Annotated in this window: 40 protein-coding genes; 33 read left to right on the top strand and 7 right to left on the bottom strand. The window is 39.5% G+C overall.

What is annotated here, in order from left to right:
- The first annotated feature begins 7 nt into the window (after window positions 1-7).
- From O3746_RS09575 to O3746_RS09565, 3 genes are read left to right on the top strand one after another with little or no spacing between them, the layout of a single operon-like run.
- Entirely contained in the window at window positions 8-586 is a 579-nt protein-coding gene (locus O3746_RS09575; protein WP_371448850.1) for a TetR/AcrR family transcriptional regulator, read from the top strand.
- 30 nt (window positions 587-616) lie between these two features.
- Window positions 617-1813, top strand: a complete 1197-nt coding sequence (locus tag O3746_RS09570; RefSeq protein WP_371448848.1) for an efflux RND transporter periplasmic adaptor subunit — start codon at window positions 617-619, stop codon at window positions 1811-1813.
- Window positions 1814-1826: 13 nt separating this feature from the next.
- A complete protein-coding gene (locus tag O3746_RS09565; RefSeq protein ID WP_371448846.1) occupies window positions 1827-4931 on the top strand; it encodes an efflux RND transporter permease subunit in 3105 nt (1034 codons plus the stop codon).
- A gap of 128 nt (window positions 4932-5059) precedes the next feature.
- Here the strand turns inward: O3746_RS09565 and O3746_RS09560 are convergent, their stop codons facing one another.
- Window positions 5060-5839 (bottom strand): M48 family metallopeptidase, encoded by a 780-nt coding sequence (locus tag O3746_RS09560; protein WP_049384031.1) that lies wholly within the window; start codon window positions 5837-5839, stop codon window positions 5060-5062.
- Window positions 5840-5960: 121 nt separating this feature from the next.
- Between O3746_RS09560 and mtr the strand changes: the two genes are divergently transcribed.
- From mtr to tsf, 4 genes are all read left to right on the top strand, one after another.
- Window positions 5961-7217, top strand: coding sequence for a tryptophan permease (gene mtr / locus O3746_RS09555; RefSeq protein ID WP_371448843.1), 1257 nt, complete (start codon window positions 5961-5963; stop codon window positions 7215-7217).
- 65 nt (window positions 7218-7282) lie between these two features.
- On the top strand, window positions 7283-8056 hold the full coding sequence (locus O3746_RS09550) for a class I SAM-dependent methyltransferase (RefSeq protein WP_371448841.1): 774 nt from the start codon (window positions 7283-7285) through the stop codon (window positions 8054-8056).
- A 169-nt stretch (window positions 8057-8225) separates the two neighbouring features.
- Complete coding sequence (rpsB, locus tag O3746_RS09545; RefSeq protein ID WP_005698638.1) at window positions 8226-8948, top strand: 30S ribosomal protein S2; 723 nt, start codon at window positions 8226-8228, stop codon at window positions 8946-8948.
- 133 nt (window positions 8949-9081) lie between these two features.
- Window positions 9082-9933 carry a translation elongation factor Ts gene (gene tsf, locus O3746_RS09540; protein ID WP_371448839.1) on the top strand — a complete coding sequence of 284 codons (852 nt, stop codon included), beginning with the start codon at window positions 9082-9084 and terminating at the stop codon, window positions 9931-9933.
- Window positions 9934-10005: 72 nt separating this feature from the next.
- Here the strand turns inward: tsf and O3746_RS09535 are convergent, their stop codons facing one another.
- Window positions 10006-11565, bottom strand: coding sequence for a phosphoethanolamine transferase (locus O3746_RS09535; protein WP_371448837.1), 1560 nt, complete (start codon window positions 11563-11565; stop codon window positions 10006-10008).
- Window positions 11566-11690: 125 nt separating this feature from the next.
- Between O3746_RS09535 and pyrH the strand changes: the two genes are divergently transcribed.
- The 15 genes from pyrH to O3746_RS09460 all read left to right on the top strand — a co-directional run bounded on the left by pyrH (window position 11691) and on the right by O3746_RS09460 (window position 27332).
- The gene (gene pyrH, locus O3746_RS09530; protein ID WP_005696785.1) at window positions 11691-12404 is read left to right on the top strand and encodes a UMP kinase; all 714 of its coding nucleotides are present in this window, start codon (window positions 11691-11693) and stop codon (window positions 12402-12404) included.
- 124 nt (window positions 12405-12528) lie between these two features.
- Entirely contained in the window at window positions 12529-13086 is a 558-nt protein-coding gene (gene frr / locus O3746_RS09525) for a ribosome recycling factor (protein WP_290915029.1), read from the top strand.
- An 89-nt stretch (window positions 13087-13175) separates the two neighbouring features.
- Window positions 13176-14375, top strand: coding sequence for a 1-deoxy-D-xylulose-5-phosphate reductoisomerase (ispC, locus tag O3746_RS09520; protein ID WP_371448834.1), 1200 nt, complete (start codon window positions 13176-13178; stop codon window positions 14373-14375).
- Window positions 14376-14415: 40 nt separating this feature from the next.
- Window positions 14416-15135 (top strand): polyprenyl diphosphate synthase, encoded by a 720-nt coding sequence (uppS, locus tag O3746_RS09515; protein ID WP_285267405.1) that lies wholly within the window; start codon window positions 14416-14418, stop codon window positions 15133-15135.
- 11 nt (window positions 15136-15146) lie between these two features.
- On the top strand, window positions 15147-16013 hold the full coding sequence (locus tag O3746_RS09510) for a phosphatidate cytidylyltransferase (RefSeq protein WP_054419254.1): 867 nt from the start codon (window positions 15147-15149) through the stop codon (window positions 16011-16013).
- Window positions 16014-16021: 8 nt separating this feature from the next.
- Complete coding sequence (rseP, locus tag O3746_RS09505) at window positions 16022-17353, top strand: sigma E protease regulator RseP (protein ID WP_285267406.1); 1332 nt, start codon at window positions 16022-16024, stop codon at window positions 17351-17353.
- Window positions 17354-17379: 26 nt separating this feature from the next.
- On the top strand, window positions 17380-19767 hold the full coding sequence (gene bamA / locus O3746_RS09500) for an outer membrane protein assembly factor BamA (RefSeq protein ID WP_371448833.1): 2388 nt from the start codon (window positions 17380-17382) through the stop codon (window positions 19765-19767).
- Between the two features lie 103 nt (window positions 19768-19870).
- On the top strand, window positions 19871-20479 hold the full coding sequence (locus O3746_RS09495; RefSeq protein ID WP_371448832.1) for an OmpH family outer membrane protein: 609 nt from the start codon (window positions 19871-19873) through the stop codon (window positions 20477-20479).
- Window positions 20480-20491: 12 nt separating this feature from the next.
- Window positions 20492-21517, top strand: coding sequence for a UDP-3-O-(3-hydroxymyristoyl)glucosamine N-acyltransferase (gene lpxD / locus O3746_RS09490; RefSeq protein WP_371448830.1), 1026 nt, complete (start codon window positions 20492-20494; stop codon window positions 21515-21517).
- A gap of 95 nt (window positions 21518-21612) precedes the next feature.
- Window positions 21613-22062: a 3-hydroxyacyl-ACP dehydratase FabZ gene (gene fabZ, locus O3746_RS09485; protein WP_005696774.1), complete on the top strand. Its 450-nt coding sequence runs from the start codon at window positions 21613-21615 to the stop codon at window positions 22060-22062.
- 23 nt (window positions 22063-22085) lie between these two features.
- Window positions 22086-22874, top strand: coding sequence for an acyl-ACP--UDP-N-acetylglucosamine O-acyltransferase (lpxA, locus tag O3746_RS09480; RefSeq protein ID WP_049363211.1), 789 nt, complete (start codon window positions 22086-22088; stop codon window positions 22872-22874).
- Window positions 22875-22967: 93 nt separating this feature from the next.
- The gene (gene lpxB / locus O3746_RS09475; RefSeq protein WP_070868712.1) at window positions 22968-24137 is read left to right on the top strand and encodes a lipid-A-disaccharide synthase; all 1170 of its coding nucleotides are present in this window, start codon (window positions 22968-22970) and stop codon (window positions 24135-24137) included.
- Window positions 24130-24732 carry a ribonuclease HII gene (gene rnhB, locus O3746_RS09470; RefSeq protein ID WP_070868718.1) on the top strand — a complete coding sequence of 201 codons (603 nt, stop codon included), beginning with the start codon at window positions 24130-24132 and terminating at the stop codon, window positions 24730-24732. The genes lpxB and rnhB overlap by 8 nt, the downstream gene beginning before the upstream one ends.
- Window positions 24733-24767: 35 nt before the next feature.
- Entirely contained in the window at window positions 24768-26621 is a 1854-nt protein-coding gene (locus O3746_RS09465) for an SLC13 family permease (RefSeq protein ID WP_178162738.1), read from the top strand.
- A 111-nt stretch (window positions 26622-26732) separates the two neighbouring features.
- Window positions 26733-27332: a DJ-1/PfpI family protein gene (locus tag O3746_RS09460; protein ID WP_371448827.1), complete on the top strand. Its 600-nt coding sequence runs from the start codon at window positions 26733-26735 to the stop codon at window positions 27330-27332.
- Window positions 27333-27399: 67 nt separating this feature from the next.
- Here O3746_RS09460 and aspA read toward each other — a convergent pair whose 3' ends face one another.
- A complete protein-coding gene (aspA, locus tag O3746_RS09455; protein WP_049375733.1) occupies window positions 27400-28818 on the bottom strand; it encodes an aspartate ammonia-lyase in 1419 nt (472 codons plus the stop codon).
- 221 nt (window positions 28819-29039) lie between these two features.
- On the opposite strand from aspA, the gene O3746_RS09450 reads away from it, so the two are divergent.
- The 8 genes from O3746_RS09450 to galU all read left to right on the top strand — a co-directional run bounded on the left by O3746_RS09450 (window position 29040) and on the right by galU (window position 37690).
- Entirely contained in the window at window positions 29040-29330 is a 291-nt protein-coding gene (locus O3746_RS09450) for a co-chaperone GroES (protein ID WP_005629492.1), read from the top strand.
- 22 nt (window positions 29331-29352) lie between these two features.
- The gene (gene groL / locus O3746_RS09445) at window positions 29353-30999 is read left to right on the top strand and encodes a chaperonin GroEL (RefSeq protein WP_197561009.1); all 1647 of its coding nucleotides are present in this window, start codon (window positions 29353-29355) and stop codon (window positions 30997-30999) included.
- A gap of 113 nt (window positions 31000-31112) precedes the next feature.
- A complete protein-coding gene (locus tag O3746_RS09440) occupies window positions 31113-31661 on the top strand; it encodes a UPF0149 family protein (RefSeq protein ID WP_197570473.1) in 549 nt (182 codons plus the stop codon).
- A gap of 12 nt (window positions 31662-31673) precedes the next feature.
- The gene (gene pepP / locus O3746_RS09435; protein WP_371448823.1) at window positions 31674-32966 is read left to right on the top strand and encodes a Xaa-Pro aminopeptidase; all 1293 of its coding nucleotides are present in this window, start codon (window positions 31674-31676) and stop codon (window positions 32964-32966) included.
- A 103-nt stretch (window positions 32967-33069) separates the two neighbouring features.
- Window positions 33070-33495 carry a universal stress protein UspA gene (gene uspA, locus O3746_RS09430; protein WP_005698692.1) on the top strand — a complete coding sequence of 142 codons (426 nt, stop codon included), beginning with the start codon at window positions 33070-33072 and terminating at the stop codon, window positions 33493-33495.
- 187 nt (window positions 33496-33682) lie between these two features.
- Window positions 33683-36307, top strand: a complete 2625-nt coding sequence (gene alaS / locus O3746_RS09425; protein ID WP_371448822.1) for an alanine--tRNA ligase — start codon at window positions 33683-33685, stop codon at window positions 36305-36307.
- Between the two features lie 78 nt (window positions 36308-36385).
- A complete protein-coding gene (gene csrA / locus O3746_RS09420) occupies window positions 36386-36577 on the top strand; it encodes a carbon storage regulator CsrA (protein ID WP_049363188.1) in 192 nt (63 codons plus the stop codon).
- Between the two features lie 225 nt (window positions 36578-36802).
- The gene (gene galU, locus O3746_RS09415; protein ID WP_070868734.1) at window positions 36803-37690 is read left to right on the top strand and encodes a UTP--glucose-1-phosphate uridylyltransferase GalU; all 888 of its coding nucleotides are present in this window, start codon (window positions 36803-36805) and stop codon (window positions 37688-37690) included.
- A gap of 113 nt (window positions 37691-37803) precedes the next feature.
- On the opposite strand, the gene aqpZ is transcribed toward galU, so the two are convergent.
- Window positions 37804-38493 carry an aquaporin Z gene (gene aqpZ, locus O3746_RS09410; RefSeq protein WP_371448820.1) on the bottom strand — a complete coding sequence of 230 codons (690 nt, stop codon included), beginning with the start codon at window positions 38491-38493 and terminating at the stop codon, window positions 37804-37806.
- A 227-nt stretch (window positions 38494-38720) separates the two neighbouring features.
- Between aqpZ and metJ the strand changes: the two genes are divergently transcribed.
- Window positions 38721-39038, top strand: a complete 318-nt coding sequence (gene metJ / locus O3746_RS09405; protein ID WP_005696757.1) for a met regulon transcriptional regulator MetJ — start codon at window positions 38721-38723, stop codon at window positions 39036-39038.
- A 1-nt stretch (window position 39039) separates the two neighbouring features.
- On the opposite strand, the gene cueR is transcribed toward metJ, so the two are convergent.
- On the bottom strand, window positions 39040-39426 hold the full coding sequence (gene cueR, locus O3746_RS09400) for a Cu(I)-responsive transcriptional regulator (RefSeq protein ID WP_371448818.1): 387 nt from the start codon (window positions 39424-39426) through the stop codon (window positions 39040-39042).
- 80 nt (window positions 39427-39506) lie between these two features.
- Here cueR and O3746_RS09395 point away from each other — a divergent pair, with 80 nt between their 5' ends.
- Both O3746_RS09395 and O3746_RS09390 read left to right on the top strand, forming a co-directional pair.
- On the top strand, window positions 39507-39716 hold the full coding sequence (locus O3746_RS09395; RefSeq protein ID WP_005696754.1) for a heavy-metal-associated domain-containing protein: 210 nt from the start codon (window positions 39507-39509) through the stop codon (window positions 39714-39716).
- Window positions 39703-41871: a heavy metal translocating P-type ATPase gene (locus tag O3746_RS09390; protein WP_371448815.1), complete on the top strand. Its 2169-nt coding sequence runs from the start codon at window positions 39703-39705 to the stop codon at window positions 41869-41871. Before O3746_RS09395 ends, O3746_RS09390 begins: the two co-directional genes overlap by 14 nt.
- A 39-nt stretch (window positions 41872-41910) precedes the next feature.
- Here the strand turns inward: O3746_RS09390 and cpxA are convergent, their stop codons facing one another.
- Together cpxA and O3746_RS09380 are read right to left on the bottom strand one after the other, a co-directional pair.
- Window positions 41911-43314 (bottom strand): envelope stress sensor histidine kinase CpxA, encoded by a 1404-nt coding sequence (cpxA, locus tag O3746_RS09385; RefSeq protein ID WP_371448813.1) that lies wholly within the window; start codon window positions 43312-43314, stop codon window positions 41911-41913.
- Window positions 43314-44024 (bottom strand): response regulator, encoded by a 711-nt coding sequence (locus O3746_RS09380; RefSeq protein ID WP_049365682.1) that lies wholly within the window; start codon window positions 44022-44024, stop codon window positions 43314-43316. Before O3746_RS09380 ends, cpxA begins: the two co-directional genes overlap by 1 nt.
- Window positions 44025-44081 lie beyond the last annotated feature (57 nt).

Below are 44081 nucleotides of genomic sequence, written 5' to 3'. Positions count from 1 at the left end.
TTTTATTATGCAACAAGTAAAAGCCTCTAAAACGAAGCTTGATGTCAGCGAGCAGATCTTTGATGCAACAGATCGTCTTATGGCAAAAGAAGGATTACATTATCTTTCTATGCATAAGTTAGCCAAGGAAGCTGGCATCGCAGCGGGTACGATTTATCTTTATTTTAAGAGTAAAGACGAGTTATTAGCACAATTTGCTCGTCGAGTGTTCAATAAGTTTGCTGTGGCGATTGAAGAAGGTTTTGATGAAAGCCAATCTTTTTTCGAGCAATACAGAAAAATGTGGTGGAATATTTGGCATTTTCTTCAAGAAAATCCAACGATTCTGTTAAACATGAGCCAATATCGATCTTTACCAGAGTTTATTGAAACCTGCAAAGAAATGGAGCATTCGTGTTGGGAACACTTTTGTCTCAAGGGACAAGCCGCAAATGTGTTAGCTGATTTAGATCCTCACATGTTATTTTTGCTGAGTCTTAAAACAGCAATAGTTTTAGCCTCAGATATCAAGTTTCTCGGTACGGCAGTAACCGATGCGATGTTAGAATCTGTCATTGAACGCTCTTGGCGTGCAATTCAGAAATAGTCATTTTATTGTCTTAATGGAGTTTTCCAAATGAGTATAACTCAAACTGATAAACCAAAGCGTTCACACGTTTTCTTTTTGAAATTAGCGTTAGGCGTATTTGTGTTAATTTTTGCAGCAATGATTTTCCTTAATCAAATGAAGGCAAAAGGCATTGCTGATTTCTTGGCAAATAAACCAGAAACAGCATCCCCTGTAACAGCGATGACAGTAAAGGCTTCAGAATGGACGCCAATTATTGAAACGACAGGTCTTGTTCGTCCGAACCAAGGGGCGATGTTAAGCGCTCAAAGTGCAGGAACCGTGTCTAAAGTGCTCGTGCAAAATGGACAGAGCGTGAAAAAAGGGGATTTGTTAGTTGAGTTAGATAGCTCGGTTGAGCGTGCAAGCTTACAAGCCGCACAAGCTCAGGTGGTGTCATTGCGTCAAACTTATCAACGTTATGCAAACCTTGCGGGCAGCGGGGCTGTTTCTCGTCAAGAATTAGATAATGCAAAAGCAGCTTATGAAGCACAAGCGGCAAATATTGAGTCATTAAAAGCGGCAATTGAACGTCGCCAAATCGTCGCGCCATTTGATGGTAAAGCCGGTATCGTGAAAGTGAATGTTGGTCAATACGTTTCAAACGGTACTGAAATTGTGCGTGTTGAAGATCGTTCTTCTATGAAAGTGGATTTTGCGATTGCGCAAAACCTATTAGATAAATTGCATATTGGTCAAAAAGTAACGGCTACGGCAGATGCGCGTAAAGGTGAAACCTTTGCAGCAAAAGTTACTGCCATTGAGCCGGCAATTAATTCTTCAACCGGTTTAGTGGATGTTCAAGCAACATTTGAACCAGAAGATGGGGCAAAATTATTGTCCGGTATGTTTACTCGCTTACATGTGGCTTTGCCAACAGAACATAATCAAATTGTGGTGCCACAAGTGGCGGTGAGTTACAACATGTATGGCGAATCGCTTTATATTTTGACCGCACTTTCCGATGAAGATATTGAGAAATTAGGCGGCGCAGAAAAAGCAGCTAATATGTACCGTGCAAAATCAATCACTGTATTTACGAAAGATCGTCAAGGTATTTATGCACAATTAAAAGGTGACGAAGTTAAAGTTGGCGATAAAATTGTGACTGGTGGTCAGCAAAACTTAAGTAACGGCTCATTAGTCTCTGTTGCAGATAAAGCGGGCGTAGGTACTGAACAACCTGCGAATAAAACGAATCTTTAATTAGGAAAAGCGAATGAAATTTACCGATATATTTATTCGTCGCCCTGTGTTGGCGGTTTCGATTAGCTTGTTAATCATTATTTTAGGATTACAAGCGATCTCGAAACTAGCTGTGCGTGAATATCCGAAAATGACTACGACGGTGATTACGGTGAGCACGGTTTACCCAGGTGCGGATGCAAACTTAATTCAAGCGTTTGTTACTTCAAAAATTGAAGAAGCGGTAGCACAAGCAGATAATGTGGACTATATGTCTTCAAGCTCTAGCCCAAGTACGTCAACTGTCACCGTAAAAATGAAATTAAATACGGATCCAAATGCGGCCTTGGCAGACGTGTTAGCCAAAGTTAACTCGGTTCGTTCTGAATTGCCAAGTGGTATTGAAGATCCAACGATTTCTTCATCAACCGGTGGTTCGGGGATTATGTATATTAGTTTCCGTTCTGACAAGCTTGATGCAAGCCAAGTGACTGACTATATTCAACGCGTAGTCAAACCTCAGTTCTTTACTGTAGAAGGGGTGGCGAGTGTGCAGATCTTTGGTGCATCTGAGTACGCACTTCGTATTTGGTTAGACCCAGAAAAAATGGCGGCTCAAAACCTTTCTGCCACACAAGTGATGTCCGCATTATCAGCGAATAACGTTCAAACAGCAGCAGGTAATGATAATGGCTATTTTGTAACCTATAAAAACAAAGTAGAAACCACGACAAAATCGGTTGAAGAATTAGGTAACTTAATTGTGATGTCTAACGGTGATAAGTTAGTACGTTTACGCGATATCGCTGATATTGAGTTAAATAAATCAAGCGATAGCTCACGTGCGGTAGCCAATGGCGCAGATTCTGTTGTATTAGCGATTAACCCAACCTCGTCAGCAAACCCATTAACGGTAGCTGCGAAAGTACGTCCGCTATATGACAGTATTAAAAATAATCTACCGGATGCTATTGAATCTGACATCTTATATGACCGTACAATTGCGATTAATAACTCCATTAATGAAGTAATCAAAACGATTGTTGAGGCAACGATAATCGTGTTGGTGGTGATTACCATGTTTATTGGTTCATTCCGCGCGATTTTAATCCCGGTTATCACTATTCCGATTTCATTAATTGGGGTAATTATGTTGCTTCAAACCTTAGATTTCTCCATTAACTTGATGACGTTGCTAGCATTGGTTCTGGCTATCGGTTTAGTGGTAGATGATGCGATTGTGGTATTGGAAAACGTGGACCGTCACATTAAGTTAGGAGAAACGCCATTCCGTGCGGCGATTATCGGTACGCGTGAAATTGCCGTTCCCGTTATTTCCATGACCATTGCCTTGATTGCGGTATATTCTCCAATGGCGTTAATGGGGGGAATCACTGGGACGTTGTTTAAAGAGTTCGCCTTAACCCTTGCAGGGGCAGTATTTATTTCGGGTATCGTGGCATTAACACTTTCACCGATGATGACCAGTAAATTACTGAAATCGAATGCAGAACCAAGTAAATTAGAGCAACGAGTAGAGCATACATTAAGCAAAGTGAATGCGGCTTATGCCTATGTCCTTGATTTGGTCATGGTTAATCGTAAATGTATGTTGGTGTTTGCGGCAATTATCTTTGCGACCTTGCCTGTGCTGTTTAAATCGCTTTCCAGTGAATTAACGCCATCAGAAGATAAGGGGGCATTTTTAGCGATTGGTTCAGCACCGTCTAACGTAAACGTAGATTATGTGCAAAATGCGATGGCACCTTATCAAGAGATTTTAAAAAATACGCCAGAAGTGCAGTTTGCCATGACGATTGCAGGGGCACCAAGTTCTAACCAATCTTTAAACGTTGTGACTTTAAAAGATTGGAAAGAACGCTCAAAAAGCCAAACAGCCATTGTGAATGAGTTGAATGAAAAAGCGAAATCCATTCCTGAAGTATCTGTACAAGGTTTCTCGTTCCCAGAAATTGATACAGGGGAGCAAGGTCCTCCAATCGGTTTTGTGATTAGTACGTCACAAGACTATGGCGATTTAGCGAATGTGGCAGGTAAATTCTTAGAGGATATGCAGAAATCCAGTAAGTTCGTTTATACCAACCTCGATCTTAAATTTGATACTGCTCAAATGAGGATTAAGATCGACCGTGAAAAAGCGGGGACTTACGGTATTACGATGCAACAAATCAGCCGTACGTTAGGGAGTTTCTTATCTGCCGCAACCATTGAACGTGTGGATATTGACGGCCGTGCTTATAAAATTATTTCCCAAGTAAAACGTGACAATCGTTTATCACCGGAAAGTTTTAATAAGTATTACATCACCGCAGCAAATGGTACCTCTGTTCCATTAAGCAGCTTGGTGACGGCTACATTGGAACCGCAACCAAGTACATTGCCTCGTTTCAGCCAGTTAAACTCTGCGGTGATTAGTGCTGTACCGATGCCGGGTACTTCAATTGGTGATGCAGTCCAATGGTTACAAGACAATGCGAAAAATACCTTGCCACAGGGTTACAACTATGACTTTAAAGGTGAGGCACGTCAGTTAGTACAAGAGGGTAATGCACTTGCTGTAACGTTCTTACTTGCGGTAGTGATTATTTTCTTAGTCTTGGCGATTCAGTTTGAATCAATTCGCGATCCAATCGTGATTATGATTTCCGTACCCTTAGCCGTGAGTGGCGCATTGTTAGCCTTAAATGCCTTTGGATTTGTAGGGATTGCTGGAACGACACTCAATATCTACTCACAAGTGGGTTTGATTACCCTGGTTGGTCTTATTACGAAACACGGTATTTTGATGTGTGAAGTAGCGAAAGAAGAGCAGTTAAACCACGGTAAAACGCGTATTGAAGCGATCACCGAAGCGGCTAAAGTACGTTTACGTCCAATTTTGATGACAACCGCAGCGATGATTGCAGGTCTTGTACCGTTGCTTTATGCAACAGGTGCTGGTGCGGTATCTCGTTTCAGTATTGGTATCGTTATTGTGGCAGGCTTGGCTATCGGTACATTGTTTACCTTGTTCGTGTTGCCAGTGATTTATTCTTACATTGCAAGCGAACACAAACCGTTACCAGTGTTTGATGAAAATGTAAAACCAATTGAAGGTCACATTAACGAACAGCATTAATTGAAAATACTATAAAAACAAACCGCACTTTGATTTTTCAAGTGCGGTTTTCTTTTTGAGATTAAAAAAGCGAACATGATATTCGCTTTTTATTTATGAAAGTGCGGTCAATTTTTTGACTGTTTTATTTAGCCATTTTTATTTTTAGCGGCTTTGTAAAGTTCCATTGCTTCTGGTAATAAGCGTTGTAAGTTTTCTTGACGGGACTCATCACTCGGGTGAGTAGAAGCTAACACATCAAGTGCCCCTTTAGAACCACCAGAGGCTTTTGCCATTTTTTGCCATAAGCCAGGCGCGACTTGTGGATTATAACCCGAGCGAGCCATTAACATGAGACCCACCTCATCGGCTTCAGTTTCAGCACTACGAGAGTACGGTTTATCTAAAGCAAAGTCTTTCGTGAGTGTCACTAAATCAGTCACATCGGCTCCAACCACAACAGACAGTGCTGTTCCACCAATAGCGCCTGCAATGGCACTCATGGTGCCGAAGTTGGCTTTGGCTTTACCATGTTCTTTTAAGGCGTGTGCCATTTCATGTCCCATTACAACGGCAATTTCATTGTCGTTTAGTTGTAAGGTATCTACTAAACCTGTGTAGAAAGCCATTTTCCCGCCAGGCATTGCCCAAGCATTGAGCTCTTTAGATTTAATGACATTGATTTGCCAATTAAACTCCAAGCCTGTTTCATTCTCTTGGTTTGCATAAGGCACCATTTTGTTAAAGACATGATGAATACGTCTTGCAGTATTTGATGTAGTATCAATCGCACCTTGTGAGCGAATTTTCCCCATTTCTTGTGTGTAGCTGCTTGCTGCCTCTTGATTAATTGAAGCAGAATCCGCACAAGACGTGATAACCGCCCCTGCTAATACAGCAAAAGCAAAACTTTTGAGTTGTTTTTTCATAAATTATCCTTTTGTTGAGATGGCTGATTATATGAATTTATTGCGTTTTGTCGATACAAAAAGATTGTCTTTTAATTTTGTACTACTATAATAGTGCAAATTTTTATTTTAGGACTTAACGATGACAATAAAAAAATCTCCTTCTTTATTAGGCGGCGCCATGATTATTGCGGGTACCGCAATTGGTGCCGGTATGCTTGCTAACCCAACCTCAACGGCCGGTGTATGGTTTATCGGCTCTATTCTGGCTTTAGTTTACACTTGGTTTTGTATGACCACATCAGGTTTGATGATCTTAGAAGCCAACTTACATTATCCTACCGGCTCAAGCTTTGACACCATCGTAAAAGATTTGTTAGGTAAAGGTTGGAATATTATCAATGGTCTTTCTGTTGCTTTTGTGTTGTATATTTTGACTTATGCCTACATCACTTCTGGCGGTGGGATTACACAAAATTTGCTTAATCAAGCTTTTGGTTCTGCTGAAAGTGCGGTCGATATTGGACGTACTTCTGGCTCCTTAATTTTCTGTTTTATTCTTGCGGCTTTCGTATGGCTTTCCACTAAAGCCGTGGATCGTTTCACAACTGTATTAATTGTTGGGATGGTAGTCGCTTTCTTCCTTTCTACCGCAGGTTTATTGAGCTCTGTAAAAACAGAAGTGTTATTCAATACTATTGCAGAAGGTGATCAAACTTATTTACCTTATTTATTGACCGCACTCCCTGTTTGCTTAGTGTCTTTTGGTTTCCATGGAAATGTACCGAGTCTCGTCAAATATTACGATCGCGATGGTAGTCGTGTAATGAAATCGATCTTTATAGGTACAGGCTTAGCCTTAGTGATTTACATCTTATGGCAGCTTGCGGTGCAAGGTAATTTACCTCGTACAGAATTTGCACCCGTAATTGAAAAAGGCGGCGATGTATCGGCATTATTAGAAGCATTACACAAATATATTGAAGTGGAATACATTGCGGTTGTATTGAATTTCTTTGCTTATATGGCTATTGCAACCTCATTCTTAGGGGTAACGTTAGGTTTATTTGATTATATTGCCGATTTATTTAAATTTGATGACAGCGTATTAGGCAGAACAAAAACCACATTGGTAACATTCTTACCGCCACTATTGTTAAGTCTACAATTCCCTTATGGTTTCGTGATTGCCATTGGTTATGCCGGATTAGCTGCAACCATTTGGGCAGCAATCGTGCCGGCACTACTTGCTAAAGCCAGTCGTCAAAAATTCCCAGATGCAACTTATAAAGTGTATGGCGGTAATTTTATGATTGGTTTTGTGATCTTATTCGGTGTGTTAAATATTGTGGCACAAGTAGGCGCAAACTTAGGATGGTTTGCAAGTTTCGCAGGATAAGTTTTCGCGTTAATATTGTAGGGGTGTATCGAATACGCCCTTTTTAATTTTACATAGGAAACGAGATGAGTAACCAAACGAGCGTTTATGATAAAGAAAACTTCTTTGCGCTTTATCAAAAACTTCGATCTAATCCCATCAGTCTCAATGAAATAGTGGAAAAGCCTACTATGCTTTCCCTATTACCTGATTTACAAGGGAAAAAATTACTCGATCTAGGCTGTGGAACGGGCGGACATTTGCAACTCTATTTAGAACGCGATGCGGCGAGTGTAGTGGGAACAGATCTTTCAGTTAAAATGGTCGAGCAAGCTGAAAAAGAGCTAAAAAAGTGCGGTCAGTTTTTAGGTCGTTTTTCGTTATATCAGCTACCGATGGAAAATTTGTCAGAATTGCCAGAACGTGATTTTGATGTCATTACCAGCTCTTTTGCTTTTCACTATATTGAAGATTTTCCTGCTTTATTAGCTTCCATTGCCAACAAACTTAAGCCTAATAGTACATTAGTTTTTTCCCAGGAGCATCCGATTACAACTTGCCATAAAGAAGGGGAGCGTTGGGAAAAAAATGAGAAAAAGCAGCAAGTCGCTTATCGTTTAAATCATTACCGTGATGAAGGCTTGAGAGAGCGGAATTGGTTTCAACAACCTTTTAAAACCTATCACCGCACGATGGCAACGATTATTAATGATTTAATTGCTGCAGGTTTTCAAATTGAACAAATGGCTGAACCCATGTTAGCCGAGCAACCACAATGGCATGATGAATTTAAAGATTTGCGACATCGTCCCCCTTTATTGTTTATTAAAGCAAGAAAAGTAATAAATTTGACAAAATAAACTGGTTTTTGACCGCACTTTATGGTATAAATCGCACCGCTGTTTTTGGGTTTCAAAAGCAGCGTTTTTAATTATTAACAACACACACATATCATTAAGGCTTAATCGGGGTGCCAAACGGTCGATTAGCTGATATGTGGAGGCTCAACCCCAACAAAAGGAAAATATTATGGCACAAGTTTCAATGCGCGACATGATCAACGCGGGCGTACACTTCGGACACCAAACTCGTTACTGGAATCCACAAATGAAACCTTTCATTTTTGGTGCTCGTAACGGTGTTCATATCATCAACTTAGAAAAAACTTTACCTTTATTCAACGAAGCTTTAGCGGAATTAACCCGTATTGCTAGCAACAACGGTAAAGTATTATTCGTTGGTACTAAACGCGCGGCTCAAGAAGCAGTACAAGCTGCAGCATTAGACTGTCAACAATATTATGTAAACCACCGTTGGTTAGGTGGTATGTTGACTAACTGGAAAACCGTTCGTCAATCAATTAAACGTTTAAAAGATTTAGAAACTCAATCTCAAGACGGTACTTTTGACAAATTAACCAAAAAAGAAGCGTTAATGCGTACCCGTGAGATGGAAAAACTTGAATTAAGCCTTGGCGGTATCAAAGATATGGGCGGCTTACCAGATGCGTTATTCGTTATCGGTGCAGACCACGAACATATCGCTGTTAAAGAAGCAAACAACCTAGGTATTCCTGTGTTTGCTATCGTTGATACTAACTCAACTCCAGCTGGCGTAGATTTCGTTATCCCTGGTAACGATGATGCGACTCGTGCTATCCAACTTTACGTTTCTGCAGCTGCAGCAGCGGTTAAAGAAGGTCGTGGTAACGAAGCGCAAGTTGCTGAAGAATTAGCAGCTGACGCAGAATAATTTAAGTTTTGCAATAAGGCGAAGCCCTTAATAATCAAACGATTAATTGGCATAGGGGCTAAAATTTAGCCCCTATATTTTTATCTAAAAGTGCGGTTAAAATGAATCGTACTTTCGACAGAGGATTTTTAAAATGGCTGAAATCACAGCATCATTAGTAAAAGAACTTCGTGAACGTACCGGTGCCGGTATGATGGAATGTAAAAAAGCATTAGTTGAAGCAAACGGTGATATCGAGTTAGCAATCGACAACATGCGTAAATCTGGTCAAGCTAAAGCTGCTAAAAAAGCAGGCCGTGTTGCAGCTGAAGGTGTTATCCTTGCTCGTGTACAAAATGGTTTCGGTGTATTAGTTGAAATGAACTGTGAAACTGACTTCGTAGCAAAAGATGCTGGCTTCTTAGGTTTAGCAAATGAAGTGGCTGATTTCGCAGCAGCACACAAAGGCACTACTATCGAAGCATTACAAGCACAATTTGAAGAAAAACGTGCTGCATTAGTGGCTAAAATCGGTGAGAACATGAACATCCGTCGTGTTGCTTACTTAGAAGGTCAAGTTATTGCTCAATACTTACACGGTGCAAAAATCGGTGTATTAGTTGCAGGTGAAGGTTCAGAAGATGAACTTAAAAAAGTGGCAATGCACGTAGCGGCATCTAAACCAGAATTCGTGAACCCAGAAAATGTACCTGCAGATGTTGTTGAACACGAGCGTCAAATTCAAATTGATATCGCAGTTAACTCTGGTAAACCAAAAGAAATCGCAGAGAAAATGGTTGAAGGTCGAATGAAGAAATTCACTGGTGAAGTTTCATTAACAGGTCAACCATTCGTAATGGATCCTTCTGTATCTGTAGGTGACTTCTTAAAATCAGTAAACACTTCAGTATCTAACTTCATCCGTTTAGAAGTGGGTGAAGGTATCGAGAAAAAAGAAGAAGACTTCGCAGCTGAAGTTGCAAAAATCACTGGCGGTAACGCTTAATTTTCTCCATTGAGATATAAAAAAAGCCGATATTGAATATCGGCTTTTTTGTTGTCTGAAATTTGAGATTTTCTATTTCTTTGGACGAATATCGATGGCAGGGTCTGCATCTTTACGATATTTTTCTTCAATCAGTTTTTTCAGTCCATAGTCATCTTTGTCAGCTTGTTCAGAGAATAAATCTTCTTCTAATGTGAGCTTCGGATTTTTAATGCCTATCCAATTAGCAATACCTTCTAAGAAATTCAAACCAGATTTAAAGGCTTTGTATTCTTTACGTGCCGTATCATCAGATGAAATCTTAAAGAGTGGAATATTATGATGTAATTGGCTGTGACAGTTTTGGTTAAACAAGGTGACGCCATGTTTATCATCTTCCTGATGACATAAACCATGATCTGAAAAATAAATCATTGAGAAAGTGCGGTGTGTTTTTTGCTCGTTTTCTTTGAGCGTTTCATACACTTTCTTAATAAAATTATCGGTTTTCTTAATGGATGTAATATAGCAATTTAAGTATTCGTTCTTTTTCTCAATATCATTGTCATTGAAAATTTTCGGGTAATCTTCAACGCGATCACAAGCAAGCGGATGCGAACCATAAATGTGTAATACAATAAAGCGTTTACCTTGCGTTGGATCTTCTAAAACTTGGGCAAATTTAGGAATTAAATCAAAATCGCTGTAGTTTGTAGAATTAAAGCTCCCACCTTTTTTCAAGAAAATGGTTTCATCAGATTTTGAGGCAAGCGAAGCAACTGGCGTGTCATATTCACCTAAAAAACCTTGATTAGAGAGCCAGTAGGTTTTCAGACCTGCAGACTTAATGAGATCCACTAAGCTTAAATCATAGTTTGGTTCCCATTTTTCTTTATCAGGTAACGTTAACATTAAGCGCAATGAGGCGACAGTGTTGGTTCCGGCGGATGTCATGCCATCAATCAGTGTACCATTTGCAGATGACATAAATGGTGTGTCATTGACGGGGTATCCATACGCATGCAAGTAATCTTTTCTCGCACTTTCACCCAAAATCATCACATAATCTTGGTATTTAGAATTTTCTAATGTGGATTGTCCCCAGCTGCTTTCCTGTGACATTTTTTTCAATTTTTGCCATTCATTAACAATTTCTACACTCGAATCTATTGTTTCTTTTAATGGCGCAGCAATCGGTAAGTTGTAGCCAATCAACAGGGTAGCGAGAGCAATGAATGTTTTATTGCGATAAAATTTCACCCCAAATTTGACCGCACTTTTGTAATGTAAAAAGACTAAAACTGGAATAGCTAAGGCTGCTAAATAGCTGCTCACAGGGATTTGCATGAGAAACTCTTTGGTCTCTAACATATCCGTCGCGAGAACCGATGCAATATATTGGTAGCTTGGCGCACCAAAATTTAAGCCTGTCGGCGTATAAATTGCGTGTAAGCAAACTAAGGGGAATAAAATAAAATAGAAAGATTTTTGACTACAGCTTAATAAAATAATAAAAATAGCGGTGAGTAAAATCAGACTAATAGATGGCTCAGGAAACATCCCTGAACCTCGTAAAATCAAATAACCGGCAGCAATGGCACAAGCCAAAGAAAAAAGTGCGGTTAAAATTTGTGAGGTTTTTGAAATCTTCATAAAGTTTACCTATAAAATCAAAACAGCGATATTTTATCGCACTTTTCTGACCAATTTCCATTTTTAACTTTTTCGCTCTTTTGCTAGAATAAGCCAAATTTTGTAACCGACAAAGGAAAAGACAAATGAGCCAACCAATTTACAAACGTATTTTATTGAAATTAAGTGGTGAAGCATTACAAGGGGATGAGGGATTCGGTATCGATCCTTCGATTCTTGATCGTATGGCGTTAGAGATTAAAGAATTAATTGAAATGGGCGTGGAAGTTGGTGTTGTGCTCGGCGGCGGTAACTTATTCCGTGGCGCAAAATTAGCTAAAGCAGGCATGAATCGCGTAGTAGGCGACCATATGGGGATGCTTGCAACTGTGATGAATGGCTTGGCTATGCGTGATGCGCTTCACCGTGCAGATGTGAATGCAAAATTAATGTCTGCTTTCCAATTAAATGGTATCTGCGATACCTATAATTGGTCTGAAGCGATTAAAATGTTACGTGAAAAACGTGTAGTTATTTTCTCAGCCGGTACAGGTAGCCCGTTCTTTACTACAGATTCTGCGGCATGCTTACGCGGTATCGAAATTGAAGCGGATATCGTTTTAAAAGCGACTAAAGTTGATGGTGTGTATGATTGCGATCCAGCAAAAAATCCTAATGCGAAGCTATACCATAAATTATCTTATGCAGAAGTGATTGATAAAGAATTAAAAGTAATGGATTTAGCCGCATTCACACTTGCGCGTGACCACGGTATGCCAATTCGTGTATTTAATATGTGTAAACCAGGTGCGTTACGCAAAGTTGTACTCGGTACAGAAGAAGGTACAACGATTAGTTAATTTTTAAACGAATAAAACGGCGAGAAAGTATCTCGCCTTTTTTGTGAATAAATTTATTCAAAACTCCCTAAAAATCCAGTAAAATCACTGTGTTTTATCTTTATTTATTGAAAAGGACAGATGAATGATTAATGAAATCAAACAAGATGCTGAAGTTCGTATGGAAAAAAGCCTCGAAGCGTTGCGTGGACATATTGCAAAAATCCGTACAGGTCGTGCTCAACCTAGCTTATTAGACGCGATCCAAGTGGAATACTATGGTGCAGCGACCCCACTTCGTCAATTAGCTAACGTGGTTGCAGAAGATGCGCGTACTTTAGCGGTAACGGTATTTGACCGTTCTTTAATCAGCGCAGTAGAAAAGGCGATTTTAACTTCTGATTTAGGTTTAAATCCATCTTCAGCGGGTACAACGATTCGCGTACCTCTTCCTCCATTAACTGAAGAACGTCGTCGTGATTTAATCAAAATCGTAAAAAGCGAAGGTGAGCAAGGTAAAGTCGCGATTCGTAACGTACGTCGTGATGCAAATGATAAAATCAAAGCATTATTAAAAGACAAAGAAATCAGCGAAAACGATCAACACAAAGCAGAAGAAATCATTCAAAAAGTCACTGATAGCTATATCAAAAAAGTGGATGAGATCTTAGCTGATAAAGAAAAAGAATTAATGGATTTCTAATTGTCGAACCATGTTTTGGGGCAGACCAAGTGTCTGCCCTTGTTCTATTCTGATGAAGAAATAAAAGCACAAAGTGCGGTCGAAATTTTATGCAAAAACAAAATCTTGTTATTTTAGGAGCAACCGGTTCTATTGGTCATAGCACCCTTTCAGTTATCGAACATAACCCCGACAAATACCATGCCTTTGCGTTAGTGGGGGGCAAAAATGTTGAGACAATGTTTGAACAATGCGTGAAATTTCAACCGCACTTTGCCGCACTAGATGACGAAAATGCGGCAAAGGTATTGCGAGAAAAATTAGCTTCACACCACATTAAAACGGAAGTCTTAGCTGGACAAAAAGCCATTTGTGAGCTAGCAGCACATCCTGATGCGGATCAAGTGATGGCCGCCATTGTTGGGGCAGCAGGATTACTACCAACTCTTTCAGCAGTAAAAGCGAGTAAGAAAGTCCTGCTTGCAAATAAAGAATCCTTGGTGACGTGTGGCCAGATCTTTATTGATGCAGTGAAGCAGTCGAAAGCAAAATTATTGCCTGTTGATAGTGAGCATAACGCGATTTTTCAATCTTTACCGCCTGAAGCGCAAGAAAAAGTCGGGTTCTGTCCTTTGAAAGAATTGGGTGTCAGTAAAATTGTCTTAACTGGTTCTGGTGGGCCTTTCCGTTATACGCCATTAAATGAGTTTGAACATATTACGCCAGAACAAGCCGTCGCTCATCCAAACTGGTCAATGGGTAAAAAAATCTCCGTGGATTCTGCCACGATGATGAATAAAGGTTTAGAGTACATTGAAGCCCGCTGGCTCTTCAATGCATCGGCTGATGAAATGGAAGTGATTATTCATCCTCAATCTATTATTCATTCAATGGTGCGTTATGTAGATGGCTCGGTCATTGCTCAAATGGGTAATCCGGATATGCGAACTCCCATTGCGGAAACCATGGCTTATCCAAATCGTACAGTCAGTGGAGTGGAACCATTAGATTTCTTTAAAATCAAAGAATTGACATTTATCGAACCTGATTTTAATCGTTATCCAAATTTAAAATTAGCGATCGATGCTTTTGTAGAAGGGCAGTATGCGACAACCGCTATGAATGCAGCAAATGAAATTGCAGTACAAGCCTTTTTAGATGGCTATATTAAATTTACGGATATTGCGAAAATTAACCAAGTATCAGTTGAGCAAATGCCATCTTCTATAATTTCAAGCATTGATGATGTATTAGCCGTAGATAAGCAAGCACGTGAATTAGCAGCTTCGCTGATTAAAAAGTTAATGTAGAATACACCAAAGTGCGGTCATAAAATCCGAATATTTTAGAATGAAAGAACTTGATAACAATAATATTCCCGAACACGTTGCCATCATAATGGATGGTAATGGGCGCTGGGCGAAGCAACAAAATAAGCTACGCATTTTTGGCCATACAAATGGTGTGGCAGCCGTGCGCCGTGCGGTGAGTTATGCACGACAAACTGGTGTTAAATTTTTGACGTTATATGCGTTTAGCAGCGAAAACTGGAATCGCCCTGAGCAAGAAGTGAGCGCTTTAATGTCGCTCTTTATGCAAGCGCTTGATCGAGAAGTCAAAAAATTACATAAAAATAATATTCGTTTAAAGATTATCGGTGATGTTTCTCGTTTTAGTGAAAAATTGCAAGAGAAGATCGCAAAAGCAGAAAATTTAACGGGAAATAATACCGCACTGACTTTAAATATTGCGGCGAATTACGGTGGTTGTTGGGATATTGTTCAAGCAACTCAACAATTAGCTGAAAAAGTAAAAAATAATGAGATTTCGGTGAGTGATATTAATGAATCACTTTTCCAGCAACATTTAGTGACACAAGATGAGCCGCCAGTCGATTTGTTAATTCGCACGAGCGGTGAGCAACGCATTAGTAATTTCTTGCTGTGGCAAATTGCGTATGCGGAATTGTGTTTTTTAGATGTGCTTTGGCCGGATTTTAGTGAAAAAGATTTTAATCAGGCAATTGCCTGCTATCAACAACGTCATCGCCGTTTTGGCGGGACAGAATAAGCGGAGAACTTATGCTTAAAGAACGTGTATTATCAGCCATTGTGTTGATTGCTTTGGTATTGTGTGCCTTGTTCTTATTTACCCCATTTTATTTTGCCCTAGCCTTAGGCTTTGTGGCGACGCTTGGTATTTGGGAGTGGGCTCAATTTGCTCGTTTTAAAAATCCTTTAGCGCGCCTTTGTATCGCGGCATTTTTAGGCGCATTTATCTTCCTTTGGCTTTATAACGAAGGTAATTATTTAGATGCGGGGCGAGTATTTGAAAACTACTTGCCGCTTTTATTGTTAAATTCAGTCGGTTGGTGGGCACTTGCATTAGTATTAGTGGTGACTTATCCAAGTTCAGCGAAGTTTTGGGGTAAAAATATCCCTTTACAAGTGTTGTTTGCTTTCTCTACGCTGATCCCTTTTGTTGCCGCAGTCTTACGTTTACGTTTAGATAATTATACTGCTGATCCTCATCATGGTTTATTCTTATTGCTTTATGTGTTTGTATTGGTATGGGCGGCTGACTCTGGTGCCTATTTTGCGGGACGAGCCTTTGGTAAGCACAAGCTTGCGCCGAAAGTCTCACCGGGAAAAACATGGCAAGGCGTATTTGGAGGCATGATCACCGCGGCGGTATTGGCATTTGTATTTATCCATTTCTCAGGTGAAACCTTATTAGGTAGCCGTTCAATGAGTGGTTTTGTTGTGCTTTCTGTGGCAACTGTGGCTATTTCTGTATTAGGTGACTTAGCAGAAAGTATGTTTAAACGTGAATCAGGCATTAAAGACAGTAGTCAATTAATTCCGGGCCATGGCGGTATTTTAGATCGTATTGATAGCTTAACAGCCGCAGTACCATTCTTCACATATTTCTATTTCTTTGTGTTATAGGATAGAACATGTCATTTTTGTGGTCGCTTGGCTCATTTATTATTGCAATTGCTGTGCTAGTTGCCGTGCACGAATACGGCCACTTTTGGGCAGCAAGAAAGTGTGGTATTAAAGTTCATCGTTTTTCGATTGGCTTTGGTAAAGTGATTTGGCGACGCACAGATAAATTGGGCACCGAATTTGCTATTTCAGCTATTCCGCTTGGCGGTTATGTCAAAATGCTTGACGGGCGAAATGAAGAAGTTCCAGCAGAATTAAAATCGCAGGCATTTGAAAGTAAATCTGTCGCTCAACGTGCTTTTGTCATTGCTGCAGGCCCGCTTGCTAATTTTATTTTTGCGATTTTGGCATATTGGGTGATTTATTCTGTAGGGATTCCGAGTGTTAAACCGGTCATTGAAAACGTCACGTCAAATTCACCGGCTGCAATAGCTCAAATTGAACCGAATACCCAGATTTTGGCAATTGATGGGAAGAATACCCCTGATTGGGAAACCATTAATTTATTGCTCACTGATAAGTTAGGTTCTGATTCTGTTGAGCTCACATTAACGCCTTTTGGTGAAAACCGACCTTATCAACGAACCATTAATCTGCAAAATTGGACATTTGAGCCGGATAAAGAAACAGCATTTGAAACATTAGGAATCAATCCAGTTTCAAGTAAAGTGGAGATGACTTTATCAAAAGTGGTGGAGAACTCACCAGCTAAAAAAGCGGGCCTATTGATTGGCGATAAAATTTTAGCAGAAAATTCGACCACACTTGATTGGAAAGCTTTTGTCGCACAGGTACAACAAGGTCAACCTTTTACAATCAAGGTTGAACGAAATCAGGAAATTTTTGACAAAACCTTGCAACCGGAGAAGAATCAAGATGGTAAATGGTTTGTAGGGTTAAGTCCGACGTTCTTAAAAGTTGGCGAACAGTATCGAACTGAATTAAAATATGGTATTCTTGATGCGCTACAAAAAGGTGTGGAAAAGACAGGCCAAATTTCTTGGTTTATTGTGAAGGCAATCGGGAAATTGCTTAGTGGTGAACTTTCATTTTCCAGTTTGGCTGGGCCAATTTCAATAGCCCAAGGTGCGGGAGCATCTTCTAACGCTGGCGTGATTTATTTCTTAAGTTTTCTCGCGTTAATTAGTGTTAATTTAGGCATAATGAATTTATTTCCGTTGCCAGTTTTAGATGGTGGACATCTCGTGTTTTTGGCGGCGGAAGCTATCAAAGGAAAACCTGTTTCAGAACGGGTACAAAATTTAAGTTATCGTATAGGGCTAACAATCTTGTTAATTGAAACAATTTTTGTGCTTTTTAATGATTTCTTACGTTTATAACTATTATTTTTTATAGGATAAAGTCGATGAAAAAACTTCTAATCGCAAGTTTATTATTCGGTACTACAACGAGTGTATTTGCGGCACCATTTGTAGCAAAAGACATTCGTGTTGACGGTGCTCAAGGAGACTTAGAACAACAAATTCTAGCGAGTCTTCCTGTTCGTAGCGGTCAGCGTGTAACGGATAAAGACGTAGCCAATATTGTACGTTCATTGTTTGTAAGTGGACAGTTTGATGATGTCAAAGCTTTCCAAGATGGCGATGCGTTAGTTGTGAGCGTTATCGCGAAACCAATCATTTCTGAAGTGAATATTAAAGGCAACTCAGCCGTTCCGACGGAAGCACTGAAACAAAATCTTGATGCAAATGGATTAAAGAGTGGTGAGGTGCTAAATCGTGCGAAGTTAGATGGGTTTGCTCAAAGCTTAAGAGATCATTATAAGAGCGTAGGTCGCTATAATGCGAAAGTTGAGCCTATCGTGACGACTTTACCCAATAATCGAGCGGAAATTACCCTTCAAATTGATGAAGATGATACCGCAAAACTTCGTTCAGTGACTTTTAATGGAAATGAAGCGATTTCGAGCAGTAAGTTACAAGAACAAATGGAGCTTCAACCAGATTCTTGGTGGAAACTTTGGGGTAATAAGTTTGATGGTTCTCAGTTTGAGAAAGATATCCAAACTATCCAAGATTACTACCAAAATAATGGTTACGCAAAAGCAAAAGTGACTAAAACAGATGTTCAATTAAATGAAGATCATACAAAAGCAGATGTGACTATTGATGTAAGTGAAGGTGACAAATACAATTTAAGTTCAGCTCGTATTGTTGGTAACCTAGGTGGTATGGCTAATGAGTTACAACCATTATTGCGCGATCTTCACTTAAACGAAACATTCAGACGTTCAGATGTGCAATACGTAGAAAGCTTAATTAAAGATAAATTAGGTGAACGTGGTTATGGCAGTGCAACAGTTAATACAGTACCAACTTTTGATGATGCGAATAAAACATTAGCATTAACCTTTGTGGTTGATGCGGGACGTCGTTTATCTGTACGTCAAGTTCGCTTTGAAGGTAATACGGTTTCTGCTGATAGTACATTGCGCCAAGAAATGCGTCAGCAAGAAGGGACTTGGTATAACTCTCAATTAGTTGAGTTAGGTAAAGTTCGTTTAGATAGAACAGGTTTCTTTGAAAGCGTAGAAAACCGAATTGAACCAATCCAAGGTTCTAATGATGAAGTGGATGTGGTGTATAAAGTCAGAGAACGTAATACAGGTAGTATCAACTTTGGTATCGGTTATGGTACAGAAAGTGGTATCAGCTATCAAGCGAGTGTGAAACAAGATAACTTCTTGGGAACAGGTGCGGCGGTAAGTCTAGGTGGTACACGTAATGACTATGGTACTAGCATAAACTTAGGCTATACAGAACCATACTTTACAAAAGATGGCGTAAGTTTAGGTGGGAACGTATTCTATGAAACTTACGATAACTCAAAAAGTGATACCTCATCAACCTATAAACGTACCACTTATGGTGGTAACATGACATTAGGTTTCCCAGTCAATGAGAATAACTCATACTATGTGGGATTAGGTTATACTTACAACAAAATCAGTAACTTCGCATATGAATATAATCGTGATTTATATATGAAGTCGATGAATTTGACTGGCAACTCAATTAAAACCAGTGACTTTGATTTTTCATTTGGTTGGAACTATAACAGCTTAAACCGTGGTTATTTTCCAACTAAAGGTGTAAAAGCAAACCTAGGTGGCCGTGTCACCATTCCAGGATCTGATAATAAATATTATAAATTAAGTGCTGAAGTTCAAGGTTTCTACCCATTAGATCGTGATCACCGTTGGGTATTATCGGGTAAAGCAACAGCCGCTTATGCTAATGGTTTAAGTGGTAAGCGCGTGCCGTTCTATCAACTTTATAGTGCGGGTGGTATTGGTTCGTTACGTGGTTTTTCATATGGTGCAGTAGGTCCTAACGCGATCTATTTAAAAAATAATGCAGCGGGTGCAAATTATTGGGAACCAAGCACGGATGTAGTGGGTGGTAACGCAATGGGAACTGCAAGTGTGGAATTAATTGTTCCAACACCATTTATCGCAGATAAGAGTCAAAATAGCGTGAGAACTTCATTCTTCGTTGATGCAGCAAGTGTCTGGAGCACAAAATGGAAATCAGATAGAAAAGGACTTCCATCTAGCGTAACAAGAAGTTTGCCAGATTATGGAAAACCGAGTCATATTCGTGCTTCAGCTGGTTTGGCTTTCCAATGGCAATCACCAATTGGACCATTGGTATTCTCTTACGCGAAACCAATCAAAAAATATGAGAATGATGATGTAGAACAATTCCAATTTAGTATTGGTGGTTCTTTCTAATAAATTGAACTTTTATATTCTATTTAAGTCAAAATCTTTGTTCTGTGTCAGTAAGTTAGCTGACACAGAAAAATTTACTAAACTAATTTAAGGAAATTCAAATATGAAAAACGTACTAAAAGTTACCGCACTTTCTTTAGGTCTAGCACTTGCATCAGGTTTTGCTGCTGCAGATGAAAATATCGCATTCATCAATGCTGGTTATTTATTCCAAAATCACCCAGATCGCCAAGCTGTAGCAGATAAGTTAGATGCAGAATTTAAACCAATGGCAGATAAACTTGCTGCAAGCAAAAAAGAAATTGATGATAAAATTGTAGCATCTCGTAAAAAAGTAGAAGCAAAAATTGCTGCTTTACAAAAAGATGCACCTCGTTTACGTCAAGCTGAAATTCAAAAACGTCAAGATGAAATTACTAAATTTGGAGCTGATGAAGAAGCAGCACTAAATAAATTAATGGAAGAACAAGATAAAAAAGTTGCTGAGTTCCAAGAGTTAAACGAAAAACGTCAAACTGAAGAGCGTGGTAAATTATTAGAAAGCATTCAAGTTGCAACGAATAACTTAGCAAAAGCAAAAGGTTATACTTATGTTTTAGATGCTAACTCTGTCGTATTTGCGGTAGATGGTAAAGACATTACTGAAGAAGTATTAAAATCTATTCCAGCAACTGAAAAAGCAGCTCCAGCAAAAACTGAAGAGAAAAAATAATAGGTTCTCATAATGCAAAAATCCTATTCTTTACAGGAATTAGCAACAAAAGTCGGCGGCACCCTTCGCGGTAACGCCGACGTTGTCGTTAATGGTATTGCTGCTCTTTCAAAAGCAGAAGCAAATCAGCTTACGTTCATTTCTAATGCAAAATTTCGCCCTTTATTAGCTGAATCTAAAGCAGGTATTCTTGTGGTGTCAGAAGCAGATGTGGAATTTTGCTCACCTGAAAGTAATTTACTTATCGTTAAAGATCCTTATGTTGCTTATGCAGTATTAGCTCAATATATGGACACTACCCCGAAAGCGGCTCAAAATATCCACCCAAGTGCGGTTATTTCTGAAAAAGTTTCAATTGGCGAAAATGTATCAATTGGTGCGAATGCCGTCATTGAAGAAGGTGTTGTATTAGGCGATAACGTGGTTATTGGTGCAGGTTGTTTTGTAGGTAAATTCACCAAAATTGGCGCGGGTACTCAGCTTTGGGCAAACGTAAGCATTTATCATGAAGTAGAAATTGGACAAAATTGCTTAATTCAATCAGGCGCTGTCATTGGTAGTGATGGCTTTGGCTATGCAAATGATCGAGGTCGCTGGATAAAAATTCCACAAGTAGGTCAAGTGATCATTGGTAATAATGTCGAAATTGGTGCTTGTACCTGTATTGACCGTGGAGCCTTAGACGCGACAGTCATTGAAGATAACGTCATTATTGATAACCTTTGTCAAATTGCGCATAACGTTCATATCGGCACGGGTACAGCGGTAGCTGGTGGTGTCATTATGGCTGGTAGCCTAAAAGTGGGTCGTTATTGTTTAATTGGCGGAGCAAGTGTGATCAATGGCCACATGGAGATCTGCGATAAAGTAACCGTAACAGGTATGGGTATGGTGATGCGCCCAATTACTGAGCCTGGCGTATACTCATCGGGTATACCATTACAAACTAATAAAGAGTGGCGAAAAACAGCTGCACTTACCTTGGGAATTGATGGTATGAATAAACGATTGAAAGTCCTAGAGAAAAAACTTGGCTAAGATTTTAAAACGTACCCTAGGGTGCGTTTTATTTTTATACAGAAATATCGTATAATTCCAGTGTTTTATTATTATTTATTTTAAAGGTATTAGACGTGTCAGAGAATCAAGCAAGTAAAGTAATTGAAGCAAAAGAAATTATGACCTTATTGCCACATCGTTATCCATTTTTATTAGTGGATCGTGTGTTAGACTACAAAGAAGGTGAATGGTTAAAAGCAATTAAAAATATCAGCGTAAACGAACCTTGTTTTACCGGTCATTTCCCTGGAGAGCCAATTTTACCGGGTGTGTTAATTCTTGAAGCTTTGGCGCAATCAATGGGGATCCTTGCATTTAAAACCCATGAATTAAAAGGTGGCGAATTATTCTATTTCGCAGGTATTGATGAAGCGCGTTTCAAACGCCCAGTATTACCTGGAGATCAAATGGAATTGAACGTTCAAGTGATTAAAGAACGTCGTGGTATTACAGCATTCACAGGTATTGCAACCGTAAACGGTGAAGTTGCTTGTGAAGCCAAATTAATGTGTGCTCGTCGATAATTAAAGAAAATTAAGGGGTAAGTATGATCCACCCAAGTGCAAAAATTCACCCAACCGCGCTTGTTGCTGATGGTGCAGTTATTGGCGAAGACGTTGTTATCGGTCCTTTCTGTATTATTGAAGGGAGCGTTGAGATTAAAGCACGTACAGTTTTAAATTCTCACATTGTCGTGAAAGGCGATACCGTGATTGGTGAAGATAACCAGATTTATCAATTCGCTAGCATTGGTGAAGTCAACCAAGATTTAAAATATAAGGGCGAAGCAACAAAAACCATTATTGGTAATGGAAACCGTATTCGTGAGCATGTGACAATTCATCGTGGCACTATCCAAGGTGGTGGTGTCACCCGTATTGGTAATAACAATTTACTCATGGTAAACGTACATGTTGCGCATGATTGCCAAATCAAGAATAACTGTATCTTAGCAAATAACGCAACACTTGCTGGTCATGTTGAATTAGATGATTTTGTGATTGTTGGTGGGATGTCTGCGATTCACCAATTTGTGATTGTAGGAGCACACGTTATGCTAGGTGGTGGTTCTATGGTTAGCCAAGATGTGCCGCCTTATGTAATGGCTCAAGGTAACCATGCACAACCTTTTGGTGTTAACCTTGAAGGATTAAAACGTCGTGGTTTTGATAAACCAACCATGCACGCGATTCGTAACGTATATAAAATGATTTACCGCAGTGGTAAAACCCTTGAAGAAGTATTGCCTGAAATTGAACAAATTGCACAAACTGAATCTGCAATTAGTTTCTTTGTGGAGTTCTTCAAACGTTCTACTCGTGGCATTATTCGTTAATTAACGTTTTTTCTCGTTAAGAGAAAATGATGAATAACAAAGAGACCGCACTATGATTTGTTCAAAGTGCGGTCGTTTTTTAGGATAAATTTAATGATTAAAGAAAATCCGACTATTGCGATCATTGCCGGCGAAGTCTCTGGTGATATTCTTGGCGCAGGTCTCATTCAGGCGCTTAAACGCCACTATCCGCAAGCTAAATTTGTCGGGATTGGTGGAGAGCGAATGATTGCTCAAGGCTTTGAAAGCTTTTTTGATATGGAAGAGCTCTCTGTCATGGGGCTAGTAGAAGTTCTCAAGCATTTGCCTCGATTGCTAAAAATTCGTCGCAGTATTATCGAGCAACTTTCTACTATTAAACCGGATGTATTTATCGGTATTGATGCACCGGATTTTAATCTTACCGTTGAACTGAAATTAAAAGAAAAAGGGATTAAAACCATTCATTACGTGAGCCCATCTGTATGGGCTTGGCGTCAAAATCGTATTTATAAAATTGCTAAAGCAACCCATCAAGTATTAGCTTTTCTTCCTTTTGAAAAAGCCTTTTATGATCGTTTCAATGTGCCTTGCCGTTTTATTGGTCATACTATGGCAGATGCGATTCCATTAAAACCAAATAGAACGGAAGCTTGTCAGACCTTAGGTATTGATGAAAAAGGACGTTATCTTGCCATTTTAGTGGGGAGTCGAGGTAGTGAAGTTGGGTTTCTGACAGAGCCATTTCTAAAGACCGCTTTGTTATTAAAAGAAAAATATCCAGACTTGCAGTTTTTAGTTCCTTTGGTGAATGAAAAACGTCGCCAGCAATTTGAGGAAATAAAGGCTCAGATTGCTCCTGATCTTGATATACATTTAATTGATGGTAAAGCTCGCCAAGTGATGATTGCTGCCGAAGCAACTTTACTTGCTTCAGGTACCGCAGCACTTGAGGCGATGTTGTGTAAATCGCCAATGGTGGTGGGCTATCGAATGAAACCGTTCACGTATTTCTTGGCAAAACGATTAGTCAAAACAAAATATATTTCATTACCTAATTTATTAGCGAATGAAATGCTTGTACCAGAAATGATTCAGGAAGATTGCGTACCGCAAAAATTAGCAGAACAACTTGCTCAGTATTTGGGTGATGATGAAAGCGCGGTCAAATCTCGCAGTATTTTAATTCAACGTTTTACAGAGCTGCATAAATTAATTCAATGTGATGCGGATAGCCAAGCAGCACAAGCTGTGGTTGATTTATTGGAGCAAAAACATGACTGATTTTGTTTATCCTGAAGGTTATCAATTATTTGCAGGGGTGGATGAGGTTGGACGTGGCCCTTTAGTAGGAGCAGTTGTAACGGCTGCAGTGATCTTAGATCCGAATAATCCGATTACTGGACTGGCAGATTCTAAAAAGCTCAGCGAGAAAAAACGTCTTGCACTGGCTGCAGAAATTAAAGAGAAAGCCTTAGCTTGGGCAATGGGACGAGCAGAGCCAGCTGAGATCGATGAACTAAATATTCTTCATGCCTCTATGTTAGCTATGGAACGAGCAGTAAAAGCCTTAAAAATTCAACCGCACTTTGTGTTGGTTGATGGCAATCGTGTTCCGCCTAACCTTAATTTACCTGCTCAAGCGGTAGTGAAAGGGGATTCACTAGTGGCTGAAATTAGCGCCGCCTCTATTTTGGCAAAAGTCGCGCGCGATCAGGAAATGGAAGCGTTAGATAAAAAACATCCTGACTATGCTTTTGCTCAACATAAAGGATATCCGACCAAATTACACTTAGAAAAGTTAGCGGAACTGGGGCCTTTACCGGAGTATCGTCGAAGTTTTTCACCTGTGAAGAAGGCGCTAGGCATAGAAGAGTAGTGACCTTGAAAGATTTTAAGATTGAAGGATAGAGTATGAATACCATTTTTGAGCATGCACTTTGGGTGAGTCCATTGTTTTGGACATTAATACTGCTTGTTGCGGCCATTATTTTATTTGTACATAATAAAATTCGTATGGATGTGGTGGCATTATTAGTGATGCTCTCCTTTTATCTAAGCGGTATTCTCAGTATTCAAGAGATCTTAGTTGGCTTTAGTGATCCTAATATTATTCTCATTGCTTTGCTTTTTATTGTAGGAGAAAGCTTGGTTCGGACGGGGATTGCTTATCGCGTAAGCGATGGCATCTTGAAAGTAGCAGGAAATAGTGAAGCTAAGGTACTCATTTTACTGATGCTTTCAGTGGCAGGATTAGGCGCATTTATGAGCTCAACAGGGGTGGTTGCTGTGTTTATTCCTGTAGTGATGATGATTTGCCGCCAAATGAATATTTCACCCAAACGATTAATGATGCCATTAAGCGTGGCAGGATTAATAAGTGGAATGATGACATTAATCGCAACAGCGCCTAACCTTGTGGTGAATGCAGAATTAGTAAAAGACACCAATCTTCGCCTTGAGTTTTTTGATTTCACCCCGATCGGATTGCTGATCTTAGTGTTGGGTATGGGCTATATGCTTATTGCCCGTCGATGGCTTTCTGATAATAACGATGAAAGCAATCAAGATACGATGCAAAGCTCCATGAATGAGCTAATTAATGAATATGGTTTGAAAGATCGTACCAAGCGTTTGGTGGTTAAAAGCACGTCTCCTTTCGTAGGTAAAACTTTAGACCAACTGCATTTGCGTTCTAGCTATCAATTAAATGTGTTGGCGATTGAGCGTTGGAAGCATTTCCGTCCAAGTTACATCATGCCTCTTGGCACATCAGAGATAAAAGCAAAAGATATTCTCATGGTGGATTTGGAACACTGTGATTTCAATTTTGATATGTTTTGCCAAGAGTTTCATTTAGAGCCTGCCGAAATTAAATCACAATCATTTGATCAGCAGGCACGTTCCATTGGAATGGCCGAGTTAATTATTGTGCCGAACTCCGCCTGTATTGGTAAAACCACTGCAGAGTTACAATTCCGCACAAAATATGGCTTAAATGTGGTTGGGATTAAACGGGATGGCGTGGTATTGAGTGATGCCTTTAAAGAAAAATATCGCTCAGGTGATCTACTTTTAGTGATTGGCGATTGGCGACTTATTCAAGCGATGCGTGATCGTCGAAAAGATTTCCTTGTATTGAATTATCCGAAAGAAATGGCACGCGCCGTGCCAGCTCAACGTCAAGCTCCACTTGCCTTACTATCCATTTTAACTATGGTGGTACTGATGGTTTCAGGTGCTGTGCCGAATGTTGTGGCTGCCTTGATTGGTTGTTTAATGTTAGCTTATTTCCGTTGCGTGGATGCTAAAAGTGCTTATGACTCCATTCAATGGCCTAGCCTTATTCTGATTATCGGAATGATGCCGTTTTCGACCGCACTTCAAAAAACCGGTGGGGTAGAGTTTGCAGTGAAATGGCTCACACAAATCATTGATGGATGGGGAATGTATCCTGTATTGATTGTGCTCTTTATTTTTTGTGCATTAGTAGGATTGTTTATATCGAATACGGCTACTGCAATTTTAATGGCACCCATTGCGATTTCTCTTGCGACACAGCTTAATGTGTCTCCCGTGCCATTTGCGATGGTCGTTGCGATTGCGGCTTCTGCTGCATTTATGACCCCAGTCTCTTCTCCTGTGAATACCATGGTGGTGGGGCCGGGGGGCTATAAATTTGCTGACTTTATTAAAATCGGCGTACCTTTTACCTTAATTGTTATGTTGGTAACTGTTTTTATTGTGCCAATACTGTTTCCATTTTAAATAAAAAAGAGCGGTCCGTTTTTGTTACGTTTGTACTTTAAGTCACTTAATAAACCTTTGCTGATGTCGTAATTTATAAAAATTTACCTTATCTAATTGGGGGAATAGAAAATGGATATTTATTGCCTTGTCTTTGATGACTATGAAACGTTAGATTTAATGGGGAGTGTTGAGTTTTTAGCAAGAGTTCCTAATGTAAAACTTCACTATGTATCCCAACTTGGTGGATTAATTCGTAGTAAGCAAGGATTTTATATTGAAACAGAAAAGCTAGAACATTTATTACCTCATAGTGTGTTATTGGTTGTTGGGGGGCAGGGAACTCGTCAGTTAGTAAAAGATGAACACTTTATTAATCAGCTTGGTAAATGGATTGATGAGTCAGAGGTTTGTCTCAGTGTTTGTACAGGTTCAGCATTATTGGCTTGTACGGGGCGATTAGATAGTTTAAAAGCGACTTCTAATAAAAAATCTTTAGAATGGGTAAAACAATGTCGCCCAGCTGTAAAATGGCAACCCGTTGCAAGATGGGTGAAAGATGGCAAGTTTTACACTTCATCAGGCGTTTCTGCTGGTATGGATATGGCGCTTGGGTTTATTGCTGATTATTATGGTAGTGACTTGGCTCAAGACATTGCTAACCACACCGAATATCATTGGCAAAAAGATCCTAGTGTAGATAGTTTTGCTCGAATCTATGGATATAAATAATAGATTTAGTTTTAGATTAAACAAAAGAGCGGTCAAAATTGACCGCTCTTTTTATATCTCAGCGAGATTATTTATTTAATTTCGCTTTGTAAGTTGGGTTCATTAAGTTTTCTACAGAAAGGATGTCATCCAATTGTTCTGCTGTTAATAAACCTTTTTCTAATACCACTTCACGTACGCCTTTACCAGTTTGAGCACAGATTTTACCCACTAAGTCGCCATTATGGTGACCGATAAATGGATTCAAGTAAGTCACGATACCGATTGAGTTGAATACGTAGTTTTCACAAATTTCTTTGTTTACAGTAATACCGTCTACACATTTATCGCGTAAGTTCACGCAAGCATTGGTTAAGATGTCGATAGATTCAAACATTGCTTGACCAATCACTGGTTCCATTACGTTTAATTGTAATTGACCCGCTTCAGATGCGAAAGTAACGGTAGTATCGTTACCAATTACTTTAAAGCATACTTGGTTTACCACTTCTGGAATAACTGGGTTTACTTTTGCAGGCATGATAGAAGAACCTGCTTGTAATTCAGGTAAGTTAATTTCTTTAATACCTGCACGTGGACCAGAAGAGAGTAAACGTAAGTCGTTACATACTTTAGAGAGTTTTACAGCGGTACGTTTTAATGCACCGTGAACCATGACATAAGCACCACAGTCAGATGTTGCTTCGATTAAGTTTTCAGCGGGTACGCAAGGTAATCCAGTCACCTCAGCAAGGTGTTTTACTACTAATTCTGTATAACCTTGTGGTGTATTTAAACCCGTACCGATTGCTGTTGCACCAAGGTTGACTTCAAGGAGTAACTCAGCGGTACGTTTTAAGTTACGTACTTCTTCTTCAAGTAATACGGCAAAGGCTTTAAACTCTTGACCAACGGTCATAGGTACCGCATCTTGTAATTGGGTACGACCCATTTTTAAAATTTTAGCAAATTCTTTTGCTTTATTATCGAAACCATCATGTAAGTATTGGATTTTGTCGATAAGTTTTAAAATGCTGTTATATACCGCAATACGGAAACCGGTAGGATATGCATCATTGGTAGATTGGCTAGCGTTCACGTGGTCCATTGGGTTAATAACATCATATTCACCTTTTTTATGACCAATTTTTTCAAGCGCGAGGTTAGCAACTACTTCGTTGGTATTCATATTAACAGAAGTACCCGCACCACCTTGATATACATCAGATGGGAATTGATCTAAGCATTTCCCCGTGGTAAGAATTTCATCACAAGCCGCTACAATCGCTTTTGCAATATCACTTGGAATAGCACCTAATTCACCATTCGCTAGGGCAGTTGCTTTTTTTACCATTACCATGCCGCGAACAAATTCTGGTACATCAGAAATGGTTACATTAGAAATATTGAAGTTTTCAACCGCTCTTAAGGTATGGATACCCCAGTATGCATCAGCTGGCACATCGCGTTCACCTAATAAATCCACTTCTTTTCTGTATTGAGTCATTTTAATCACCTTTCCTGGTTGTTAATTAATTTGAGTTAATTATAGGAATTTAAATAGAAAATAAATTTGACGTGGATCACATTTCAAATAAGACGTATAAGAGATATTTTTATTTCTGGCATAAATTTTTTTAGGGTGAAATTTTTTTATTTATCCCCTTGAAACCGAAAAAGTTATCCCCACATTTAAAACACTTTATTTTAATAAGAAGGAAATTAATCATGAATATTCGTCCTTTACACGATCGTGTAATCATTAAACGTGAAGAAGTAGAAACTCGTTCAGCTGGCGGTATCGTATTAACCGGTTCAGCGGCGACTAAATCAACCCGTGCGAAAGTATTGGCAGTGGGTAAAGGTCGTATTTTAGAAAATGGTACCGTTCAACCTTTAGATGTAAAAGTTGGCGATACAGTCATTTTCAATGATGGTTATGGCGTGAAAAGTGAAAAAATCGATGGTGAAGAAGTGTTAATCATTTCTGAAAACGATATTTTGGCGATTGTGGAATAATTTAAATTAAGGAAAAAAGAAAATGGCAGCAAAAGACGTAAAATTTGGTAACGATGCACGCATAAAAATGCTTAAAGGCGTGAATGTATTAGCAGATGCAGTAAAAGTGACCCTTGGCCCTAAAGGTCGTAATGTCATTTTAGATAAATCATTTGGCGCACCAACTATCACTAAAGATGGTGTGTCTGTCGCACGTGAAATTGAATTAGAAGATAAATTTGAAAACATGGGTGCACAAATGGTGAAAGAGGTTGCCTCTAAAGCCAATGATGCAGCAGGTGACGGTACAACGACCGCGACAGTTCTTGCTCAAGCTATTGTAAATGAAGGCTTAAAAGCTGTGGCTGCAGGTATGAACCCAATGGATTTAAAACGTGGTATCGATAAAGCGGTAAGTGCGGTTGTTTCTGAGCTTAAAAATTTATCTAAACCTTGCGAAACTTCTAAAGAAATTGAGCAAGTAGGAACAATTTCTGCTAACTCTGACAGCATTGTGGGTCAATTAATTGCTCAAGCAATGGAAAAAGTGGGTAAAGAAGGCGTGATTACCGTAGAAGATGGTACAGGTCTTGACGATGAATTAGCGGTTGTGGAAGGGATGCAATTCGATCGTGGTTACTTATCACCTTATTTCATCAACAAACCAGAAACGGCAACTGTTGAATTAGACAACCCATACATTCTTTTAGTCGATAAAAAAGTATCAAACATTCGCGAATTACTTCCAGTATTAGAAGGTGTAGCGAAAGCGGGCAAACCATTATTAATTATCGCTGAAGATATCGAAGGTGAAGCACTTGCAACCTTAGTAGTGAACACTATGCGCGGTATCGTAAAAGTTGCTGCGGTAAAAGCACCTGGTTTTGGTGATCGTCGTAAAGCAATGTTACAAGATATTGCGATCTTAACAGCGGGTACTGTGATTTCTGAAGAAATCGGTATGGAACTTGAAAAAGCGACATTAGAAGATTTAGGTCAAGCAAAACGTGTTGTCATCAACAAAGACAATACCACAATCATCGATGGTGTGGGTGATGAAGCTCAAATCAAAGGTCGCGTAGCGCAGATTCGCCAGCAAATCGAAGAATCAACGTCTGATTATGACAAAGAAAAACTTCAAGAACGTGTGGCTAAACTTGCCGGCGGTGTGGCTGTCATCAAAGTCGGGGCAGCAACTGAAGTTGAAATGAAAGAGAAAAAAGATCGTGTGGATGATGCGTTACACGCAACTCGTGCCGCAGTTGAAGAAGGTATTGTTGCCGGTGGTGGTGTAGCCTTAGTTCGTGCAGCAACTAAAGTCGCGGCAACCTTAAAAGGTGATAACGAAGAACAAGATGTTGGTATCAAACTTGCATTACGTGCAATGGAAGCACCACTTCGTCAAATCGTCACTAACGCAGGTGAAGAAGCATCTGTTGTAGCAAGTGCGGTTAAAAATGGTGAAGGTAACTTCGGTTATAACGCAGGTACCGAACAGTACGGTGATATGATCGAAATGGGTATTTTAGATCCAACTAAAGTAACTCGCTCTGCGTTACAATTCGCCGCTTCTGTAGCGGGCTTAATGATTACCACAGAATGTATGGTGACCGATCTTCCAAAAGATGATAAAGCCGATTTAGGTGCTGCCGGCATGGGCGGTATGGGAGGCATGGGCGGAATGATGTAATTCCTCCCTTTGTGAAAGAAAGTGCGATCGTTTTTCTTTATAGAAATGCGATCGCATTTTTATTTGTGTGGTGCTACACTTTAATGGTTTTCGATGATTTTATAGGTATAACAATGACAATTTCCCAAACTGAACTTAATCAACAACTCAAATCTGCCGGTATTGATATTAATGCAACGGAATTACATGGTTTTTTGAGTGGTTTAATTTGTGGTGGACTGAAAGATCAAAGCTGGTTACCACTTTTATATCAATTCAGTAATGATAACCACGCTTATCCAACCGCATTAATTCAGCCAATTACTGAAATCTATGAACAGATTGGTAAAACCTTAGGGGATGTAGAAGGGTTTGATTTTGAATTGGGATTAACAGAAGATGAGAGCGTATTTGCACGTGCAGACAGTTTATCTGACTGGGCAAACCAATTTTTACTGGGTTTAGGTCTTGTTCAGACAGAATTGGATAAAGAAAAAGGCGAAATTGGCGAAGCAGTGGATGATTTACAAGATATTTGTCAGCTTGGTTATGAGGAAGATGATGACGAAGAAGAGCTTGCTGAAGCTCTAGAAGAAATTATTGAATATGTTCGCACCATTGCGATGTTGTTTTACACCCATTTCAACGATGATGCGCAAGAAATAAAACCGATATTACATTAAAAGGAGCGAAACATGGATCTCGCATATATGGCGGCATTACCGCAAGAGGAATTTACTGAACGTCGTCAAAAAGTGTTAGCACAAATGCAGCCAAATTCTGTCTTGTTGCTATTTTCCGAAATTGAAAAACGTCGTAATAACGACTGCGATTTTCCTTTCCGTCAAGACAGTTACTTTTGGTATTTAACAGGTTTTAATGAACCGAATGCCGCATTGTTATTGATTAAAACGGAAGAGGCAGAAAAGGCGGTTGTATTTCTTCGTCCGCGAGATCCTTTACTTGAGACATGGAATGGTCGCCGATTAGGCGTTGAGCGCGCACCGCAAAAACTCAATGTTGATGAAGCCTATTCTATTGATGATTTCAAAACTGAATTTCCAAAATTAACGAAAAAATTGACTGCACTTTATCATGTGGCAGATCGCCATCCTTGGGGGGATAAATTATTAGCTGAAAGTGCGGTGAAGTTTTACGCTGTTTTTGATTGGCAGCCGATGTTAAGTGAAATGCGCTTAATCAAATCTCCAAACGAAATTCGCTTAATGCAACAAGCGGGACAGATTACGGCGTTCGGACATATTAAAGCGATGCAAGTGACTCGTCCAAATCGTTTTGAATATGAAATTGAAAGCGAAATTCTGCATGAATTTAATCGTCATGGCGCAAGATTTCCATCTTATAACTCAATTATTGCGGGTGGTGACAATGCCTGTATTTTGCACTACACCGAAAATGATCAACCATTAAAAGATGGCGATCTTGTGTTGATTGATGCAGGTTGTGAGTTTGCTATGTATGCAGGCGATATCACACGTACGTTCCCTGTAAATGGTAAATTTACTCAGCCACAACGTGAGATTTATGAATTAGTCTTAAAAGCACAAAAACGCGCGATTGAGTTATTAGTACCAGGTAATTCAATTAAATTGGCGAATGACGAAGTGATTCGTATTAAAACTCAAGGCTTGGTGGATTTAGGTATCCTGAAAGGGGATGTGGATAAACTGATCGAAGAAAAAGCTTATCGCCAATTTTATATGCATGGTTTAGGTCATTGGCTTGGTTTAGATGTGCATGATGTTGGTCGCTATGACGATGATCGTAGTCGCACGCTTGAAGTGGGGATGATCATCACTGTTGAGCCAGGTATTTATATTTCAGAAGAGGCGGATGTGCCAGCTCAATATAAAGGCATTGGTGTGCGTATTGAAGATAACTTGTTGATGACTGAATATGGCAACAAAGATCTGACAGCGGCGGCTCCAAAAGAAATCGATGACATTGAAAATTTAATGAAAAATTGAGAAGAATTCTCAAAATTGTGATCTAGTGCAAGTTTTTTGTGCAGTTAAGGTGCTAATATACTGTTAGATAAAAAAGGCCGATCAAATCAGTAAGGAGTCGATTATGTACAAACACGTTTTAGTTGCGGTAGATCTTTCTGACGAAAGTGAATTTCTACTCAAAAAAGCCGTGGGAATTGCAAAACGTAATGATGCGCAACTTTCCATTATTCATGTAGATGTAAACTTCTCGGATCTCTATACTGGTTTAATTGATGTCAATATGTCATCAATGCAAGATAGAATCTCGAGCGAAACCCAAAAAGCGCTAATTAATTTAGCGGAACATGCGGGTTATCCAATAAAAGAAAAATTGAGCGGTAGCGGTGATTTAGGTCAAGTTTTGACAGATGCTATTGATCAGTATGATGTAGATCTACTAGTGACAGGTCATCACCAAGATTTTTGGAGTAAATTAATGTCTTCAACACGTCAAGTGATGAATACCATTAAAATTGATATGTTGGTTGTGCCACTTCGCGACGAATAGTGAGCAAAAATTATTTTAGTCCTATTAAAATAACGTAAATTTTAACCGCACTTCTCAATCAATGCAGTAGAGTGCGGTTTTCTTTTTTAAGATCAGTGAAAAAGCCTTTTTCTCTAGGTCAAAATATGCAAGAATAGTGAGCTTATTTTACAAATCGTGATCGAGATAGAGACACAAGGTTTTATCAATGAAAACAACAGCAGAAATTAGACAGTCATTCCTTGATTTTTTCCATAGCAAGGGGCATCAGGTTGTCGCAAGTAGTTCACTTGTACCTGAAAATGATCCGACATTGCTTTTTACCAATGCCGGTATGAACCAATTTAAAGACGTGTTCCTTGGTATGGACAAACGTCCTTACTCACGTGCGACAACTGCACAACGTTGTGTGCGCGCAGGTGGTAAGCATAATGACTTAGAAAATGTCGGTTATACGGCGCGTCACCATACTTTCTTTGAAATGCTCGGTAACTTCAGCTTTGGTGACTATTTCAAACATGATGCGATTAATTTTGCGTGGGAGTTCTTAACCTCTCCACAATGGCTCGGTTTACCAAAAGAAAAATTATGGGTAACCGTATATGAAACCGATAATGAAGCTTATGATATTTGGCATAAAGAAGTTGGTGTGCCAGCAGAGCGTATTATTCGTATCGGTGATAACAAAGGTGCGCCTTATGCATCAGATAACTTCTGGGCAATGGGTGATACCGGTCCTTGTGGCCCATGTACTGAAATTTTCTACGATCACGGTGATCACATTTGGGGAGGTCCTCCAGGCTCTCCAGAAGAAGATGGCGATCGCTATATCGAAATTTGGAACGTGGTGTTCATGCAATTTAACCGTCAAGCAGACGGCACAATGGAAAAATTACCACGTCCATCGGTTGATACGGGGATGGGTTTAGAGCGTATTTCTGCTGTATTACAGCATGTAAACTCTAACTATGAGATCGATATTTTCCAAAAATTAATTGCAAAAACAGCAGAAATCGTAGGAACAACAGATTTAACCAATAAATCATTACGCGTAATTGCAGACCACATTCGTTCTTGTTCATATTTAATTGCAGATGGCGTGATTCCATCAAATGAAGGTCGCGGTTATGTATTGCGTCGTATTATTCGTCGTGCAGTACGTCATGGCCACTTGTTAGGGGCAAAAGAAGCCTTCTTCTATAAACTTGTGCCGACTTTAATTGAAGTTATGGCGGAAGCAGGCAAAGAAGTTAAAGAAAAACAAGCCAATGTTGAAAAATTACTTCGTTTAGAAGAAGAACAATTTGCTCGCACATTAGAGCGCGGATTAAGCTTATTAGACGATGCGCTTGCTCAAGTGAAAGATGGTGTGTTATCAGGTGAAGTTGCCTTTAAACTTTATGATACTTATGGCTTCCCACTTGATTTAACTGCAGACGTATGTCGTGAGCGTGATATCGCAATTGATGAAGCAGGTTTTGAGCGTGAAATGGAAGCACAACGTTTACGCGCACAATCTGCAAGCCAATTCGGCATGGATTACAACAATGTTATTCGTGTAGAAGGTGAAACGAAATTTGAAGGTTATACTGAATCAGAATCTTTATCCAAAGTGACCGCACTTTTCCATGATGGGAAATCAGTAGACAGTATTACTGTAGGCCAGAGTGCTGTCGTCATTTTAGAAAACACGCCATTCTATGCGGAATCGGGTGGCCAAATTGGTGACAGTGGTTATTTAACCTCTCCAGGTATTCAGTTTAATGTAAAAGATACTCAAAAATATGGTCAAGTATTCGGTCATATTGGTGAGTTAGAACAAGGCAGTTTAAAAGTCGGACAAACAGTCAATGCGGTTGTGGATGCAGCAAGACGTCATCAAACGTCACTTAACCATTCTGCAACACACTTATTACACGCCGCATTGCGTCAAGTTTTAGGTCACCATGTAGTGCAAAAAGGATCGTTAGTGTCTGATACTGCATTACGTTTTGACTTTGCTCATCCGGAAGCGATTACCAAAGCACAGCTTAATGAAATTGAAACGTTGGTAAACCAAAAAGTGCGTGAGAATTTTGTAGTTCAAACGGACGTAATGGATATCGAAGCGGCAAAAGCGAAAGGTGCAATGGCGTTATTCGGTGAAAAATATGCTGATGTGGTACGTGTTTTAACAATGGGAGATTTCTCTGTTGAACTTTGTGGTGGCATTCATGCTAAACGTACCGGTGATATCGGTTTATTTAAAATTGTGGCGGAAACTGCAGTTGCAGCAGGTATTCGTCGTATTGAAGCGGTAACGGGTGAAAATGCAATTAATTGGTTACATAACCAACAACGTATTCTTACTCAAAGTGCAGATTTATTTAAATCTGACGTTAATACCCTTGTTGAGAAAATTCAGCAACTTCAAGATAAAGCGAAGAAAGCGGAAAAAGAATTACAAGGATTAAAAGAAAAAGCCGCAATGCAAGCAGGGTCCGATTTAGTGAAAAGTGCGGTTAAAATTAATAATGTTTCTGTAATCGTACATCAACTAGACGGAATTGAAACTAAATCGTTACGTGTGATGGTTGATGATTTAAAAAATCAACTTGGCTCAGGCGTAATTGTATTTGCATCTATTTTAGATGATAAAGTCAACCTCGTCGTTGGCGTAACAAGCGATTTAACTACTAAAGTGAAGGCTGGTGAGCTAGTGAATTTAATGGCTCAGCAAGTTGGTGGGAAAGGCGGTGGTCGCCCTGATATGGCAATGGCAGGAGGCTCCCAACCAGAAAATGTGAATCTAGCATTAACTGTCGCACAAAACTGGTTAAGCAATAATCTGTAGTACAAGCAGGTCGGTGGGATGCCGATCTTTACTTGATTGATAGGGATATCTAATAAATGCAAACTAAGGAGATAAAAGATGTTAATCTTAACTCGAAAAGTTGGCGAAAGTGTTCTCATTGGAGACGATATTTCTATCACGGTTTTGAGTGTACGTGGAAACCAAGTCAAACTCGGTGTGCAAGCGCCTAAAGAAGTATCCGTTCACCGAGAGGAAATTTACCAACGAATTCTGCAGTCAAAAGATGAACATATAGATGGGGCATCTTAGACCAACGAGTTTTATGAATGTTTTACATTCTATTTATAATTTAATTAACGTTTTTCAAAAAATTAAACCCATTGGTTTGCAAGATTTTAAAAATAACGGAATTTGAGTTATAAAGGTAGAGAAGGAACTTTTCCAACTTAAATCTATCAAAATTTAATAAATAATGACCGCACTTTTGTGTTACAGAAGTGTGGTCATTGGATATTTAAACAAAAAGGAAAATCAATGAAAGCAATTATTCCCGTAGCTGGTCTAGGCACCCGTATGTTGCCAGCAACAAAAGCGATTCCAAAAGAAATGTTAACGCTTGTGGATAAACCACTTATTCAATATGTTGTGAATGAGTGTGTTGCAGCAGGAATTAAAGAAATCGTGTTAGTTACACATTCTTCTAAAAATGCGATTGAAAACCACTTTGATACGTCTTTTGAGTTGGAAACAATGCTTGAGAAACGTGTTAAACGTCAACTTTTGGAAGAGGTTCGTTCTATTTGTCCTAAAGATGTAACGATCATGCATGTTCGTCAAGGGAATGCGAAAGGCTTGGGGCATGCGGTGTTATGTGGTCGTCCTGTCGTTGGAAACGAGCCGTTTGCAGTGGTGTTGCCTGATGTGCTTTTAGCGGATTTTACGGCAAATCAAAAGAAAGAAAATCTTTCCGCGATGATCAAACGTTTTAAAGAAACACAAGCAAGCCAAATTATGGTAGCGCCTGTTGCTGCTGATGAAGTGAGTAGTTATGGTATTGCGGATTGTGGTGGCATAGAATTGAAAGGTGGCGATAGCGTTAAAATTAACAGCATTGTTGAAAAACCATCTGTGGAAGAGGCTCCATCAAATCTTGCCGTTGTAGGTCGTTATGTGTTCTCTGCTGCGATTTGGGATTTATTAGAAAAAACACCTGTTGGCGTGGGTGATGAAATCCAATTAACGGATGCGATCGATATGCTTATTGAGAAAGAGACCGTTGAAGCGTTCCATATGACAGGCAGAAGCTTTGACTGTGGTGACAAGATTGGCTATATGGAAGCTTTTGTAGAATATGGTCTTCGTCATGATAAATTAGGGAAAGAGTTTAAAGCTTTCCTAAAAGATCTTGCAAAAACCTTATAATTGACTGAAACCACCGAAAGGTGGTTTTTATTTATATATTTGGATTACACAATATAAAAGATAAAAAAAGAAGGCATCTGATGATGCCTTCTTCTTTCTCTATAAACGAAATCTTAGTTATTTTTCGCTAATAAAGTGCGGTAGATAATACCACCTAAAATACCACCGATAATTGGCGCAACCCAGAATAACCATAATTGGTCGATTGCCCAAGAACCTTGGAATACCGCAACTGCAGTACTACGAGCCGGGTTTACAGAGGTATTTGATACAGGAATGCTGATTAAGTGGATTAAAGTTAAACCTAAACCAATTGCGATTGGTGCAAAACCAGCTGCCGCATTCTTATGAGTAGAACCCATGATGATTAATAAGAAGAATGCGGTTAATAATACTTCTGCTACGAATACGGCTTCTAAAGAATAACCTTCAGGAGAATGTTCGCCGTAGCCATTAGAGGCAAAACCTGCAGTCACATCAAAGCCAACTTTACCTGATGCAATAAGGTAAAGTGCAGCACCCGCTGCTAAACCACCAACCACTTGAGAAACAATGTATGGAAGGGCATCTTTCGCAGAGAAACGACCGCCAGCCACTAAACCAAGTGTTACTGCAGGGTTAAAGTGACCACCAGAAATGTGACCTACAGCGTAAGCCATGGTTAATACGGTTAAACCGAAGGCAAATGCAACGCCCACATAACCGATACCTAGGTTGACCGAAGCCGCAAAGATTGCACTACCACAACCACCGAAAACTAACCAAAATGTACCGAAAAATTCAGCAAAAAGTTTTTTTGACATAATAGACCTCAATATTAAATATGTCGTTATCTTCAAATAACAATAATGTATTGCGTATGCAACAGGCATTTAGTCAAAAGTAATGTTTTTTAGTTCTGCAAATTATTGTAAATGTTTGTAAGTAAATGTAAGGGAAATAGCATGCTATACTTTTAGCCGTCTAGATTGTCATTTTGCTTATTTTTCATTAAAATACAGACAAATTATCAGGTTATTTAAGGTGCATTATGGCAAACTGGGATGGCAAATATATTAGCCCTTATGCAGAACATGGCAAAAAGAGCGAACAAGTCAAAAAAATTACCGTTTCGATTCCGATTAAAGTATTAGAAATTTTGACCAACGAACGCACGCGTCGTCAGCTAAAAAGTTTGCGCCACGCAACAAATAGCGAATTACTTTGTGAGGCGTTCTTACATGCTTTTACAGGACAGCCATTACCGACTGATGCGGATTTAATGAAAGAACGCCATGATGAGATTCCTGAAAATGCCAAAGAGATCATGCGTGATTTAGGCATCGATCCTGAAAGCTGGGAATATTAATTTATCCTTTTAATCCTTCTAAAATACTGCATTCAGGGCCATCATTGCCCTGACAAGCGTTATGCCATCGTTCCAATTCCTCTACCATTTTTTGCAAGTGATGAATTTGCTCATTCAATGTTCTAATATGCTGAGTAGTGAGAGCTTTAACTTCTCGGCTACTACGATTGGGATTATCCTGTAATTGCAAAAGTTGGTGAATTTGTTGGAGTGAAAACCCAACATCTCGAGAGTGACGAATAAAACGTAGTCGTTCTAAATCTTTTTCTTCATAATGGCGATAACCGGAAAGGCTTCTCTGCGCTGGTTTTAATAAGCCGGACTTTTCATAATCTCGAATTTGTTTACTTGATAAACCGACTAATTTTGCCACTTCGCTAATGTTCATAAAAAATCCTTGACCTTAACCTTATGTTAAGGTTTATAGTAAGCCTAATTTCAATCTATATCAATAATTAAGGAGTAAATATGAAATCAATTACATTACATGTAACAGGAATGACTTGTGGTGGTTGTGTAAAAAGCGTCACTCGAGTATTGGAAGAACTTAATGGCGTAGAAAAAGCCGTTGTGACACTTGATGATGGTAAAGCGGTGGTTACCTTTGATGAAAGTGCGGTCAGTATTCCACAATTAATTGAAACAATTGAAGACGCAGGTTTCGATGCAACAGAATAAAAAAATAGCCATTCAAATCGAGGGGATGACCTGCCAATCTTGTGCTAACAGAATTGAAAAGGTGTTGAATCGAAAAGGTTTTGTCTCTGAAGCTGGCGTAAATTTTGCGGCGGAGGAAGCGCACGTTGTATTTGATTCATCTCAGGCTTCAGAGCAAGATATTTTAACCATTATTCAAAAAGCTGGATTTAATGGCATTCTAAAGCAAAATGTGTTGCCTAGTGCACCCAATGAAACGAAGATTAGTCCGCGTTTATGGTTGCTTTTGTTCATTAACATTCCTTTTTTAATCGGAATGATCGGGATGATGTTTAATCATCATTCTTGGATGATGCCGCCAATGTGGCAATTTGTTCTTGCGAGCATAGTGCAACTTGGGTTAGCCATTCCTTTTTATAAAGGTGCGATTGGTAGTATTCGAGGTGGTTTGGCCAATATGGATGTACTGGTGAGTACTGGTACATTGGCGATTTATCTCTATTCGGTCTTTATGCTGTTTTATCATCAGTCAATGGGGCATGATGGTGCATCTCATGTTTATTTTGAAGCATCAGTGATGGTCATAGGTTTCGTTAGCCTTGGGAAATTTCTTGAGGAAAGAACGAAGAAACAAAGCTTAAACAGTTTAGGGTTATTATTACAACTCACCCCAAAACAAGTCAGTGTTCAACGTGAAAATCGTTGGGAAACGATTCCTCTTGACCTAGTAAAAATAGGCGATATTTTACGGGCTAATCAAGGTGAACGTATTGCAGCTGATGGCGTAGTTGAACAGGGGAGTGGTTGGTGTGATGAGAGTCATTTAACCGGTGAATCTCAACCATTAGAAAAAATGTCTCAAAGTCCTGTGCTTGCGGGGGCTATGGTGACACAAGGTAGCCTTATTTATCGAGCCAATCAACTCGGTCAGCAAACTCTATTGGGCGATATGATGAAAGCACTCTCTGAGGCGCAGGGTACAAAAGCACCGATTGCTCGTTTTGCTGATAAAGTCGCTGCAGTATTTGTACCTGCCGTGTTATTAATTTCCGCAATAACATTTGTATTAACCTGGTGGATAAAAGGTGATTGGGTTACCGCCTTAATTCATTCGGTTGCTGTGTTAGTTATTGCTTGTCCTTGCGCGTTAGGGCTTGCCACTCCTGCTGCCATAATGGTTGGTATGGGAAAAGCAGTCAATGCAGGGATTTGGTTTAAAGATGCGGCATCTATGGAAGAGGCGGCGCATGTGGATACGGTGGTATTAGACAAAACTGGAACGCTAACTCAAGGAGAGCTCAAAATAGCCGCTGTTTGGCAACCACAAAGTGCGGTCTATTCAGAGACGGATTTATATCGTATAGCGGCTTCCGTTGAGCAAAACGCCAATCATCCTTTAGCTAAAGCAATAGTCCTGGCGGCTCAGGAAAAATCACTTGAAATTCCGACCGCACTTTCAGTTCATTCCGAAGTGGGGCAGGGTATTTCTGCTCATATTGACGGAATAGGTTTGGTTAAAGTCGGTAAGCCGACTTATTGTGAATTAACCTTACCAGATAATATGCCTCAAATTTGGAAAATTGCGAGTATTGTTGCGGTATCTGTAGATGACAACCCAATCGGTGCATTTGCATTAGCAGACAGTCTGAAAGAGGATAGCTTACAAGCAATTCAGCGCTTGCATCAGCATAATATTGATGTGGTGATAATGAGTGGCGATCAGCAATCTGTCGTTGATTATGTTGCTCAGCAAGTTGGTGTGAAAACCGCACGGGGTAATTGTAGTCCACGTGACAAAGCGGCCTATATTGAAACATTACGTCAGCAAGGTAAAGTGGTGGCAATGGTTGGTGATGGTGTGAATGATGCACCCGCATTAGCGATGGCTAACGTAAGTTTTGCGATGAAATCGGGTTCTGATGTTGCAGAACAAACTGCATCGGCGACGCTTATGCAACATTCGGTTGATCAGTTAGTTGATGGATTAATGATTTCCCGTGCAACATTAAAGAATATCAAACAAAATTTATTCTTTGCTTTGATTTATAATGTGTTAGGTATTCCACTTGCCGCATTGGGCTACTTAAGTCCTGTTTTGGCCGGGGCAGCCATGGCGATGAGTTCGCTTTCGGTGCTATCCAATGCATTGCGATTAAAACGAGTGAAAATTAAATAAGAAAAAGGCGATATGAAAATATCGCCTTTTATTTTGGGATTAATGTTGCTTCCATAATGGGAGTTGAATCGTGACGGCAAGTCCACCTAAATTGCTGGATTCAGCCCATACTTTTCCATTGTGCTCATTCACAACATTATAGACAATCGTTAAACCTAATCCCGTTCCGCCAGTGGCTCGAGTTCTAGTTTCATCGACTCGATAGAATGGCTTAAAGATTTTATCAAACTCTTCTGGTGGTAGGCCTAAGCCATTATCATCTACTCGAATTTGTAGGCAATTATCATCCTGCTCATTTTTATGTAAATCAATGGTTAAGAAAATACGATCTTTCGTATATTTCAGTGCATTTCGAATAATGTTTTCAATCGCACTGGTAAGCAAGCTTAGGTTGCCGTAAATCATATGTTTTTCAGGATGTAAAATAGAAATATTGACATCGCAGGCGATCTTGCGCTGCTCAGCTTCAAATAAGGCATCTTTGATCACATCATCCCAAAGCTGATTAATAGGAAATAAATTATGCTCCATTTGAGAATGCATTTGTTGGCGAGAAATGAGTAACAACTCGCTGATCATTTTATCCATTCGTTGTATTTCTTTCTCAATGCGTTTAACTGGTTCAATATCCCCTGTTTGATGACGAACCAGGGCAGTGGAAAGTTGCAAACGCGTCAACGGTGTTTTTAATTCATGAGAAATAGATGAAAGCAGATTGTGTTGGTTTGAAATCAGATTATCAATCGCAATCGACATCTTGTTAAAGCTTTGTCCGACTTCTCGTAATTCTTCTGGACCATGATTTGCTAATTCATTATCAACCTTAAAGTTTCCTAACGCCACGCTATTAGCCGCCTTTTGTAAATTGGTAATAGGTTTGACGATGGTATGCGTAAACCACCAAAGTAAAGGTGTGGTAATAATTAAGGTTAAGAGAAGTAAGATCCAAGGGTGATCAAGCATATAACGTAAAATTTCTTGTTGACCGTTTGCACGAGACACAAAGAATAATTCAGAGGATTGTTCCGCATCCCCAATATAGACTTTAAAAGGGCCTGCAATTTGAATATCTTTAAAGGTTTTACGTTGTGGTTGGGCAAAGTTGCTAGATTCTTGTGCGAACTGAGCAATATGCATTTTTTCTTCACCTAAAGCACCGAAAATTTCTTTTTCTGGCGTCATGATGACAGGGCGCGCAGAGTCAAATTTATCGGTTGGAAGCACTGGTACGCCAGCGAGGATACCGGTGATTCTATTGTTACGAATGGATTCAACGAGTTTCTTTTGATAGCTCGATATTTCGTTTTGATTCAAGTCAGAATATAAGCGGCTATCAAAATAAGGGAGTGCGACCAAAAGTGCGGTCATGGCAAAGAATGCCAACCAAAAAACAGTAAATGTGCGTATCGTGAGCTGATTTAAGCTGAATTTCTTGATAAGCATTATTCACAAACCAACAAGTAACCACGACCACGTAGCGTTTTCAGCCATGGTAAGCCATTGTCTCTTTCTGGGAGTTTTTTGCGCAAGTTTGACATATGCATATCAATCGAGCGATCAAAAGGAGAAAGGTGTTTGCCAAGTACATTCATGCTTAATTCTTCGCGAGAGACAATTTGTCCAGGGCGAAGTACCAGTTTATGAAGTAGAGCAAATTCAGAGCCGGTTAGACCAAGATCTTGACCGTTATAAGAAGCTTGTTGAAGACCAGAATGAAGTACTAAACCACAGAATTCTAATGTATTTTCTTCTGATGAAAGTGCGGTCGAATTTTGTGTATTTTCTTTTTCTGCTGGTGTAGCACGACGTAAAATGGCTTTAATACGAGCAACCAGTTCACGATCGTTAAAGGGTTTTGGTAAATAGTCATCGGCGCCGAGTTCTAATCCAAGAACACGATCGATCTCTTCACCACGTGCGGTAAGCATCATCACAGGGACATTTGATGTTTGGCGAATTTTCTTGAGTGTTTCAATGCCGTTTAATACAGGCATCATAATATCTAATAAAACTAACTGGTGGCTTGCATTCAGTTTATCTAACGCTTCTTGACCATTATTGGCAACTTCAACTTCAAAACCAGTCAGTCGTAAAACTTCAGCAAGTAAATCTGTTAGTTCAATATCATCATCAACTAATAGAATTTTTGACATTTTCATTCCCTTGTAATACAAAGAACCTGCTTGATATGACAAGCAGGTGTTATTTTT

The organism is Haemophilus sp. 27098_8_127 (assembly GCF_041433495.1).
Classification (GTDB): Bacteria; Pseudomonadota; Gammaproteobacteria; order Enterobacterales; family Pasteurellaceae; genus Haemophilus_D.
This window is presented reverse-complemented; position numbering and strand designations above follow the sequence as displayed.

Bases quoted from the DNA above. Each gene is read 5' to 3' on its own strand.
- rnhB (WP_070868718.1), top strand. From the start codon at position 24,130: ATGACTGATTTTGTTTATCCTGAAGGTTATCAATTATTTGCAGGGGTG.
- lpxA (WP_049363211.1), top strand. From the start codon at position 22,086: ATGATCCACCCAAGTGCAAAAATTCACCCAACCGCGCTTGTTGCTGAT.
- O3746_RS09570 (WP_371448848.1), top strand. From the start codon at position 617: ATGAGTATAACTCAAACTGATAAACCAAAGCGTTCACACGTTTTCTTT.
- O3746_RS09465 (WP_178162738.1), top strand. From the start codon at position 24,768: ATGAATACCATTTTTGAGCATGCACTTTGGGTGAGTCCATTGTTTTGG.
- cueR (WP_371448818.1), bottom strand. From the start codon at position 39,426: ATGAACATTAGCGAAGTGGCAAAATTAGTCGGTTTATCAAGTAAACAA.
- alaS (WP_371448822.1), top strand. From the start codon at position 33,683: ATGAAAACAACAGCAGAAATTAGACAGTCATTCCTTGATTTTTTCCAT.
- rseP (WP_285267406.1), top strand. From the start codon at position 16,022: ATGTCATTTTTGTGGTCGCTTGGCTCATTTATTATTGCAATTGCTGTG.
- O3746_RS09510 (WP_054419254.1), top strand. From the start codon at position 15,147: ATGCTTAAAGAACGTGTATTATCAGCCATTGTGTTGATTGCTTTGGTA.
- csrA (WP_049363188.1), top strand. From the start codon at position 36,386: ATGTTAATCTTAACTCGAAAAGTTGGCGAAAGTGTTCTCATTGGAGAC.
- pepP (WP_371448823.1), top strand. From the start codon at position 31,674: ATGGATCTCGCATATATGGCGGCATTACCGCAAGAGGAATTTACTGAA.
- O3746_RS09535 (WP_371448837.1), bottom strand. From the start codon at position 11,565: ATGAAGATTTCAAAAACCTCACAAATTTTAACCGCACTTTTTTCTTTG.
- aspA (WP_049375733.1), bottom strand. From the start codon at position 28,818: ATGACTCAATACAGAAAAGAAGTGGATTTATTAGGTGAACGCGATGTG.
- bamA (WP_371448833.1), top strand. From the start codon at position 17,380: ATGAAAAAACTTCTAATCGCAAGTTTATTATTCGGTACTACAACGAGT.
- aqpZ (WP_371448820.1), bottom strand. From the start codon at position 38,493: ATGTCAAAAAAACTTTTTGCTGAATTTTTCGGTACATTTTGGTTAGTT.
- O3746_RS09575 (WP_371448850.1), top strand. From the start codon at position 8: ATGCAACAAGTAAAAGCCTCTAAAACGAAGCTTGATGTCAGCGAGCAG.
- O3746_RS09390 (WP_371448815.1), top strand. From the start codon at position 39,703: ATGCAACAGAATAAAAAAATAGCCATTCAAATCGAGGGGATGACCTGC.
- pyrH (WP_005696785.1), top strand. From the start codon at position 11,691: ATGAGCCAACCAATTTACAAACGTATTTTATTGAAATTAAGTGGTGAA.
- O3746_RS09440 (WP_197570473.1), top strand. From the start codon at position 31,113: ATGACAATTTCCCAAACTGAACTTAATCAACAACTCAAATCTGCCGGT.
- O3746_RS09565 (WP_371448846.1), top strand. From the start codon at position 1,827: ATGAAATTTACCGATATATTTATTCGTCGCCCTGTGTTGGCGGTTTCG.
- lpxD (WP_371448830.1), top strand. From the start codon at position 20,492: ATGCAAAAATCCTATTCTTTACAGGAATTAGCAACAAAAGTCGGCGGC.
- ispC (WP_371448834.1), top strand. From the start codon at position 13,176: ATGCAAAAACAAAATCTTGTTATTTTAGGAGCAACCGGTTCTATTGGT.
- rpsB (WP_005698638.1), top strand. From the start codon at position 8,226: ATGGCACAAGTTTCAATGCGCGACATGATCAACGCGGGCGTACACTTC.
- mtr (WP_371448843.1), top strand. From the start codon at position 5,961: ATGACAATAAAAAAATCTCCTTCTTTATTAGGCGGCGCCATGATTATT.
- groL (WP_197561009.1), top strand. From the start codon at position 29,353: ATGGCAGCAAAAGACGTAAAATTTGGTAACGATGCACGCATAAAAATG.
- frr (WP_290915029.1), top strand. From the start codon at position 12,529: ATGATTAATGAAATCAAACAAGATGCTGAAGTTCGTATGGAAAAAAGC.
- metJ (WP_005696757.1), top strand. From the start codon at position 38,721: ATGGCAAACTGGGATGGCAAATATATTAGCCCTTATGCAGAACATGGC.
- O3746_RS09460 (WP_371448827.1), top strand. From the start codon at position 26,733: ATGGATATTTATTGCCTTGTCTTTGATGACTATGAAACGTTAGATTTA.
- uspA (WP_005698692.1), top strand. From the start codon at position 33,070: ATGTACAAACACGTTTTAGTTGCGGTAGATCTTTCTGACGAAAGTGAA.
- O3746_RS09380 (WP_049365682.1), bottom strand. From the start codon at position 44,024: ATGTCAAAAATTCTATTAGTTGATGATGATATTGAACTAACAGATTTA.
- lpxB (WP_070868712.1), top strand. From the start codon at position 22,968: ATGATTAAAGAAAATCCGACTATTGCGATCATTGCCGGCGAAGTCTCT.
- O3746_RS09395 (WP_005696754.1), top strand. From the start codon at position 39,507: ATGAAATCAATTACATTACATGTAACAGGAATGACTTGTGGTGGTTGT.
- galU (WP_070868734.1), top strand. From the start codon at position 36,803: ATGAAAGCAATTATTCCCGTAGCTGGTCTAGGCACCCGTATGTTGCCA.
- O3746_RS09560 (WP_049384031.1), bottom strand. From the start codon at position 5,839: ATGAAAAAACAACTCAAAAGTTTTGCTTTTGCTGTATTAGCAGGGGCG.
- uppS (WP_285267405.1), top strand. From the start codon at position 14,416: ATGAAAGAACTTGATAACAATAATATTCCCGAACACGTTGCCATCATA.
- O3746_RS09550 (WP_371448841.1), top strand. From the start codon at position 7,283: ATGAGTAACCAAACGAGCGTTTATGATAAAGAAAACTTCTTTGCGCTT.
- O3746_RS09495 (WP_371448832.1), top strand. From the start codon at position 19,871: ATGAAAAACGTACTAAAAGTTACCGCACTTTCTTTAGGTCTAGCACTT.
- cpxA (WP_371448813.1), bottom strand. From the start codon at position 43,314: ATGCTTATCAAGAAATTCAGCTTAAATCAGCTCACGATACGCACATTT.
- O3746_RS09450 (WP_005629492.1), top strand. From the start codon at position 29,040: ATGAATATTCGTCCTTTACACGATCGTGTAATCATTAAACGTGAAGAA.
- tsf (WP_371448839.1), top strand. From the start codon at position 9,082: ATGGCTGAAATCACAGCATCATTAGTAAAAGAACTTCGTGAACGTACC.